Source organism: Streptomyces sp. NRRL S-337, from assembly GCF_000720175.1.
GTDB classification, from domain to species: Bacteria; Actinomycetota; Actinomycetes; order Streptomycetales; family Streptomycetaceae; genus Streptomyces; species Streptomyces siderophoricus.
Genome location: NZ_JOIX01000011.1, coordinates 55,427 through 113,097 on the forward strand (window position 1 = coordinate 55,427; position 57,671 = coordinate 113,097).

37 protein-coding genes and 1 pseudogene (1 of these 38 cut by a window edge) are annotated in these 57,671 nt (G+C 69.2%); 16 read left to right on the top strand and 22 right to left on the bottom strand.

Annotated elements, in window-relative coordinates:
- Nucleotides 1-498 precede the first annotated feature (498 nt).
- From IG62_RS0111030 to IG62_RS0111060, 7 genes are all read left to right on the top strand, one after another.
- On the top strand, nucleotides 499-1,923 hold the full coding sequence (locus IG62_RS0111030) for an FAD-binding oxidoreductase (protein WP_234326391.1): 1,425 nt from the start codon (nucleotides 499-501) through the stop codon (nucleotides 1,921-1,923).
- Nucleotides 1,924-2,211: 288 nt separating this feature from the next.
- Nucleotides 2,212-2,646 (top strand): VOC family protein, encoded by a 435-nt coding sequence (locus IG62_RS0111035; protein WP_030800396.1) that lies wholly within the window; start codon nucleotides 2,212-2,214, stop codon nucleotides 2,644-2,646.
- 1,071 nt (nucleotides 2,647-3,717) lie between these two features.
- Complete coding sequence (gene sbnA / locus IG62_RS0111040; protein WP_078871926.1) at nucleotides 3,718-4,734, top strand: 2,3-diaminopropionate biosynthesis protein SbnA; 1,017 nt, start codon at nucleotides 3,718-3,720, stop codon at nucleotides 4,732-4,734.
- Nucleotides 4,735-4,772: 38 nt separating this feature from the next.
- Complete coding sequence (sbnB, locus tag IG62_RS0111045; protein ID WP_030800400.1) at nucleotides 4,773-5,774, top strand: 2,3-diaminopropionate biosynthesis protein SbnB; 1,002 nt, start codon at nucleotides 4,773-4,775, stop codon at nucleotides 5,772-5,774.
- The gene (locus IG62_RS0111050; RefSeq protein ID WP_030800403.1) at nucleotides 5,771-5,980 is read left to right on the top strand and encodes an MbtH family protein; all 210 of its coding nucleotides are present in this window, start codon (nucleotides 5,771-5,773) and stop codon (nucleotides 5,978-5,980) included. Before sbnB ends, IG62_RS0111050 begins: the two co-directional genes overlap by 4 nt.
- Nucleotides 5,977-6,714, top strand: a complete 738-nt coding sequence (locus IG62_RS0111055; RefSeq protein ID WP_030800406.1) for a thioesterase II family protein — start codon at nucleotides 5,977-5,979, stop codon at nucleotides 6,712-6,714. The genes IG62_RS0111050 and IG62_RS0111055 overlap by 4 nt, the downstream gene beginning before the upstream one ends.
- A gap of 13 nt (nucleotides 6,715-6,727) precedes the next feature.
- Nucleotides 6,728-11,662: a non-ribosomal peptide synthetase gene (locus IG62_RS0111060; protein ID WP_051797895.1), complete on the top strand. Its 4,935-nt coding sequence runs from the start codon at nucleotides 6,728-6,730 to the stop codon at nucleotides 11,660-11,662.
- 314 nt (nucleotides 11,663-11,976) lie between these two features.
- On the opposite strand, the gene IG62_RS0111065 is transcribed toward IG62_RS0111060, so the two are convergent.
- Both IG62_RS0111065 and IG62_RS0111070 read right to left on the bottom strand, forming a co-directional pair.
- A complete protein-coding gene (locus IG62_RS0111065) occupies nucleotides 11,977-13,416 on the bottom strand; it encodes an MFS transporter (protein ID WP_324604614.1) in 1,440 nt (479 codons plus the stop codon).
- Between the two features lie 9 nt (nucleotides 13,417-13,425).
- Nucleotides 13,426-14,829: a hypothetical protein gene (locus IG62_RS0111070; protein ID WP_051797897.1), complete on the bottom strand. Its 1,404-nt coding sequence runs from the start codon at nucleotides 14,827-14,829 to the stop codon at nucleotides 13,426-13,428.
- Between the two features lie 363 nt (nucleotides 14,830-15,192).
- Here IG62_RS0111070 and IG62_RS0111075 point away from each other — a divergent pair, with 363 nt between their 5' ends.
- Nucleotides 15,193-16,005, top strand: coding sequence for a phytanoyl-CoA dioxygenase family protein (locus IG62_RS0111075; RefSeq protein WP_051797899.1), 813 nt, complete (start codon nucleotides 15,193-15,195; stop codon nucleotides 16,003-16,005).
- A gap of 176 nt (nucleotides 16,006-16,181) precedes the next feature.
- On the opposite strand, the gene IG62_RS47160 is transcribed toward IG62_RS0111075, so the two are convergent.
- Nucleotides 16,182-16,376 carry a hypothetical protein gene (locus IG62_RS47160; RefSeq protein WP_030800418.1) on the bottom strand — a complete coding sequence of 65 codons (195 nt, stop codon included), beginning with the start codon at nucleotides 16,374-16,376 and terminating at the stop codon, nucleotides 16,182-16,184.
- 134 nt (nucleotides 16,377-16,510) lie between these two features.
- On the opposite strand from IG62_RS47160, the gene IG62_RS0111085 reads away from it, so the two are divergent.
- Nucleotides 16,511-17,659: a GNAT family N-acetyltransferase gene (locus IG62_RS0111085; protein WP_030800421.1), complete on the top strand. Its 1,149-nt coding sequence runs from the start codon at nucleotides 16,511-16,513 to the stop codon at nucleotides 17,657-17,659.
- 28 nt (nucleotides 17,660-17,687) lie between these two features.
- Here IG62_RS0111085 and IG62_RS50055 read toward each other — a convergent pair whose 3' ends face one another.
- The 11 genes from IG62_RS50055 to IG62_RS43175 all read right to left on the bottom strand — a co-directional run bounded on the left by IG62_RS50055 (nucleotide 17,688) and on the right by IG62_RS43175 (nucleotide 28,196).
- On the bottom strand, nucleotides 17,688-18,359 hold the full coding sequence (locus IG62_RS50055; RefSeq protein ID WP_030800423.1) for a M20/M25/M40 family metallo-hydrolase: 672 nt from the start codon (nucleotides 18,357-18,359) through the stop codon (nucleotides 17,688-17,690).
- A gap of 58 nt (nucleotides 18,360-18,417) precedes the next feature.
- The gene (locus IG62_RS43170) at nucleotides 18,418-19,164 is read right to left on the bottom strand and encodes a 2OG-Fe dioxygenase family protein (protein WP_051797901.1); all 747 of its coding nucleotides are present in this window, start codon (nucleotides 19,162-19,164) and stop codon (nucleotides 18,418-18,420) included.
- Between the two features lie 155 nt (nucleotides 19,165-19,319).
- Nucleotides 19,320-20,588 (bottom strand): ATP-grasp domain-containing protein, encoded by a 1,269-nt coding sequence (locus IG62_RS0111100; protein WP_030800428.1) that lies wholly within the window; start codon nucleotides 20,586-20,588, stop codon nucleotides 19,320-19,322.
- 170 nt (nucleotides 20,589-20,758) lie between these two features.
- Nucleotides 20,759-22,591 (bottom strand): AfsR/SARP family transcriptional regulator, encoded by a 1,833-nt coding sequence (locus IG62_RS0111105; protein WP_051797902.1) that lies wholly within the window; start codon nucleotides 22,589-22,591, stop codon nucleotides 20,759-20,761.
- Nucleotides 22,592-22,703: 112 nt separating this feature from the next.
- Nucleotides 22,704-23,729, bottom strand: coding sequence for an isopenicillin N synthase family dioxygenase (locus tag IG62_RS0111110; RefSeq protein WP_030800433.1), 1,026 nt, complete (start codon nucleotides 23,727-23,729; stop codon nucleotides 22,704-22,706).
- A complete protein-coding gene (locus IG62_RS0111115; RefSeq protein WP_030800435.1) occupies nucleotides 23,726-24,415 on the bottom strand; it encodes a 7-cyano-7-deazaguanine synthase in 690 nt (229 codons plus the stop codon). The genes IG62_RS0111110 and IG62_RS0111115 overlap by 4 nt, the downstream gene beginning before the upstream one ends.
- Before the next feature lie 102 nt (nucleotides 24,416-24,517).
- Nucleotides 24,518-25,498, bottom strand: coding sequence for an aspartyl/asparaginyl beta-hydroxylase domain-containing protein (locus IG62_RS0111120; RefSeq protein ID WP_030800437.1), 981 nt, complete (start codon nucleotides 25,496-25,498; stop codon nucleotides 24,518-24,520).
- A 160-nt stretch (nucleotides 25,499-25,658) separates the two neighbouring features.
- Entirely contained in the window at nucleotides 25,659-26,243 is a 585-nt protein-coding gene (gene folE, locus IG62_RS0111125; RefSeq protein WP_199812443.1) for a GTP cyclohydrolase I, read from the bottom strand.
- Between the two features lie 43 nt (nucleotides 26,244-26,286).
- Nucleotides 26,287-26,649: a 6-pyruvoyl trahydropterin synthase family protein gene (locus tag IG62_RS0111130; protein WP_030800440.1), complete on the bottom strand. Its 363-nt coding sequence runs from the start codon at nucleotides 26,647-26,649 to the stop codon at nucleotides 26,287-26,289.
- A gap of 37 nt (nucleotides 26,650-26,686) precedes the next feature.
- Nucleotides 26,687-27,400, bottom strand: a complete 714-nt coding sequence (locus tag IG62_RS0111135; RefSeq protein ID WP_030800441.1) for a 7-carboxy-7-deazaguanine synthase QueE — start codon at nucleotides 27,398-27,400, stop codon at nucleotides 26,687-26,689.
- A gap of 13 nt (nucleotides 27,401-27,413) precedes the next feature.
- Entirely contained in the window at nucleotides 27,414-28,196 is a 783-nt protein-coding gene (locus IG62_RS43175; RefSeq protein ID WP_051797906.1) for a class I SAM-dependent methyltransferase, read from the bottom strand.
- 422 nt (nucleotides 28,197-28,618) lie between these two features.
- Between IG62_RS43175 and IG62_RS47165 the strand changes: the two genes are divergently transcribed.
- On the top strand, nucleotides 28,619-28,762 hold the full coding sequence (locus IG62_RS47165) for a hypothetical protein (RefSeq protein ID WP_158795023.1): 144 nt from the start codon (nucleotides 28,619-28,621) through the stop codon (nucleotides 28,760-28,762).
- 22 nt (nucleotides 28,763-28,784) lie between these two features.
- On the opposite strand, the gene IG62_RS0111150 is transcribed toward IG62_RS47165, so the two are convergent.
- Together IG62_RS0111150 and IG62_RS0111155 are read right to left on the bottom strand one after the other, a co-directional pair.
- Nucleotides 28,785-31,709, bottom strand: coding sequence for an AfsR/SARP family transcriptional regulator (locus tag IG62_RS0111150; protein WP_051797908.1), 2,925 nt, complete (start codon nucleotides 31,707-31,709; stop codon nucleotides 28,785-28,787).
- Between the two features lie 326 nt (nucleotides 31,710-32,035).
- A complete protein-coding gene (locus IG62_RS0111155; protein WP_030800446.1) occupies nucleotides 32,036-33,004 on the bottom strand; it encodes a GlxA family transcriptional regulator in 969 nt (322 codons plus the stop codon).
- A gap of 657 nt (nucleotides 33,005-33,661) precedes the next feature.
- On the opposite strand from IG62_RS0111155, the gene IG62_RS0111160 reads away from it, so the two are divergent.
- The gene (locus IG62_RS0111160) at nucleotides 33,662-36,454 is read left to right on the top strand and encodes an AAA family ATPase (RefSeq protein WP_063755355.1); all 2,793 of its coding nucleotides are present in this window, start codon (nucleotides 33,662-33,664) and stop codon (nucleotides 36,452-36,454) included.
- A gap of 105 nt (nucleotides 36,455-36,559) precedes the next feature.
- Here IG62_RS0111160 and IG62_RS0111165 read toward each other — a convergent pair whose 3' ends face one another.
- Nucleotides 36,560-37,624, bottom strand: a complete 1,065-nt coding sequence (locus tag IG62_RS0111165) for a D-alanyl-D-alanine carboxypeptidase family protein (RefSeq protein WP_030800450.1) — start codon at nucleotides 37,622-37,624, stop codon at nucleotides 36,560-36,562.
- A 187-nt stretch (nucleotides 37,625-37,811) separates the two neighbouring features.
- On the bottom strand, nucleotides 37,812-39,659 hold the full coding sequence (locus IG62_RS0111170; RefSeq protein ID WP_030800452.1) for an Ig-like domain repeat protein: 1,848 nt from the start codon (nucleotides 39,657-39,659) through the stop codon (nucleotides 37,812-37,814).
- Nucleotides 39,660-40,613: 954 nt separating this feature from the next.
- Between IG62_RS0111170 and IG62_RS0111180 the strand changes: the two genes are divergently transcribed.
- Together IG62_RS0111180 and putP are read left to right on the top strand one after the other, a co-directional pair.
- Entirely contained in the window at nucleotides 40,614-41,603 is a 990-nt protein-coding gene (locus IG62_RS0111180; RefSeq protein WP_030800454.1) for a magnesium and cobalt transport protein CorA, read from the top strand.
- A 340-nt stretch (nucleotides 41,604-41,943) separates the two neighbouring features.
- Complete coding sequence (gene putP, locus IG62_RS49825; protein WP_037838132.1) at nucleotides 41,944-45,513, top strand: sodium/proline symporter PutP; 3,570 nt, start codon at nucleotides 41,944-41,946, stop codon at nucleotides 45,511-45,513.
- A 759-nt stretch (nucleotides 45,514-46,272) separates the two neighbouring features.
- On the opposite strand, the pseudogene IG62_RS44480 reads toward putP, so the two are convergent.
- From IG62_RS44480 to IG62_RS0111190, 3 genes and pseudogenes are all read right to left on the bottom strand, one after another.
- Nucleotides 46,273-46,489, bottom strand: a pseudogene (locus IG62_RS44480) (IS5/IS1182 family transposase); the annotation flags it as partial.
- A gap of 58 nt (nucleotides 46,490-46,547) precedes the next feature.
- Nucleotides 46,548-46,940, bottom strand: coding sequence for a glyoxalase (locus tag IG62_RS44485; protein ID WP_078871931.1), 393 nt, complete (start codon nucleotides 46,938-46,940; stop codon nucleotides 46,548-46,550).
- Between the two features lie 365 nt (nucleotides 46,941-47,305).
- Entirely contained in the window at nucleotides 47,306-48,082 is a 777-nt protein-coding gene (locus tag IG62_RS0111190) for an alpha/beta fold hydrolase (protein ID WP_030800460.1), read from the bottom strand.
- Between the two features lie 111 nt (nucleotides 48,083-48,193).
- On the opposite strand from IG62_RS0111190, the gene IG62_RS0111195 reads away from it, so the two are divergent.
- The gene (locus IG62_RS0111195) at nucleotides 48,194-49,021 is read left to right on the top strand and encodes a helix-turn-helix domain-containing protein (RefSeq protein ID WP_030800462.1); all 828 of its coding nucleotides are present in this window, start codon (nucleotides 48,194-48,196) and stop codon (nucleotides 49,019-49,021) included.
- 804 nt (nucleotides 49,022-49,825) lie between these two features.
- Here IG62_RS0111195 and IG62_RS0111200 read toward each other — a convergent pair.
- The gene (locus IG62_RS0111200) at nucleotides 49,826-50,119 is read right to left on the bottom strand and encodes a DUF1330 domain-containing protein (RefSeq protein ID WP_030800465.1); all 294 of its coding nucleotides are present in this window, start codon (nucleotides 50,117-50,119) and stop codon (nucleotides 49,826-49,828) included.
- Nucleotides 50,120-50,298: 179 nt separating this feature from the next.
- On the opposite strand from IG62_RS0111200, the gene IG62_RS0111205 reads away from it, so the two are divergent.
- A complete protein-coding gene (locus tag IG62_RS0111205; RefSeq protein WP_107052948.1) occupies nucleotides 50,299-51,375 on the top strand; it encodes a GlxA family transcriptional regulator in 1,077 nt (358 codons plus the stop codon).
- Nucleotides 51,376-52,822: 1,447 nt separating this feature from the next.
- Nucleotides 52,823-57,671: the 5' portion of a SpvB/TcaC N-terminal domain-containing protein gene (locus tag IG62_RS0111210; protein ID WP_234326395.1), read on the top strand. The gene runs 2,675 nt beyond the window's last position; 4,849 of the gene's 7,524 nt are visible here — the first part of the coding sequence; it begins with the start codon at nucleotides 52,823-52,825; its stop codon lies beyond the right edge, outside the window.

The following is a 57,671-nucleotide window of genomic DNA, read 5'->3' on the forward strand; positions in this document are numbered from 1 at the left end:
TCGTGTCGGGCGCTGGTGCGGGGCGGCTTCTTGCCTCGATGGCCGGGCTGAGGGACACACCGCGCTCGGCATCATGGTTTCCGATCGGCGAGTCCGGCCATTGATCCCGCTGCGTACGGTCGTCGAAGCCCAGGGCCTCCGTACGCAGAACACCCTTCCCATCGAGGCGAGGGAGCAATAGACGTCATCCACACAGGTCAGAGCTCGGGAGCCCCGCCGTGCAGGGAGCCCGATGACATCGACCCCCGAGACCAAGTCTCGGGGGCCGATCGAGCATCCGCAGGGTCTGTCCCCGTATCGGTAAGGAGGGCGCCCAGGTGGTCAGAGGCCGGGGGGCACCCAAGGCAGCTACCAGGTCCGGTCCTTCAAACCGCAGTAGTAAGGGCGCGACCGGCTGCGTGTCTGATCGACTGGAGGGGGTCATTACTGCGTGTTAGCGTGAGAATATCCACGCCAAATGGGCGCGCTCATCGGCTTTCCTCGATTGCTGCAGAGGACTTGATCGCTGCAGAGGAGATGGTGACCATGGCGCGGGCGCCGTTGTTCCATGCGTCCCGGGAAGCACCGCAGGCCATTGGCCCCTCCAAGGCCAAGGTGGACTGGGACGGGCTGCGGCAGCGGATGCAGGGACCGTTGCTGCGGCCGGGAGATCCCGGGTTCGAGGACGCCCGGAAGCTGTTCAACCCGCTCAATGACGACCACATCCCCGCGGCCGTGGCACAGTGCGAGTCGGCCGAGGACGTCCGTCAGGGGGTGTTGGCGGCCGCGAACCGGGTGCCGCTGGCCGCCAGGAGCGGTGGACACTCCTACGTCGGCTATTCGGCGCCGCGCGGCGGTCTCGTCCTTGACCTGCGGCGTATGGCGACGGTGTCGGTCCAGGCGGACGGCACCGCGGCGGTGGGCGCCGGTGCGTCGCTGCGGGACGTCTACAGCGGGCTCGGCCGGGCGAACCGCTGCCTGCCTGGGGGGTCCTGCTTCACGGTCGGCATCTCGGGGGTGGCTCTGGGGGGCGGGATCGGCGTACTGCAGAGGAAGTTCGGGCTCACCTGTGACCATCTGGTGGAGGCAGAGGTCATCACCGCTGACGGGCGGACGCTCATGGCCTCCGCCACTCGCACCCCCGACCTGTTCTGGGCGCTGCGCGGAGGCGGCGGAGGCAACTTCGGGGTCGTCACGCGGTTCACCTTCACGACCGATCCGGCTCCGCCGCTGACCGTGTTCGTGCTCGGATTCCCGGCGGGAAAGGTACCGGTGACCGAGGTGATGACGGCGTGGCAACCGTGGATCGCCGGGGCACCTCGGGAGTTGTGGGCCAACCTCAATGTGTCGGGTGGCAGCGATCCAAGCTGTCGGGTGGCCGGCTGCTTCGTCGGGCCGCGCAGTGCCTGCACTCCACTGCTGGACAGCCTCGTCGCGCGTGCCGATGTCCAGCCCAACCGCCGTACGGTGGAGGCACGGGACTACTTCGACGCCATGCGCTTCTTCTCCGGCCGGCCCGACCGGGAGTCGTTCGTCGCCTCGTCGCGGGTACTCACGGCGCCCACCGCTGATCCGGGTGGCGTGGTCGCCCTGCTCGCCGGCCACAGCGGCATGTCGCTCATCCTCGATGCCCTCGGTGGCGCGGTGGCCGACGTCGACGTCCAGCAGACCGCCTTCCCGCACCGCACCGCTTTCGCCACGGCCCAGATCTACGCGACGGCCACGGCTGCCTCCGAAGCCGAAGTGACGCGCAGTGTCGGACAGGTGGTGAAGGGGCTGGCGGACCTCGGTTTCAGCGGCGGCTATGTCAATTACATCGACCCGGACCTGCCTGACTGGGGGAGGTCCTACTACGGCCCGAACCTGGAACGTCTGCGCTCCGTCGCGCACGACTACGATCCGGACCGGGTCTTCGACTTCGCGCAGAGCCTGTCCCGGGCGTAAGCGAACCATCCCGAGCGAACACCCCCAGGCGAACGGTCTCTTCCTGTGCCTTCGCCCACCGTCTGCATCGTCTCGTGCTCGCACCCAGTGACTACACGGTCGGATGGTTGGTCAGGCCCGAATCCTGGGGAGCACCGGTGGGCTCCGCCATCAAGGTCCCGTCGTTCTCGCGGATTGTCCGGTTTGATCACTTGGTATCCACGGTGGCCCAGGGGCCGACGGGATGCGGGTGAATCTCCCGGGGGAAATGAGCGGCAGAGTCCCAAGTCCCCTTGGTACGGTGCACCGATGTCAGCGATCAAGAAGTTCCAAGTCACCTTTGACTGCGCAGAACCGGAGCGTCTCGCTCGTTTCTGGTGCGAGGTGTTGGGTTACGTTGTACCGCCGCCACCAGAGGGGTTTGCCACTTGGGATGATTTCAAGCGTTCGCAGCCACCTGAGCAGCGGGATTCATGGTTCGCCTGCATGGATCCCTCAGGCGTGGGCCCGCGACTGTTCTTCCAGCGCGTCCCCGAAGGGAAGGCCGTCAAGAACCGGGTGCACCTTGATGTGCGGGTCGGCACTGGACTCGTAGGTGAAGAACGCCTCGCCGCACTTGAAGCCGAATGCACACGACTGGTCCGGCTCGGCGCGGTGCACGTACGAACGCTGTATGCCGATGAGGAAAACGAGTCGTGCATCCCGATGCTGGACATCGAGGGCAACGAGTTCTGTATCGACTGAGCGTACGGGGCGGGAGTCATCCCGTAGGGGCGAGGTTGTGCAGCCGGGCGTTGCCGAGCATGGCCATCATTGCGGTGGCCCGACGGGGCGTCGCGGGCGGGCTCCCACACGGCAGGCACCCGTCCCCCAACCCTGATAAACGCACCCGCGGGATCCGGGTCGAGGGTCGGCCGGAACTGATGGCCGGCGCCCCCCGCACTCGTCACTACCTCGCCACGAGCCACAAGCCACGAGCCACTGAGAACTACGGTGTGGGGATGGCGATTGTTGAGATTGTGGCACGTGTGCGAGTCAGTAGCGGGCGTCCTGTTGAGCGGTTGGCATGTCATCCGCGGCTTCCCCTGGTCGCTGGACTGGACTCGGAACGTCCGGCAGTCCACGTCTGGGACTGCGAGGCAGGGCAGCTGCGCGAACTCGTTTCTGTCCGCGCCGAGTCGAGTGTTTACAGTGATGCCGTCGGTTGGGACCGCCCGCGAGCGAGGGACATCGCTGACCGTGAGGAAGTGCGTGAGCACCAGGCCCTCGGCCGGTGCAGGAAGGTCGTCGGCTGTGGCGCCGGCAGACGTGACATCGGACATATGTCGAGCGTATGGCGCGCATGGCCGTGCGGCATTCTCAGCCGGTGCGCCTCTTCACCTGGGAAGTGCCTGCGGCCGGTGCGGGAACAAGGGCCTCGACAATCCTCATTCTCGCTGTCAGAGGCATTTTCTGCTGACATGGTCACGTACGGGACACCGAGCCGCGTGAAAGGCGACGGCGCCAGAGGGCCACGGCTCTACGACGGGGCCGCCATCCGGCAGCGCTGGACGCTTCCCCGCCGCAGTATCGCCAAACCCGATGAGGTCGCCTGCTTTCCCCCCTCCTCCACCGCCGCATCGGCTGCTCCCTGCACATCACCCTTGCCATGTCTGCCCTCGCTGGAAGTTGCGCACCGACGTCCTCCCGCATGGACAGAGCATGCGGTGAACCGGTCACGATGAACAGCCCCTCCCCCACCCCGACAGGCCTTTGTCGCACCGCACTTGAGTCGCGGTTGAGCCGCCTCGATCGACCCCGTGCCACACTCGGCCCATGCTCCACAGGCGTGCTGATCAATTTCTGAGCGAACGGACAAAGCAAATCCGCCGGGGCCTCACGGGAACCCCGCTGATTCCTCTGGCGGACGAGCAGTGCGACATCGTCGCCAAGCTGGAATTCTGCAATCCCGCCGGAAGTACCAAAGACCGTTCGGCACTGTGGATTCTGGAACAGGCAATCGGTCGCGGCGAGATAGCGCACGACACCACGGTGGTCGAGTCGTCGTCCGGCAATTTCGCGCTGGCCCTGGCTTTCTACTGCCGAATGCTCGGCATCTCGTTCGTCCCGGTCATCGATCCGAACTGCAACGAGGCCACCGAGGCCCAACTCCGGCAGCTGTGCGGACGGGTGGAGAAGGTTTCCCTCCGTGATGCGGCAGGCAGCTACCTGAAGACCCGGCTGTCCCGGGTGCAGGAACTGCTGGTCGAACTCGACTCGGCCTATTGGCCCAACCAGTACGCCAATCCGGATGCCCGCGACGCGCATTACCGCTTCACCGCGGGCGAGTTGATCGAGCAGGCCGGCCCGCTCGACTACCTCTTCGTCGGCGTGGGCACCGGCGGCACGATCGCCGGGCTCTCCCACCGGATCAAGGAAACGTACCCGGGCTGCGTGGTCGTCGCGGTCGACACCGAAGGCTCGGTGATCTTCGGAGGCCCGCCGAAGAAGCGGTGCATCCCCGGCATCGGCTCCAGCATCGTGCCGCCGCTGTGCGGTCAGGCGCTGATCGACCAGGTCGAGATCGTCTCCGAAGTGCGCGCCGTCGAGGCCTGCGGCGCCCTGGTTGCCAAGTACGGCTTGTACGCGGGAGGTTCGACCGGCAGCACCTATGCCGCCGTCCAGGACTACTTCGCTCGTCACCGTCCCGGCGCACACCGTCCCCGGGTCGCCTTCATCGCCGCCGACCGCGGCCATGCCTACGCCCGGACCGTCTACGACCCCGCGTGGGTCCAGCAGCTGCGCGCGGAAGCGGTACAGCCCGCCGGCGTCGAAGTCCTGGCCGTCAACTGAAGGAGAACCACCCCGTGTCCACCCTGGCCCCACCGCCCATGACCGTGATCGGCGCGGGCGACGTCGCCGCCGAGACGGACCGTCACCGTCCGGAGCTCATCGAGGTCGTCCGTGCCGCCTACCTCGCGCATGACGCCGGACAGAGCTCGAACCCGCACAGCTCGTTCCTGCACTTCCCGCACCAGAACCGGTCGCGCATCATCTCCCTGCCCGCCTACCTGGGCGGCGAGTTCGAGGTCGCCGGCAACAAGTGGATCGCCAGCTTTCCGGACAACACCCGGCACGGAATCCCCCGCGCCTCGGCCACGCTGATCCTCAACGACTGCGTCACCGGCTATCCGTTCGCCTGCATGGAGTCCTCGATCGTCTCGGCGACGCGGACCGCGGCCTCCGCGGTGCTCGGCGCGCAGACGCTGCTCGGCGCGCGACGTGCCCGCCGGGTCGGCATCGTGGGCACGGGTCTGATCGCGCAGCACGTTTGGCGGTTCCTGCGTGATCTCGACTGGGAGATCGACGGCTTCCGGCTCTTCGACCTCGACCCGGCGACAGCGGGCCGCTTCGGCGCCGTCATGGCCGCGCACACCGAGGCCGAGATCGTGGTCGCTGACACGGTGGAGGACGCGTTCACCGACTGCGACCTGGTGGTGCTGACCACCGTGGCCGGCGAACCGCACCTGCACGATCCCCGGCTGCTGGACCACAACCCGGTGGTTCTGCACCTGTCCCTGCGCGACCTCGCCCCCGAGATGATCCTCGCCGCCCAGAACGTCACCGACGACGTCGACCACGCCGTACGCGAGCACACCTCGCTGCACCTGACCGAACAGCGCACCGGCGACCGGGACTTCATCGACGGCACCCTCGGCGACCTGCTGCGCGGGCGGCTGCGCCGGGACCCCGGACGCCCGGCGGTCTTCTCGCCGTTCGGGCTCGGCGTACTCGACCTCGCCGTCGGCAAATGGGTGCACGACCGGGTCGTCGCCGCGGGCCGGGGCCGCCGCGAGAGCGACTTCTTCACCGGGGTGGGGTCCGACGCATGAGCGCCTCATCCACCCCGCGCCCCGCCGAGGACCGGTACGTCGTCGTGGTGAACCACGAGGAGCAGTACTCGGTGTGGTTCGCCGATCGTGCCCTGCCCGCCGGCTGGACCGCCACCGGCGCGCAGGGCACCCGCCAGGAGTGCCTGGACCACATCGAGCAGGTGTGGACCGACCTGACCCCACGCTCCGTGCGAGCGTCACGATGACCGCCGCTGACCTCGCAGCGGCCTGGCTGCGCGGGCTCGGCAGCCGTGCACGCACCGCGCAGTGCCGCCTGTTCGTCTTCCCGCACGCCGGAGCCGGCGCCTCCGCCTACCGGCTGGCAGCGTACGTGCCGGACACCGTCGAAGTCTGTACGGTCCAGTTGCCCGGCCGGGAGACCCGGTTCTCCGAACCGGCCCTGACGTCCCTGGACGAGGCCGTGGCCGCGCTCGCGCCGCTCGTCGCGGACCACACGGACCTGCCGTACGCCTTCTTCGGGCACAGCATGGGCTCCCTGATCGCCTTCGAGACGGCCCGGCGGCTACGTGCACTCGGCACGCGCCTGCCTGACCGCCTGTTCCTGTCGGGCATGCGCGCCCCCGGTCTGCCGGACCGCGATCCGCGGCACACGCTGCCGGACGACAAGCTGCTCGCCACAGCCGAATTCGACGGCGTGGACCCCGAGTTGCAGGAACTGCTGCTGCCGCTGCTGCGTGCGGACCTGACGCTGTGCGAGACGTACACGCACCGGGCCGAGGCACCCCTGCCCTGTCCCCTGACCGTTCTGGCCGGCTCGGACGACGACAGCGTCGACGGGACGGAGCTCGCCGACTGGCGCAAGCACACCTCGGCCGACTTCGCACTGCACCTGTTCCCGGGCGCCCCCCACCTGTATGTCCGCGGCTCGGAACGACAGCTGGCGGAGACGATCACGCGCACCTTCCCCGCACGGGGCTGAGAAAGGATCGTTCATGGCGCCGACCACCCTGGTCGCACTGTGGGAGCAGCAGGCAGCCGCGACACCCGACGCGGTCGCCGTCGTCGCGGGAGCACACCGCGCCACCTACGCCGACGTGGACCGCCGGGCCACGGCACTCGCCGCCGAGCTGCAGGCACGCGGCATCGGGCCGGAGCACCTGGTCGGCGTCTGTCTCGGCCGCTCGGTCGAGATGGTCGTGGCCCTGCTCGGCATCCTGAAGTCGGGCGCCGCGTACCTGCCCCTCGACCCGAGCTACCCGGCCGACCGGTTGCGGCACATGACCACCGACTCCGGGGCCGGGCTGTGGCTGTGCGACGCGGACCACCACGCGCAGGCCCTGGCGTCCGGCGTGGCCGACGTCCTGCTGGTCGGGGACCTTCCCGCGGAACCGGCCGCACCGGTGGCCCCGGTGGTACACCCGCACCACCTGGCTTACGTCATCTACACCTCCGGTTCGACCGGCCTGCCCAAGGGCGTGGCCGTCGACCACGCGGCGCTCGCCTCGTTCCTGCGGAGTGTGGCCGAACGCCCCGGCCTCGGGGTGGACGACCGGGTCCTCGCGCTGACCCCGCTGTCGTTCGACATCTCGATACTGGAGCTGTTCCTGCCGCTGACCCGGGGAGCGACGGTGGTGATGGCCCCGCGCGCCGCCAACACCGACCCCGAGCTGCTGGCCGCCACCCTCTCCGAGGCGGGTGTGAGCGTCGTCCAGGCAACCCCCACCACCTGGCGGATGCTGCTGGCGTCCGGCTGGACGGACGGGCACGGCCGGGTACTGCTGTCGGGCGGTGAGCCACTCGATCCGCAGCTGGCCCGGGACCTGCTCGCCACCGGCGGCACCCTGTGGAACCTGTACGGGCCGACCGAGGCGACGGTGTGGGCCACCGCCGCCCGCATCGACGCCGTGGCCGACCGGGTCACGGTCGGCACGGCCCTGTCCAACACCCGGCTGCACGTCGTCGACGAGGACGGGCGGGAGGTCGGCCCAGGAGTCACCGGCGAGCTGTGGATCGGCGGCGCGGGCGTGGCACGCGGCTACCTCAACCGGCCCGCGCTGACCGCCGACCGGTTCGTGCCCGACCCGTTCGGGGACGCCTCCGGGCGCCTGTACCGCACCGGCGACCTCGCCCGGTGGTCCGCCGAGGGCATGCTGGAGGTGCTGGGGCGCAACGATCACCAGGTCAAGGTGCGCGGCTTCCGCATCGAGCTCGGCGAGATCGAGGCCTGTGTGCGCAGCCACCCCCTCGTCACGGACGCGGTGGTGCTCGTAGACCGCGAGGCAGCCGGCGGCGAGCAGTTGGTGGCGTACCTCGTGCCCGCGCACGACGCGCGGAACGTATCCGAGGACCTGCCCCGCCAGGTCCGTGACCACCTCGCGCAGCGGCTGCCCGCCCACATGGTGGCCCAGGGCTACGCGGTGCTCGACGCCCTGCCCCGCACCCCCGCGGGCAAGGCCGACCGCGGCGCCGTGCGGCGAATCCCGCACAGCCCGGTCCGGGCGAGCGGGCCGATGCCCGACGACGCCCCGCTGCCGCCGCACACCGCGGCGGTGTGCCGCGTGTGGGCCGAGGTGCTCGGGCTCGACGACGTGTCCCCGTACGACGACTTCTTCGGCCTGGGTGGCCAGTCGCTCACCGCGGTACGAGCCGTGGCCCGGCTGCGTGCGGAGCTCGGCGTGCCGGTCGACGCCCGGTCGGTCTTCGCCCATCCGACACCCGCCAGGCTCGCCGCCGCCCTGGACGGCGTGGCGCCCTCGGACGAGAAGCCGATCCCCGCGGCCGCGAGCGCCGAACTCTCCTTCGGCCAGGAGCGGATCTGGTTCTTCGAGCAGCTGAACGACTCGGTGCCCGCCTACCACCTGCCGGTCGCCCTGGGCCTGCCCGGCGGGCGCGTCGACCTGACGCTGCTGCAGGACTGCCTGTCCGCGCTGGTGCAACGGCACCCGGCGCTGCGCACGGCCCTCGTCGCCGTCGCCGGCCGGGGCCGCCCCGAACTGCGCGAGCCGGGACCGGTGCCGCTGCGCCGCACCGAGGTCGCCGAGGAGGACCTGGACGCGCTGGTGACCGAGCTGATCCGCGCCCCCTTCGCCCTCGACCGCCCACCGCTGCTGCGCGCGGACGTGCTGCGCACCCCGAGCCGCGACATCACGTTGTTGACGATCCATCACATCGCGTGCGACGGCGCATCGGTCGACCTGCTGGTGCGGGAACTGGGCGAGCTCTACACCGAGCTCGCCGCCGGCCGCCGCCCCGCCCCGGCACCGCTGCCCGTGACGTACGCCGACTACGCGGCCTGGCAGCGCGAGCGACTCACCGGCGCCGAGCTGGAGCGGCTGGTCGACCACTGGCGCACCCGGCTGTCCGGCGTGCCCGTCCTGGAGCTGCCGACCAGCCGCCCGCGGCCGGCCGTCGCGAGCCACCGCGGCCGCCGCGAACTGCTGCGTGTCCCGGCCGACTTGGCGCACCGGCTGCGCACGCTGTGCCGGTCCGAGGGCGTGACCCTGTTCATGGGCCTGCTGGCCCCTTTGCAGGTGCTGCTCGGCCGGTACGCCGACGAGAGCGATGTCGCCGTCGGCACCCTGACAGGCGGCCGGCCGCGCCCCGAACTGGACGACGTGGTCGGATACTTCGTGAACACCATCGTCCTGCGCACCGACCTGTCCGGCGACCCGACCTGGCGCGAGCTGCTGGGCCGCGTCCGCGAGGTCGCGCGGCAGGCGTACGCGCACCAGGAGCTGCCCTTCGAGAAGCTGGTGGCGCGGCTGAGCCCGGAGCGCGACCTGAGCCGCAACCCGCTCTTCCAGGTGCTGTTCGCCCTGCACGAGGAGCCCAGGGCCGGTCACCTCACCGAGCTGTACGACCGCAAGGAGCTGGAGGGACGGCTCGGCACCGCCCGCTTCGACCTCGCCTTCGACCTGACGGACCACGCCGCCGGGGCCGGTGATCTCAGCATCTCCGTCGAGTACGCCACCGACCTGTTCGACGCGGACTTCGTCCGGGGCCTCGGCCGGCACTTCCTGGGGGTGATCGAGCAGATGGTGTCCGGCGCCACGGCCCACCTGTCCGAGCTGGAGATCGTCTCGGCCGATGAGTTGCGCGCCCTCGCCCTCGGCAACCGGGCCGAGCCGCTGCCCGAGCCGACCACCCTGGTCCGCCTGTGGGACCGCCAGGTGCGGGCCGCCCCGGACGCGGTCTGCGTGGTGGGCGACGGCCGGTCGCTGACGTTCGCCGAGACCGACGCGCGGGCCTCGGCCCTGGCCCGGGAGCTGCGGGCCGGGGGCGTGCGCCCGGAAAGCCTGGTCGGTGTCTGCCTGGAGCGCTCGGTGGAGCTGGTGGTCGCCCTGCTGGGCGTGCTGAAGGCGGGCGGCGCCTATGTCCCGCTCGACCCCGGCTACCCGGCGGACCGGCTGCAGTACCTGCTGGCCGACTCGGGCGTACGCCTGGTCGTCGCGGACCCGGGGCACCCCACCTCGGCCCCGTTCGGCGACGGCGTGCGGCTGGTGGCGGTGGACCAGGAAGCCGGGGCGGACCCCGGGCCGGCCGAGGAGGCACAACCGCACCACCTCGCCTACGTGATCTACACGTCCGGCTCGACCGGCAACCCCAAGGGCGTCGCGATCACCCACGCCAACATCACCGGGTTCCTGGAGTGGAACCAGCGGCTGTGCCGGCTCACCGGGCGGGACCGGGCCCTGCTCAACCACTCGGTGGCGTTCGACAACTCGGTCTGGGAGATCTTCCAGTGCCTGGTGTCCGGCGCCGAACTGCACCTGGCGAGCCCCACCGCCGCCTACGACCCCGAGGAGTTCCTGCGGGAGGTCGCCGAGCGCGGCATCACCACGCTCAACGCGACGCCCTCGCAGATGCGGATCCTGCTGGAGTCCGGTACGGATCCCGCTCCCCGACTCGCCTCCGTACGCCTGGTGTTCACCGGCGCCGAGGCCGTGCCGCACGACGTGGCCCGCCGCATCCTGGCCTCCACCGCGCCGGGATGCCAGGTCTTCAACGAGTACGGGCCCACCGAAGCGACCGTCACCTCGGCGTTCTGCCCGATCACCGAGGAGCTGCTCGACCGGCACAGCCACCTCCCGAGCGTCCCGTTCGGCCGGGCGACCGACAACGCGCACCTCTACGTACTGGACCCGCAGCTGCGCCCGGTCGCCCCGGGCTGTCGCGGCGAGCTGTACGTCGGCGGCAGCGCGGTCGGCCGCGGCTATCTCGGCAGGCCGGCCCGCACGGCCGCGGCGTACCTGCCCGACCCGTACGCCGCGGAGCCCGGCGCCCGTATGTACGCCACGGGCGACGTGGTCCGGCTGCTGCCCGACGGAAATCTGGTCTTCCTCGGCCGCAACGACCACCAGGTCAAGGTGCGCGGCTTCCGCATCGAGCTCGGCGAGATCGAGTCCGCACTCCAGAGCCACCCCGCCTTGGCCGACTGCGTGGTGGCCGTGCGCCGCAGCCGCGCCGGTGTGGACCAGCTGGCGGCCTACCTGATCCCCGAGCACCCCGGCCGACCCGCCCCGGACCCGGCGGAACTGCGCGCCCACCTGGCGGAGCAACTGCCGCCGTACATGCTGCCGCAGAGCTACACCGTGATCGGCGAGATCCCCCTCACCCCGAACGGCAAGGTCGACCGGGACGCACTGCCCGACCCACGCCCGGTGTCCGCCCCGGCCCCCGCCACCCGCCGGGCCGTCACCAAGCAGCAGCTCCTCGTCGCCGAAGTGTGGCGGGAGTGCCTGGGCGTCGAGGATGACTTCGGGCCGCAGGACGTCTTCTTCGACGTCGGCGGCACCTCGTTGACCATCACCACGGTCGCGGGCCGGCTCGGCGAGCGACTCGGGCGCCGGGTCTCGCCGGCCCTGGTCTTCAGAAACCCCACCGTCGCGGGCCTCGCCGAGGCACTGGAGGCGGACACACAGCGATGAGCAGCCCCAACAGACCGAACGTCGTCCTGGTCGACGCCTACCCGTCGAGTCACGCACCGGCGTAGGCGTTCATGAGCCGCGGCTGCGCCGTCGTCCGCGTACAGAGCACGGCGACGTCAAGGCGGCGGGACTGCGCGGCGCGCGGCAACTGCTCGACGAGTACGTCGGATCGCTGAGGGACTTCCCTCTATGTGCGCCATCGGTGCTCCGGCGCCCGGAGTGGAGGGACATGGCAAACGCCGACCGCCGCCCGGTGTGCTGCCGGGTGGCGGTCGGCGTTGAGCGCGGTGCGCGCTCAACAGGCGCGGGAAGGCTCAGCCGACGGGGTCGCCGTCGAGGTGCTCCACGGGGGCGACGGCCCCGGCCGGTGCGGCCTCGCTCGTGCCCGCGGGCCGCCGGTCGAGCCCGAGGGCCAGCGGTACGGCCAGCACGCTGATCGCGGTGAGGAACACCCAGGGCAGCGCCGCACCGCCCTCCAACAGCGCGGTGAGCAGCGCCGGGGCGACCGCACTACCGACCGACCAGGACAACTGGTAGACGGCCAGATAGCGGCCCCGCAGATGCTCGGGCGCCATCACCACGCTCAGTTCGCTGGTCGGCGGCGAGCTGAGGATCTCGGCCACGGTGTAGAGCACCATCGCGATCAGCAGCCCGGCGATCACCGCCCAGCCGGGCAGCACGAGCAGCATGCCGAAGACGACGAACGCCGCCGCGTTGAGCAGCAGGGCCAGCACCAGCACCGTCACCGGCCTGCGGGCCTCGATCCACCGGCTGGCGAGCGTCTGGAGCAGCGCGACCATGGCCGTGTTCAGCACGATCAGCACGCCGACGATCCAGGAGCCGACATCGAGGTTGTCCGCCGCGTAGACGGCGAGCAGCACCGTGATCACCGTGGAGGCGAAGACGAAGGAGATGTTCGTCGCGACCAGCCGCAGATACCGAGTGTCCTTCAGCACGGTGCGGTAACCGCCCGAGGGTTCTCCGGTGGTTTCGCCCGTCGTCTGCTCCAGCTCGGCGGGTATCGGCCCGGCGGGTATCAGCCCGGCGGGTATCGGCTCGGCGGACTTCGGATCCGCGGGCTTCGACTCCACGGGCTCCGGCACCGCGGGCCCGGCGGCGGCCGCCTCGCTCGTGTCCGCGCCCCGCAAGGTGATCACCAGCCAGCCTGCGACGGCGAAGGTGACCACGTTGATCACCATGACAGCCCGCAGCCCGGCGACCGTTCCGATGCTCAGGGCCACCGCGGACGCGGCGCCGCCGAAACCGACGCCGACATTGCGCAGGGCACGGACGAAGCCGAACCAGCGGGCCCGCTCGACGCCCCGGGCGACCAGCACGGTGAGCGGACTGCTGCCCATCCAGAAGGCGGTGGAACCCAGCTGCACCACGAACTGCCACAGCACGATCTGCCAGGCCGCGTGCGAGAACAGGAAACCGATGAATCCGGCCACCGAAACCCAGTTGCCCGCAGCGACCACGGTGCGCGGACCGTATGTGTCCAACAGGCGCCCGATGAAGAGCGGAAAGGGCAGGACGAGCAGCTGGCCGGCGGTCAGCGCGGCGCCGACGGCGACCAGCGACAGCGACGTCGTCTTCACGAAGAAGACGACGATGAACGCCGTCACCAACCCGTTTCCCAGGCTGTCGATCAGATTGGCCGTGACGAATCGGCCTTTTCCCGCGAGATCCGGCAGACCCCAGGCCGACTGAATCCGCCGCCAAGCCGAAGGCGCCGACGAATGCTGCGGCATCATGACTTCTCTTTACTTCGCTGCATCGGCCGGCGATTCGCCCACGGCAGGCACTTCGCCCCAGACGGGCAGCTCGCTCTGATGGAAGACGGCTGCGCTGCGCGCCCTGGCGTGCGACAGGACGGAGATGATGCCGCCCGAACCGGCCGGCACCAGCTTGCCAAATACTCCTGCACAACCTTGCGGGGTGTAGAACATGCCATAGGCCGCATGCCATTCCGCGGTTTCCCCGGATACCGGGTCCACCACAAGCTCAGGCCGGGGGATCACTCTCTGTTGGACGACACATCCTTCGGCGGCGGAGTTCTCCAGAGCCCGCCGCCACGTGGCGTCGTCCGTTTCCCAGCCCACCACGGCGCCGACTCCGCCGCCGCGCGCGTTGACCTTCAGGATCAACTGATCGCGCCGCTCCAGGCATTCGTCGAAGAGGTCGGTGTCGGTCTTGAGCGCGTCAGTGTTGATCAGCCGGGTCCAGGGCAGCACCCGGTCGATGAGCCGGCACTCGTCCTCGGTGAAGTTGCGCCGCCACGCCGGGTCCGAAAGCAGCGCCATACAGGCCTTGTTGGCGAGCATGTTGCTGGAAAGCGGCGTCCACAGCAGCGTCCCGCCCGCCCGGTGTGCACGCAGCAGGGGCGCGACCAGGTCCCAGCCGTCGGGTTCCTCGGCGATCTGGTCCGGGACGAAGGCGCGGTAGACCACGTCGATCTTCGTGTCCCCGAGGTAGAGCGCCCCGCCGCGTTCGTGCACGTCGGAGACCTCGGCCATCCGGATGTCGAGGCCCGCCCAGCGCAGTGCGGACAGGTCGTTGAGCCAGGCGGCGCCGTAGTCCGCCAGACCGCCACGCCATTCCAGCAGGGCCACCACCGGCTCGCGCCCGGGTGCCACCCGGGCGCCGAAGCGGCGCAGCGCCTCCACCGCGGCGCGAGCGGGATGCACGTAACCAAGCCGATTCCGGCGCGCGAAGGCGGCAAAGGCGTCGACCTCCATCGTCGCCCGGGAGATTTCACCCGCGAGGCCCCAGCCGCCAGCCTCGCTCCCCAGATTGAACTCAAGGAGTTTGAATGAGGTGCCGTCGTGATACATGTCGGCCCGGCCATAGTGGGGTGGCAGTACGTCACCCAACTGCCGTATCGCTTCCCAGTGGCCGTCGCTGATGCCCAGCACCGAGCGAAATGCTTCCAGATCACCGCCGAACATCCGGTCCGGCAAGGAAAGAAGTATTTTGAGGAGGTGTTGCAGGTCATCGCCGAAATCGCGAGTCTCACGCTCGTCGACGAAGAGGGGCCTGGCCAAATACTCGCCATGCCACGGTGCGAGCGTCGGGAAGTTCTTGACGTGCTGGGCGACCGTTGGCAAGTCGCTGCCCGGTGTGCTGAACTCCTCGTTGTACTGGGCCGTTACCCGCTCCGCCGACATGAAGTCTCCGCTCTTGCTCGATGGCGACTGGGCCCCTCGGCCCGCAGGGTTCATTGTTTCACCCCGATCTTCGGTGCGACTCAATTGCGGCTCAATTGCCGGTCAACGGCCCCTGTGGGCACGGACGATCTGTGTTAACACTAGAATGCCTGAACACCTGGACGGAATGGTTCAGCCAGGTGGGAGCGTCACGCCCGACATCGACTCGATTGCGGTCTCGGCTGACCCTCGCCTCGGTGGCAGAGGGGCTGCACCGCCCGCAGCCGCTGCGTCGGCGGTCAGTAACTCAGCCTCGGCGGCGGCCACTTCATGAGCTGAAGAATGCTCCGTCAACTCCCCCTCACTTTCAGGAGTAGCATCAGCATGCGACTGAACCAAATCCAAGTCGACGAATACCGCTCCAACGGATTCTTGCTGCTGGAATCCCTGCTGAACCAGCGAGAAGTGGAAGCACTGCGCTCCGCTTTCGAGCGTGACAGCGCGATCCCCGGCCCGCAGGTCGTCACCGAGGAAGGCGGGACGGAGGTCCGCGCGGTGTACTCCTCACACCAGCGGCAACCGGAGTACGCCAGGCTCATCCGCGACCCGCGCCTTCTGCGCCCCGTCCAGCAACTGCTCAGCAACGACGTCTACATCTACCAGTTCAAGATCAATGCCAAGTCTGCCTTCGGCGGCGACAAGTGGGCCTGGCACCAGGACTACCTCGCCTGGCGCCTCGCTGACGGCCTGCCCGCCCCTCGGCAGATCAACGTCGGTGTCTTCCTGGACGACGTGACCGAGTTCAACGGGCCGGTCATTTTCCTGCCCGGATCCCACCGCAATGGGCTGGTCCGCGAGGGCCGGGAAGACTCCGCCAAGTCGGACCAGCACCTGGACCCCGATGACATCTCGCTGACCCCGCGGCAGCTCGCCCAGCTCGTCAGCCGCCACGGAATGTCCGGCCCCAAGGGCCCTGCCGGCTCCATAGTGTTCTTCTCGCCGGAGATCGTGCACGGTTCGGCGCCCAACATGTCCCCGTTCACCCGCCGGCTGCTCATCGCGACCTACAACGACGCGGCCAATCTGCCGCAACCGTCCGGCCCGGCCCGCCCCGCCCACGTGGTGTGCCGGGACACCGAGCCGCTGCGCGCCCTGGACGTGCCGTTCTCGGAGAACCTTGAGACGGTGACGGCATGACGGCCGGCACCGCGCACGCCCTCGTACTACAGGAGTGCATCGCACCGCCGCGACTGCGAACCTTCGGCTTGCCACCGGCCCGCGACGGCGGCAGGCTCGTCGCCTGCGGGTTCAGCGGCGTCTCTGGCACCGCTATGCGCTTGCGCTAGGGCCGGCCGGCCACGACCGGCTGGCCTTCACCCAACCGCTGTGCGGCAGGCCGCCCTGGAGTCGCTGCTCAGACCGATGCGGGCGGGGCCCGCGGCGAATCCGTACGACCCGGCGAGCCCGCCCGCCCCGCCGCGGGTGCCCTGGCCGTCCAGCCCCGTCCGGCCGGCCTGGGGCAGATCGACCGGGTGATCGCCACCCTGGTCAGCGACGGCCTCACCCACAGCCGGAGCGTCACCCGCATCAACCGCACGCCGCACACCGTCAGTTATCACCTACGCAAGATGTTCGGCACACTCAGCGTCCGATCGCGCAGCGAATTCGCGGGCACGGTCAGGCAGAGACCATGGGAGGCGCCATGACCGCCACGACGGACACTTTCGCCGACGCGATCGGCGGACTCGGGGACACCGAGTGGGACCGGCTCGCCGACGGCAGGTTCTACTCGTCGGCGCTGTGGCTGCGGGTATGCGCCCTCGACCCCGGGTCGGTCTCCGGCGGACTGCACGTGAAGACCCCGGGCGGCGGCCGCGCCGCGATCCCGGTGGCGGCGGTGACCGACGAGCCCACCCCGGACCTGCGGTGGCACGACATGCTGGCCGCGCGCGGCCTGCCGGCGCCCGAGCCGGGCGGCCTGCTCATCGGCCAGCGCCGCGGCTACCTGGCGCACCTCCTGACCGGCGAGGGAACCGATCGGACCGAGGCCGCCGCCGCGGTGCTCGACGCGGTCCGCGCGCTGCGCTCACCCCTGCACGAGGAGTCGAAGATCGCCCGGGTGGCGATGTACCTGACCACCGAGGACGTGGGGGCGCTGCGCGCGGCGGGGGTGCGGACCGCCCCGGTCGCGTTGAAGACCGACGCCTGGATCGAGATCCCGCCCGGCGGCTTCCACGCCTGGCTGGACTCACTGTCGGCGCACCGGGCCCGCCGCATCCGCAGCGAGATACGGAAGTTCGAGAAGGCCGGATACGAGGTGGAGCACCGAACGCTCGCCGAGTCCTGGCAGGACGTCGCCCGGCTGCTGGCCCGTTCGCTGCTGCGCTATGGCAGAACTGTCGACGTGGCCCCGATGGCAGAGTCCTTCCGCAAGCAGGGGGAACTCGCCGGTTCGCGCGCCGAAGTGGTGCTGTGCTCGCGCCCCGGCGAACCGCCCGTCGGCTTCTGCCTGTACTACCGTTGCGGCGACACCGTGCACCTGCGGGGGCTCGGCCTCGATCACGACCGACTCGCCTCGGCCGCCGAGTACTTCAACATCACCTACTACATGGCGGCGCGGCTCCCGGGAGTGCGCCGGATCCACGCGGGCACCGAGACCGCGGAAGGAAAGGCACTGCGCGGCGCGACGCTCCAGCCACTGTGGCTGCTGGACCTGTCCGAGGACAGCCCGCTGGCCGGGCACGACGAGGAGATCCGCGAGCACAACCGCGCCCTGCTCACCCACCTGCGCGACTCCTCGCCCGCGATTTCCGGCGCCCTGATGTACGAGCTCTGGGAGCCGTACTGCTGAGGCCAACTGCCGCCGTCGTGGAGCGCGCCTACGGGACGGCTTGCCGCGGGCCGGGCGGGCGGACCTTGATGCTGCACCGCGGGCTGGTACGCGACGACGAGCACCAGCCCCGCACCTCCGGGTCGCGGGTGTATTGGGCGATGACCGCGGTGATACTGCGCCGGCTGACCGGGGTGGCCACGCCGTCCCGGCGCGCCGCATGACCGGCGATCAGCTCACCCTCGGCGCACTGCCGGCACGGCCGGAGGAGGGCGAACAGCGTCGAAGCCGGCGGGCAGCCGGCAGGACACCTCGGCGATGGCCTCGTGGATGTCGCCGCCGAGGCGGACCAGCAAGGGCAGTGCCTGGTCGAACAGCGCCAGGCCGCCGTGCCGGAAGTTCCAGCCCCCTTGTAGCCGACGCCCACGCAGGACGAGCCGCTGGGTTCCCCGATCACCACGGCGTCCGGCCGCATCCGGTCGGCCAGGTAGCAGGCGCCCGCCGAGTAGTGTTCCTCTTCGACGGCGCCGACCACGACGATGCGGGCCCGGCACACGTCGGACCGGGCGAATCGCGCGGCGGCGCAGATCATGGCCGCCGGCGGGCCCTTGGCGTCGACCGTGCCCCGGCCGTGCAGCACGCCGTCGATCGAGGTCCGGAAGCCGAGTGCGGGCATGCGTTCGGCCAGGAAGTCGCCGAGGGTGTTCTCGGAGCTCGGCACCTATGGGATGCGCACCATGACGTGCAGCCGCTCCGCCTCGTTCGCCCGGTCCATAGGCTCAGACCGCCGGGTTGAAGTCGACCTGGAGCATGTCGCGCACGCCCGAGGCGCCCTCGGAGACGGTCGGCGAGACCTCGTGGGTGATCCTGTTGTCGTCGAAGAACATGGAGTCGAGCGGCTGGAGCAGGGTGGTCTGCACGATGCCGCTGCCGTCGTTGGGGTGGACGGTGGACAGGCCGCCGGTGACGCCCTCGCGGCGCATCAGGTGCAAACCGACGCAGGAATGGCCGTCGCGGTGGCGGCCCTCGGGGGTGGGCAGGCCATCGGCGCCGGCGCGGGCGACGACGCGGACCAGGTGAACCCCGACCGTCCACGAGGTGTTGCCGTTGACCGCGGTCGCCATCCGGGCGTCGAAGCTGACCAGGGCGCGCATGCCGGCGCCGAGCAGGACGTCCTCGGCTATCGGCTCGAAGACCCGGTCCTTGCCCTTCCAGAGCGGGATGGCGTCCTGGCGGAAGACGGCGTTGGGCAGGACCTCGAAGGTGACGGCGTCGCCGTCGACGTCGACGCGCAGCCGGCCGTAGCGGCGCTCGCGGTAGACGCCGACGCCGTCGACCTGGGTGTCGACCGGCAGGTTCTCCCAGGCGCCGCGGAGTTCCTCAAGGTCGGCGTCGCCGATCAGCCCGGCGAGCTCCGGTTTGCGCAGGACGACGAAGCCGGTGCGGCGGACCTGCTCCGAGAAGGTGGGCACGCCGTCACGGAGCTGTGGTGCGGTGGTCAGCGTGGTGCTGGTGCTGTCGGTCATGGTGTTTCCCCTTTGCACGGGTGTCCCGGCGGGGCCGGCGTTTCCGGCCGGGCCGGGTGCGGTTGATGTCGGGTGCGACCGATGGTCCGGTCACGCCCGGTGACGACGGTCGCCACGGGCAGATCGGCAGAGGCGTTGTGTGTCGTGGCGGGTGCTCACTCCTGCTCCTCGTACTCGACGTGCAGCGTCCGGGCGAGGTGGTCGAGGTACGCCTCGGCCTCCGCGTCCGACGCGTGGTGGGAGAGCACGACCGCCGGGTTTCCGGACCAGTCCGGGTAGGGGCGCAGCACTGCGCCGGGGCCCGCGGTCTGCACCACGTAGTCCACCTGCGGGTCGGTACGCACCGCGTCCAAGCCGCGTATCTGCTTGACCCGTCCGCCGCTGCCGATCGGCACCAGGTACGCCGCCGCGTGGCCGGCCGGTGCCGGCCCCTCACGCCAGCAGATGGGCTCCTGCCCGAGGTGGATGCGCAGTGCCTCAGCAGCCAGGTCGATCCCGCTGCTGACGTGGGCGAGGTGGTGCATATTGCCCCCGCCGCCGAGGCGCGCGGTCATCTCCAGCAGCACCGGCCGCACCCCGCCGACCAGCCGCAGTTCGGTGTGCGTGGTGCCTTCCGTGACGCCGAAGGCGTGGTGGGCACCGATCACCTCCGCCTCGATCGCGGCGAGTATCTCGGCCGGCAGCTGGGCGGGGGCCCGCAATGTGGTCTCCTCGAAGTAGGGCCCCGTCAGCTGTCCCTTCCAGCTGACGGCACAGACCCTTACCTGCCCGTGGTACACGAGGGATTCGGCGGAGATCTCCGGCCCGTCCAGGTACTCCTCGACCAGCACACCGGTGTCCGAGTCCGGTCCGTGGGCGGCGCCCAGGTGGGTTTCGACGAGCTTCCAGGTACGGGCCACGGCCTGCTCAAGGCTGTCCCTGTCGTCCGCACGGATCACACCGAAACTGGAGTGGCCGTTCGCCGGTTTGACCACGACGGGGAACCGCAAGGTCAGCGCGTCGGTCCAGCTGTCCGGATCCTTGACGACCACGAAGCCGGGCACGCCCAGCCCCGCTTCCAGCAGGCGCTGGCGCATGCTGCGCTTGTCGCGCACCACGGCCGCCGCCTCCTCGGTCAGCCCGGTGAGGCCCAGCTCCCGAGCGGCGCGCGCCACGAACGGTATGACCCTTTCGTTGCCCGACATGATGCCGTCGAAGGGCTCTTGCCGGTAGCGGTCGGCGAGCGCGGACAACGCACCGTCCGGGTCTCCGTCGATGTCCAGCGGCAGCAGTTCGACCACCGCGTTGGCCCGCCCGGCGGACTCCGCCGAGTCGTCCCCCCTGGGGATGAGGATCAGGTCGATACCGGCACGCTCGGCGGCATCGAACACCCAGGGGAACACGGACAACTGACCGGCGAGGACAAGTTTCGGGCGTTGCGGCATGACGGTTCTCCAAGCATCGGCTGTAGGGACGGGTCCGGGCAAGGCGCGCCGGCCGGTACGGTCCTGCGTGCGATCACCCTGGCGATCAGGGAGCCGCAGAACACCCCGGTGGCGTACGTCTCCAGGTTTCGCGTGAATTCCTCGAACTGCACCGGGGGGGGTGGCCTCCGTCAGGCGGAGCACATGACCGGCGCGCTGCTCGGCCGCGTCCCGAACGGGCGTATCCCGGGCTCCCATTCGTAGGAGAACCGGCCGTTCACGCACGGGTGCTGCGCGCGCAGCAGGTAGTTCTCCGCGAGCTCCTCCAGCAGGTCCTCGGCCCGCTGGTCGCTGATCCCCAGGGCCGTTGCGACGAGCGCCGACGTGAGCCGGTCGGGGACGCCGGGAGACAACAGCGCGTACGCCAGGGGCCGCGACCCGGCGGGCAGCGTCGCGAGCGTCCTGTCGAATCCGGCCCGCACGCCCAGCGGATCGCTGTCGGCGCCCCCGGACGCGAGGACCCAGGCAGTGGCGTGCCGGGCCGTCCAGTGCGGGCGGCGGCGCAACTGCGAAGCGACCGCGAAGAGCGCGCCCGGCAGCCCCCGGCACAACCGGGCCAGCCGTCGCAGCCCCTCCGGGTCCATGGTGATCCGGTGTCTCGGCACGGAGGATGCCAGCAGGTGCAGACAGTCGTCGAAGGGCAGTCCGGACAGTTCGACGTGGACCGCCGACGAGGACACGAACAGCCGCCGACGGCTGCCGATCACCACGCCGCAGCCGGCGCCGGAGGGCAGCAGCGGGGTCAAGTCCCGTACGTCGCACACGTCGTCGAGCACCACCAGGACGCGGAGGTCGGCGGTCCAGGTGCGGAACAGCAGGCTCAGGTCGGTCGTGCCCAGTCGCAACTGCTCCTCGGTCGCGCCGAGTCCCCGCAGGAACGAGCGCAGGATCTCGGCGGGCCGCACCCGCCGGCCGGCGCCGTCCCGGAGACGCGCATAGAGCCGTCCGTCCGGGTAGTGACCGCTCACCTGATGCGCGGCGTGCAGGCACAGCTCGCTCTTGCCCGTGCCGGGGGCGCCCCCCACGATCACGAGCGGCCGGTCCTCCCGCGCCCGGCCGGCCAGCACCGCGGTGAGGCGCGCCAGCTGGCCGGCGCGTCCGGTCAGACGCTCGCGCGGGGCGGGCAGATGGCAGGGCGCCCGGGTGGCGGCGGTCACGGCCGTGAGCCGCCCGGCGGGACGCAGCAGCGCCTCGTCCGACGTGAGCACGGCCGTGTGCAGGGCCTGGAGTTGGGGCGAAGGGTCGAGACCCAGCTCGGTGGCGATCCGCTCGCGTGCGCGCTGGTAGACCTGGAGCGCTTCCGCCCGCCGGTCCATGCGGTAGAGAGCCGTCATCAGATTGCCCTGGGCCCGCTCGTCCGTCGGTTCCCGCCCGGCCATCGAGGTGAGTTCGCCGAGCACCTCGTGGTGCCGGCCGAGGTGCAGGTCCGATTCGATCCGCAGGTGGAGTGCGCCGGTACGCAGCTCCTTCAGGCGGATCGCCTCGGCCTTCAGCGTAGGCCCCTTGCGTACGTCCACCAGGGCATCGTCCCGCCACAGCTGCAGCGCAGCGGCGGCCGTGTCACGGGCCCGGGCGAAGTCCTCGGCACGGAACTCCGCTCGGGCACGTTCGAGCAACGGCTCGCACCGGAAGACGTCCACGTGGTCGGCGGGCAGCGACAGCTGGTAGCCGCCGTCGACCGTGCCCAGCAGCGGTCCGGCCGCCCGTACCGCGCCGCCGCTCCTCGGGTTGCCGAGGGAGAACCGCTTCCTGAGCTGGTACACGTACGTCTGCAGCGCGGTGTGCGCGCTGGCCGGCGGGTTGTCGTTCCACAGCTCGTCCATGAGTTGCTCGAAGGGCACCACCCGGCCCGCGTTCAGCACGAGCGTTGCCAGTGTCTGACGTACTTTCTGGGCGGCCGGCGCCATGTCGACGCGGTGATCGTCCCCGTAGGCCTGGAGCGGCCCGAGAAGGTTGATTCTCATGAAATTCGCCCTGTCTCATGTTCGTTCGGTCCCCGTCGGACCGGCCGGCGACGCCACCGCCGGGCCCGACCACTCGGGCCGGGCGGTGAGGATGTGCTCGGCCGCCCCGGTGTCAGGAACTCCTGGACCCGGCTACCGCGGCCAGGGTCGGGTGGTGTCGGGCAACGATGTCGGGGAAGGAGCGGATCAGCCCTTTCATGACGTTGTCGCCGTAGAGGGCGAACAACGGGTTGCCGGCGACGTCGATGACTCCGCCGGCGCCCTCGACATAGGGGCTGGGCAGTGGCTGCATCGTGGCGTCCAGCCGAGGGTTGTAGAAGAAGGGAATGGAGTAGCGGTTGACGCCCGGGGCGGGCCGGACCACCCGGTGGAGGGTGGCACGCACATAGCCCCTCGTCGCCACCTCCAGCAGCTCTCCCAGGTTGACCACGAACGCCCCCGGGATCACCGGCACGTCGGCGAACTGGTCGTCCTCGACCGCGACCTGGAGGCCGCCGTTGCCGTCCTGGACGAGCAGGGTGAGCAGTCCGAGGTCGTTGTGGATGCCGGTGCCCTGGCCGGAGCCGGCGTTCTCGCTCGTCTGCGTGGGACCGGGGTAGTGCAGGAGTTTGAGGTGGATCTGCGGATCCGGAGCGACCACATCGTCGAGGAAATCGGCGGGGGCGTCGAGGGACTCAAGCATCAGCCGTAGCAGTCGATGTGACAGGTCGGTCAGCCGGGTGATCCATGACTCGATGGCCGGGCGCAGCTCTGGCATCGCCTCGGGCCACTCGTTCGGGCCGATCAGGCACCGGTAGGCGGGTTCGCCGGGCGCGGGCGTCCTCGCGGGCTGCTCCGGCCCGATGTCCAGCTGTTGGCGCTGGTCGGGGATGCCCTTGGTGTGTTCGCGGCCGAGTTCGGAGTAGCCGCGGAACAGTGGCGAATCGAGGATGTTCAGCGCGAGCCGATCGGGCTCGGGCAGGGCGAAGAACCGGCGGGACAGTTCGAGCATGTCCTCGGCGTCCTCGATGCCGTGGCCGACGAGCTGGAAGAAGCCGATCTCGTGGATGGCCTGGCGCAACCGGTTCAGGAACGCTGCCCGGGTTTCTTGTGAACCGGCGGCGTCACGGAGGTCGAGCACGGGAAAGCGGTCGGTCATGGCAGCTCCTTCGCATCGCTGGTCTGGTAGTGCGTCGGGTCGGTCACGCCGGCGTCCCGGAACGCTTCCTGCCGCTCCCGGCAGGCGGCGCACCGTCCGCACTGCAGCGCATCGCCGCGAAAGCAGCTCCAGGTCTCGGTCCAGGGGACGCCGAGTTCCTCACCGAGCGACACCACGTCGCTCTTGCGCAGCCTGACCAGCGGCGCTGTCAGTGTCAGGTCAGGGTGCGCGTATCCGCGGGTCGCGATCCGCTCCATGGCGAGGAAGGAATCGATGAACGCGGCATTGCTGTCGGGCGCGGCCTGGAGGTCGTCGACCACCCCGACGGCCACCGCTTCCGCCTTCTCGGCGACGGCGACCGCGAAGGCGACGGACAGCAGGAGGGCATTGCGGTTGGGTACGACGTTCGGGCTCCCGCCGGACGACCCACTCCGGTGATCCGGCACGTCGACGGTCGGGTCGGTGAGCGAGGAGCCGCTCAGGAGCTTGCCGACGGGGCTGAGATCGACGACGTCGTGCGGCACCCCGAGTGATCGAGCCGCCTTCACGGCGAACTCGTGCTCGACGAGATGGCGCTGGCCGTAGTTCACGGACAGCAGGTGGAGGGTGTGTCCTTGCGCCTGGAGGTGGTAGGCCATGGTGACCGAGTCCAGGCCGCCGGACACGATTGCGACAGTTTTCGGCATGCGTCGCCTTCCGGCAGACGGAGAGGGATGGAGGGTCAGTGCTGAAGGATCAGGGCAGCGGTGTGCTGTGCACCGAAACGGCGGCGGACGTGCGGGCGTTTGTCACCGTGCCGGCGTGGCCGGGACGAGCAGCCGGGTCGATCGGTGGCCCTTGCGGTAGGTCAGTTCGACTTCGGGCCGCGGACCGTCCAGCCTCGTGGTGACGGTTCGCTCCTCGCTCCATCCGACCAGGCGGTACTCGTTTCCGCCGAGGGCCACCAGCGGGAAGAGGTGGTCCTGGGGAGATCGAATGGCCAGGTCCGTACCGGTGTCGACGATGCTGAAGGTGGCCTGCGGCTGCGGGCCGGTGAGCGACCCGAACACCTCTATTTCCAGCAGGTGCGCCGGCGCGTCGAACGAACACCGCGCCGCTTCCCGCTCCTGGTCGGTCGTGGCCACGGCCGGACGGTTGTAGAGCACGTCCGGGCCGTTGAAGTAGTCGGCCCAGTCAGCCGGGAACAGCCCTGCGAGCTCCGGTGTGACGAGCACGTCCACGACGAGATGCACCCGGTGCTGGGTACCGAGGTTCTGGATCTGGTGCTTGCGGCTGAAGTCGCCGAACCAGAACTCACCGGGCTGCCAGCGGTACATCCCTCCGTCAAGGTCCAGCGAGGCTTCCTCGTGGGTGAGGACCGGGATGTGCAGCCGGGCCATGCCCCAGTCCGGGGCGAACTTGGGATCGCAATGGCGGTATCCGACGACGCCGGGTCCGAGATCCATGAATCGGACTGCATAGAGGGGTCCGGGAATCGAGCGCAGGACCTCCTGCACGTAGGGCATGTGGTCCAGCCACTCGGTGTCGGCGAACTCCGCGCTGCCAGGGCCCCCTGGGTCGGTACGTGTCTTGTCGCCACCGGGGCTGCGCACCGGGAGGCAGCGCCAGTCCTGTTCGGCCCACCTGGACACTCGCCCGTTCTCGTGCGAGCTCTGCTCATCCCACAGGTGGTCGCGCGCAGTCATGAGGTCGGCCACCAGCCGGTCGGCGTCCAGCACGGGGAGCAGCCGAGCCGCTTCCGCAGGCGTCGAAGAATCACTTTCGTTCATCGTTGTCCCTTCATGTCGACCGGACCGGATTCCCATGTCTGTCATCGGCCGCGATCGACCAGTCGGCCCCCGCAGCGGTCCGGAGAGTGAGCTCGCGAGCAGCGTCACGCCCGTTCCGAGCGCCCCGCCGGACGCCGCACTTTCGGAGTCCGATGACTCGTCACGCCCGGAGCAGGTCGAACAGCTCGCCCCGGAGCCCGGGGTCCGTGCTGAACTCCCCGCGATATGCGGTCGAGGTCATCTGCGCGGCAGCCTTGATGCCGCGCATCGACATGCAGAGGTGCTCGCCCTTCGCTATGACCGCGACGTCCGGGGTGCCGCTCAGGGTGCTGATCTCGAGCGCGATCTGGTCCACGAGGCGTTCCTGGACCTGCAGCTTGTGCGCGTACTGATGGGCGACCCTGGCGAACTTCGACAGGCCGAGCAGTTGCCCCGTCGGGCGGTACGCGATCGTCACGGAGCAGTTGAACGGCAGGAGGTGGTGCTCGCACAGCGACCAGACCTGAATGTCTGAGACGACTACGAGCTGGCTCGTGCCGATGGACTCGAAAAGCGTGCCCAGCGAACCCGGGTCGTAGTTGATGAACTCTCGCCACCAGCGGGCGAACCGCGCCGGTGTGTCGCGCAGTCCGTCGCGATTCGGGTCCTCGCCGATCTCCACCAACAGTTGGCGGGCGATCTCGACCAGGGGGTCCTCGGTCGTCCTCGACGCTGACGGGTCACCATCGAGGTCCAATTTTGTCATCGACATGTGGTCACCTTTCGTCCGGGCTGCGGAGTTACCGACCTCACGGCCGGTACTCGGCCCAGGTCTTGGGAGTCTCTGAGATACGCACGCAGGTCAACTCGGGAAACTTCGTCGACCATGTCTTGTAGAGCCAGGCCGCCATATTCTCAGCCGTCGGATTTTCGTCCATCACATCGTTGAGATGCCGATGATCAAGGTGATCGTCCAGCCAGGCCTTGAATGCGGACAACTCTCCGTAGTCTCGAACGAAGCCCACGGGCAGCAGATCCGCATCATCGGCTCCAAGCTCCAGCTCGATCACATAGTTGTGCCCGTGCATTCGGGCACACTGGTGCTCAGGAGCAAGGCCGGCAAGCCGATGACTGGCCGAGAATTCAAACTTCTTGGTGATGCGAAATGCCATCGATCCGAGTTCCCTTCTGCTTTGCGCGCACCGTTGCTCACACGGCGCGTTTGTCGTCCCACACCAAGGTGTGCAGTCTGGTCGTCAGGTTCCAGCCGCGCTTTACCACCGCGTCGGCCAACTCGCTCATGTGCTTGGTGACATCGTCGGCGGTACGCCCGATCGGCATGATCCATACCGAGGGCAGGTCGAAAGCGGCAACCAACTGGGCCACTTCGTCGAGATCACGGGTGTTCTGGCAGACGAACTTGAACGTGCTTCCCGGCAGTGCCGCAAGACTGGTGAGGGCGGAAGGGACGATCCTGCGCTGCAGGGTGTCGCCCGAGTGCGACAACTTCGGCGAGACGTTGAACCGGACGCCGGCGGCGATGAGTTCGGGGTGCGCGGCGTGCGTCCCATTGGTCTCTATCTCGATCTCCTTACCGCGTCCGGTCAGTGCTGCCACCAGAGGAATCAGTCGCTCTTGCTGGCCCAGGGGCTCACCGCCGGATATCACGATCAGCTCGGTGTCGAACCCGAGCAATTCTGCGACGACCTCTTCGACCGGACGGCGGTGCAGCTCCTTACGCGGATCGTGGGCGACCCCGCTCTCACCGGCCCCGGTCCAGTCCCACGTGTAGGGCGTATCGCACCACGAGCACGACAGGTTGCACCCGCCGAGTCGCAGGAACGCGCACCTGCGTCCCAGGGACCGACCCTCGCCCTGGACGGTCGGACCGAAGATTTCGTTCACTACGAGATCCTGCTCCATGGCGCACCGTTTCCTATGAGTGGGACGGCTCGACGGCCGCGGGCTTCTGCGCCTGGACTATGAACCAATGCCGACTCAGCCGGACGCCCTGTTCGACCGTCACCGCGGCGACATATCGATCGAATGCCTCCTTGTCCGCCGCCGAATCGTAGTTGTCGAGGATCGGCACTTGGTGCAGAAAGGTGTCCAGATCGCCCGCCGAGTGGTAGAACTCCTCGAACCGGAACGCCTGGTTTCTTGTCACGACGAAACCCGCATCGGACAGTTCTTGAGCAATCTCCTCCGACAAGGGCCTGCCGTTCCAGCTGTCGAAGTTCTGGCCGCGGCCGAACGTTTCCTTCAGCTCTCGCGCGTCCTGCTCCCCGATCCCCATGTACAACACGACCCCGCTGGGCCGCAGCACCCGCTCGAATTCACGGGCGATCAGCGGACCGCGGCGGGAAGTGACCACATCGGCGTACCCATCGGGCAGTCCCGTGTGGGCGGCATCGCACAGCTCGAACGTGACGTGCGACAGACCTGCCTCCGCTCGGTACCGCGCGGCGCATTCCAGCATCGAGGGCGACAGATCTATCCCGGTCACGGCGCCGTACGCACGAGAGATGCGCAGCAAACTCCGCCCGTCGGCGCAGCCGACATCCAGCAGTCGGGCGTCCGGCGCTCCCAGTGCGTTCGCCAGTTCGTCGAAGACGGCGTCCGGGCGGCCGTCGGCGAATACGTCGGTGCTCCGCGCATCGCTCAAGTAGCCGCCGAACCGCTCGGCCACCCGGGAGTAGAACTCCGCGTCCATCGTCATCGGCCGTGCACCTTCCCCTGAACCACGGTCGAGGAGAGGCCCTGATGCGCACGCACCGGTTCCCTCCTCTTCCGTGGGAACTCCCAGTCAAGCTCTACCGCTGCTGTCGCGGGGGTCTTTGCGCTGCGCTGCGATTCGGTTTCCGGGACGCCGCACGCGGCGGGCGTCACCGCGTCCCGGGTCAATACGGTCATTCGGACCACTCCTTGAGGGCCGTCCCCTGAAGGGGCCGCCGAGGTCGGCAGGACCCAATCTCCGGTGTCGCCCTATCGGCCCGGCATCACGGCGCATCCACGGCGGGGCGGGGCCGGGGTAAGGCGGTGATAGCGCGAGCATGCGGCCGCGATGGGCACCTGGTTCACGCTGGTTTCAGCAACGCCCGGACGGATTGCGAAACGGGCTGCGAAGGGAGGAGAACGGAGATGGCCATCAAGAAGTTGCCGACTGCCGCGGGGGACGTCGTCGCGGTCCTCGGCGCTGTAGGAGATCAGCACGGCGTGGAGCAGGGCCCGGTCGCCGTGTTGTCGGCGGGCGAACCACCCGCCGACAACACGCCGTGGTCATGACGGGCCGGCATGCCTCCTGGTATCAGCCGACCGGCGTCATCGTCCTGCCCAGGGTGGCAACGATGTCAGCCCGTACGGCAGCGGCCCCGCTGTGGTCCATGATCCGCTCCCGGATCCTGGCCGATCGGGAGTAGTACTCGACGGCCTGTTCCACACGACGCAGGCGGGCATTGACCCGGCCGAGGTCGTGCAGCACATACCCCTCTCCGACCAGGTCGCCGCTCGCCCCGACCATGGCGAGGACCTCAAGCAGGGTCCGTTCCGCCGCCTCGTACCGCTGCTGGTACATCAGCATGTGGCCCAGCCGCCGCAGTGCGAGGGCTTGGCCCCGGTCGAAGCCGGCTGACCGGCAGATCCCGAGAGCCTCGTCGAGATACGAACGGGTTCGCGCGAAGTCCGCTCGCCGCATCGTGATGTGCGCCATCTCGCCCAGCACGTATGCCCGGCCGATGACGTCCTGCGCCCGCACGAAGTTGCGCTCGGCGCTCTCGTAGAGGGCCAGCGCCCGAGCGTCGTCACCATGGTGCCGCTCGATGCGCGCCAGGTCACGCAGACACAGCGCTTGGCCACTCGGCTCCCCGATCCGCTCAAAGATCTCCAAAGCGGTGCTGAGGTAAGGGCCTGCTGCCTCATGCTCGCCCCGGTACAGGTGCAGGGTCCCCAACGAGCCGAGTACCGCTGCCCGGCCCCGTTCGTTGCCGGCCTCCTGTACCGCGGTCAGCGCCACCTGATGTGTGCGCTCCCAGAGCTCGGGATAGCCACGGGCCTCGAAGAGCGTCACCAGAGTCGTGGCCAGCTCCCAGCACAACTCGTCCAGCCCGGACCGGGCCGCCAACTCGACCGCGTTCAACAGGTTGGTCTGCTCGCTCTCCAGCCACCCGAGCGGGTCGCGGAGGCACCGCTGGACCTGGTCCTCCGGCGGATGCCACCGTTCACCCCGGCCCGTCACGATGGTGTACGCACCGCCGTAGATCTCTTTGTGCGCCCGCTCGGCGAGCGCCATCCAGCCGCCGACCATACGCCGCACCGCTCCGGCGCGTTCTGCCTCGGAAATCTCCGCGGGCAGCCGTTCGTGCGCGATCATCCGTACGATCTGCGACAGTCCGCATCGGAACTCCCCGCCCTGGTCCATGGCGGTGATGTCGAGGAGCCGGCTGTCGATGAGCGGTTCCAGCAGGTCAGCGGGGTGCGGCGGGCGGTCGTCGATAAGGGCGGCACCCAGCCAGCTCGGGATCTCCGTCCCCTCGGCCAGACTGAGCAGGCACAACAGGCGACGGTCGGCCGCCGCCAGGCCGTCGTAGCTGAGCGAAAGACTTGCCCGGATCGACAGCTCGCCGTGTGCCAGCTCGTCCAACCGGCGGTGCTCGTCCTCAAGCCGCTGGCACATGGAGGTCAGTGACCAGTGCGGGCGCGCGGCCAGGCGCGCGCCGATGATACGCAGCGCGAGGGGCAGCCCGCCCACCAAGCGTATGACGACCCGCGCTGCCTCCCGCTCGCTCTCCACACGGTGCTCTCCGATGATCCGCCCCAGGAGCTGGATCGCCTGTTCCGGACTCAACGGCTCCAAGTTGAACCGGCGTGTGCCCGGCAAGGCCGTGAGCTGGCCGCGGCTGGTGACCAGCACGCCGCTGCTGCCGGTTCCGGGCAGCAGCGGCATCACCTGCGACTCGCTCACCGCGTCGTCCAGCAACACCAGGATCCGGCGACCGGCCAGCAGACTGCGGTACATCTCCGCGCGCTCATCAAGCGCATCGGGTATGGCCTGGCCCGGTACGCCCAGCGCTCGGAGGAACCGCCCCAACGCCTGGGCGGGGTCGACCGGTTGTCCGCCCGGCCCTCGGAGGTCGCAGTAGAGCTGTCCGTCCGGGAAGTACTCGGTCGCGAGTCGGTGCGCCACGTGCCTGGCCAACGTGCTTTTGCCGACACCAGGTCTGCCGAGCACCAGGACCACGTTCAGTCGCCCCTTTTCCTGTCCCCCGGTGACCGCGTCGCAGACCGCTGAAACGATCGCGTCGTCGGCTACGAAGTCGCCGATGTCGGCGGGAAGTTGCCTGGGGGTGACGACCGGGTCGGGATCGGCGCTGCGCTCTTGCACCGCCTCGGTCAGCGGCGTCGCCATGAGAGGACGTGGTTCGGCCGGTTCGGCCGGTTCGGCCAGTGCCAGGTCAGCGTCGTCGGTCAGGATCGCCTGCGCCAGGTCGCGTAGTTCCCTTCCTGGGTCCAGGCCCAGTTCTTCGGTGAGCATCGCGCGGCCCTGGTGGTAGACGTCCAGCGCCTCCGCCTGCCGGCCCGAACGGTACAACGCCACCATGAGGTGCCCCCGCAGCCGCTCACGCAGCGGATGGTCGGCGACAAGCTGCATCAGCTCGCCGACCAGGTGCTCATGACGGCCCAGCTCCAGCAACAGCCGCATGCAGGTCTCCACCGCTTCCAGGCGGCTCTCGTCCCACTGCGCTGCCGTACCGGCCAGGACTTCGCTGGGTACACCGGCCAGGCACCGCCCCCGCCACAGACCTATCGCCGAGCGAAGCGTGTCCACCGCAGGCATCTTCAGACCGTCACGGGCCAGCGCATGCGCCTCCGTTACCAGGCGACGGAAGGTGCCGATGTCGGTCGCATCCTCCGGCGCCCTCAGGATGTAGCCACAGGCACGGGTCTCGATGGTGGCGTCGACTCCCCCGGCCGAAAGTGCCTTGCGGAGCCGGGAGATGCAGATCTGCACCTGGGCGCGTGCGGTCTTCGGCGGACGGTGAGCCCAGATGACATCCACCAGGCGGGTCGTCTCCACCACCCGGTTCAGTTCGAGCACCAGCGCCCCGAGGACGATCTCTTGACGCCCCGGTGCCACGGATACGGCCCCCAGCTCGCCGCACACCTCAAGCGGCCCGAGCACCCGGAAAGGAGCTGCCGCTACGCCACTGCCGTCGTAACCTGACGAGACTGCCATGCATAACCTGCTTCTGTGCTATCAGCCAGGCGATGTGTCCGGCTTGCAAAGTTGAACGGAACTCATACCGACCTGGCCACTCAGCCGTAACCGTTGGCTGCGGATAAGACCGAGGTCGGGGTGTACCGCGTCGCTGACCTGGAACGTGCGCACCATGTGCGGTGCGTGCCAGGTACGGCCGTTGAAGTGCAGTCCCAGGACCAGGTCGGTGTCCGGGTCAGCGGAGGGCCAACGGTGCTCCGCGCCCCGCAGTGCCCGACGGTGTCCGAGGAGACATGGTGGTGGCGCTCGGGCTTCTCATCGCGACGGCCAGGCCAGGCGCTCCTTCACCCTGCTCTGGAAAAGTGGTGGCGATACTGGCCCGGGGTGACGCCGAGGGTGCGTTTGAAGCGGCGGTGCAGGGTCTCGGCGAAGCCGAATCCGCAGGCTCGGGCGATCGCGTCGATGGTGGTGTCCGTCGTCTCCAGCAGAGCCCGGGCAGCCTCGATGCGGACGGTCTCCACGTAGGCGGCCGGGGTGAGTCCGGTCTCGGCGCGGAAGACCCGGGTGAAGTTCCGCTCGCTCATACCGGCCCGTTCGGCGAGCACCCGGACGGTCAGGTCGTCAGCGAGGTGGTCGGTGACCCATGCCTGAACGTCCCGCAGCGGCTTCCGTGTGGGCCGTTGCGCGGCGAGCTGGGTGCTGAACTGTGCTTGCCCACCGGGGCGTTGGACGAACATCACCAGCATCCGCGCGACGGCCCGGGAGACCTCGGGCCCGTGGTCCTCCTCGACCATGGCGAGCGCCAGGTCCATCCCCGCCGTGATTCCGGCGGAGGTCCACACCGCCCCGTCGTGTACGAAGATCTGGTCCGGGGTGACCGTGACGTCCGGGTGCTCGTGGGCCAGCCGCTCGCAGGCCGCCCAGTGCGTCACCGCGCGCCGTCCGTCGAGCAGCCCGGCCCGCGCGAGCAGGAACGCGCCCGTACACACGGAAGCGACCCGCCGGGCCCGGGCGGCCGCCGCCCTGAGCCAGCCGACAAGTTCTTCATCGTCCACCGCCTCCCGATCGCCCGGTCCACCGACGACCACCAGCGTGTCCAGCGGTCCCTCACACTCCTGGACGCTACTGCCGGCCGCAACGTCGATCCCATGACAGGCCCGCACCGCTCCGGCCCGGCCCGCGACGATCTCAACGGCATAGCCCTCGCCCTCGGGCACCCACCGTTCCGTCTGCGCGAACACCTCATGCGGTCCCGCCAGGTCCAGCACCTGAAACCGCGGATAGACAAGGAAGACGACGCGCCGTTGGGTCACCGAGTCATCATGGCCCGCCGTGTCATTTGGCAGCAAGGACACGGATATGACGATCTCCGCCACAGGCGTGCTGCCAGGTTTCGCTTTCGGCGGGTTCCGCCGTAAGGCACCCAAAGGGCTGAGCAGTTCGGTAGTGGGAAGCGCCTCTGCGGGAATCGGGCCGACCAACACGGCGGAGATGAGTCGGGGTTCGTCCTCGGGGCGCTGCGTGCTCGCCGTCACGGGGCACGCCGGACGTAACCAGCACGTCTGCTGACGGGGCTTCACCACGCCGGCGCGCTGCACCACCGCGGGAACCCGAGCCGGCGGCACGGCGGTGCCGTCCGGCGTACCGGTGTGTGTCATCCGGATCGAGTTGAGCACCCTGCCTCCTGTCCACGACCCCGCCACTTCTGTGAAATCAGAGGCGTGCGGAGGCTGTTCACCTTCATGTGACGCCCGTGACCAGCGCAATCGTGGAGCACCACAACACGGACCACGAGATCGGGCGGCCGGAACCACGACAGTGGGAACGTGATGGCAAAAGCGACATCCCGGTTCCCACGCACTGGTGCGCGGCCATGGTGGTTCTTCTCACGGTGTGGGTCACGCCACCGATGTCCGGCGCGCTGCGTCCTCGTGTGTGAGAGCGCTCACGTCCACCACAAGGAGGCAGGGATGTCCCGACCGGCATGTGCACGACGGGAAGCGGCACGGCTGCTGGCCACCGCGACCGAGCGCGCTCATGCGGGCACCGGTCGTCTGGTCCTGCTGCGCGGTGCCACCGGCACCGGCCGCACCACGGTCCTGGAGGCCGCTGCGGAGAACGCCGCGGCCCACGGTATGCAGGTGCTGCGCGCCCGCTGCTCCGCCGGCGACTCAGCGATCCCCTTCGCCGCGGTCCTTCAACTCTTCTGCTGCGTACCCGATTTCGCCGATCCGGCATGGGACGGCGATGAACGGGCGACCGGCGCCGGGCTGCGACGGGTACTGCGCTCGTACGCCGAGCAGTCGCCGCTGCTGATCACCGTGGACGATGTGCACCTGGCCGACCCGGCGTCCCGCCGCTGGCTGGTGGAGTCCGCCCGGCTCGTGGACCGGCTGCCGATCGTCCTGGCGGCCACCGAGCGCAGCCAGTACGACGTCGACCCGCCCGCACAGGGCCTCGCCCACAGCCTCTCCCCCTCCCTGGTCACCACTCACACCCTGACCCCGCTGTCCGACACCTCGGCGGTCACAGCGATCCGTTCGGCCTTCCCTGACGCCGACGACTCCTGGATCGAGGACTGCATACGGGCCAGCGCGGGCAACCCCCTGCTGCTGCGCGCCCTGCTGGACGACCTCTCCGACGGCAGTCACCCGGTCGTGCCGGACACCTCGGCCGCGCTGTACCCGGGAGCGTTCTCGGCGGCCGTGCAGTGGTGGCTGGACTGCGCCGGGCCGGGTACCGCGGAGGTGGCACGGACGCTGGCGATCCTGGACGAGGGCTGGGACCACGGACCCGCCCCCGGCGCGGGGTTCCCCGTCCTCCACATCCCCTCACTCCTCGCCGAACTCTCCGGCGGCGACCCGGCCCGGGTCGCGGGCTGGATCACCGCGATGACCGGCCTCGGACTGCTGCGCTCCGACGGCGTGGGCCGCCCCCGCTACGCCCATCCACTGCTGCGGGACGAGATGCTCACCGGCGTGCCCGCGGCCCGGCGGCGCGCCGCGCACCGGACGACCGCCGAGGCGATGCTGCACCGCGGTGTCTCCAGTGAGCTGGTCGCCCGTCAACTGCTGCTCACCGACGTGGTGGACGCGCCCTGGGCACTGCCGGTGCTTCAGGACGCCGCTTCACTGGCGCTGCGTGAGGGGCACACCGAGGACGCGGTGGCTTTCCTGCGCCGGGCTCTGGATGAGCCCCTCTCCGATGAGAGCAGACAACGCCTGCTGACCGAACTGGGCTCACTGGAGTACGCGGTTCCCGGCTCCTCGGCCGCGATCCTGAGGCTCACCGAGGCACTGCGGCTGCCCGGGCCTCCGCAGGAACGGGTGCGCGCCGCGGTCGCCCTGGGGACGGCGCTGACCGGCCGTGGCAGGACCAGCGCGGGGGTCGAGGTGCTGCGCTCGCTGTACGACGCGCTCGCCGACCGTCCCGACCTGGTGAGCATCCTGCGGCAGGCGTTCCTGCAACTGTCCGACAACGACCAGTTGGTGCGGCAGGAGGCGTACAAGCGGCTGGCCGAGGTGGCCGAGCGCTCGCCGGAGTCGATCAGCACGGCCGGTCACGCGTACCTGGTGAAATACGCGGTCACGGCAGGTCTGAGCTCGGCGAGGGAGGCGATGCTGCGCCTGCGCGGTCTGCTGGCGGAACCGGCCGACCCGCTGTCCGAGCCGTACCTGCTGGGGACGGTCGCCGCGGTCGCTCAGTGGGCCGACGAACTCGACGAGGCCGAACAGCTGGTGGAGCGCGGTCTGGCCGGGCAGCGCCCCGACTTCCTGCATCCCATGCACGGGGCGCTGCTCAACACCCGCATGGACATCGTCGCGGCACGGGCCGACTACACGCGCCTCCTGGCCGACCCACCGCCCGCCGCCGCGACCCCGACCAACGCCCATGCCCACGCGCTGACGGCACTCGTGGCGACGGGCCGCGCCGCCGAGGCCGAACGCCTGGCCGAAGCCTTCGACTTACGGACGGCGCCGGATTCCTGGGAGCTGAACCGGTTCCTGTACGCGCGCGGGGAGCTGCGCGCCGCGAACGGTGACCTGGCGGGAGCCCTGCACGACTTCCTGGAGTGCGGTCGCCGCCAGTCGGCCCGGGAGGTGTTCAGCCCGGTCGTCACCCCGTGGCGCACGGCGGCCGCCGAGTGCCATCTGGCCCTGGGCGTCCCACGGGAGGCGCTCACCCTGGCCGAGGAGGAGCTGCGCCTGGCCCGGGTGTGGAACACGCCCCGCACGGTGGGTCGGGCACTGCGTGTCCTCGGCACCGCGACCGGCGGGCGCCGGGGTCTGGAGCTGACTCAGGAGGCGGTACGGCTGCTGCGCAGCGGCCCGGCAGGACCGGAGATCGTGGCGGCGCTGCTGGCCCTGGGCCGTCAATTGACCGCGTCGGGCGAGTCGTCCCGCGCCCGCGACATCCTGCGGGAGGCGGCCGGGCTCGCCGAACGCCTGGGCGCGATACGGCTGCGGGACCTGGCGGAGGAGGCGCTGCGGGCGGGCGGCGCGCGCCGTCCGGCGACGCGGACCGGTGCCGCCTCGCTCACCGACAGCGAGCGCCGTATCGCCGAACTGGCCGCGGGGGGACGCACCAACGCGGAGATCGCGGATCTGCTGCATCTCGCCCGCCGTACCGTGGAGACCCATCTGACGCACAGCTACCGCAAGTTGGGCATCCATCGACGCAGCGCCCTGAGCGCGGCCCTGACGGGGGACGACGCGGCGTTGCGGATCTCTGGCCAGCGGCCGGGACATGTAGGGCGCGCATGACACCAACAGACCAAGAACAGGTGGTGCCGGGCGCTGGGGCTGGGGCTGGGGCAGGGCCGGCGGTGCCGCACGCGGTGTGCGTTCAGCGCCGGGGGCGCTGTCTGTTCAGTGGGCGAAGCCCCAGTCGAGCATCTTGGTGGCGTCGTCGAAGCGGCCCTCGTCGTCCTTGAGGATCGCGCCGACCAGCGTGCGGTTGTCCCGCTTGGCGGCGAAGACGAGGGCGTACCCGGACTCCGGGCCACTGCCCGTCTTGATGCCCAGGGCACCGTCGTAGCTGCTCAGCAGCTTGTTGGTGTTGTTCCAGGTGTAGTACCGGGTGTGACCGTTGGCCGCCGGAGCCTCGGTCTTGAACTGCTTGTTCTTCACGATGTCGGCGAACACCGGCTGCAGCATGGCGCGCTGGCCGAGCTTGGCCAGGTCGCGGGCGGTGCTGTAGTTGTTGCCGTGCGAGATGCCGTCGAAGCCGTCGAAGTGCGTGCCGATCAGGCCCAGTTGTTGTGCCTCGAAGTTCATCTGGCACACGAAGTCGGCGATCCGCGCGTCCGCGGTGTCCCCGGAACCGAGGTTGTCTGCCAGGGCCATCGCGGCGTCGTCGCCGGACGGGATCAGCAGGGCGTGCAGCAGCTGCTCGACGGTCAGCGTGTCGCCGGTCTGAAGGTCGGCGGTGCTGCCGCCGACCTTCTGGACGTAGTCCCGGTACTCCTGCTTCACCGTGATCTGCCGGCTCAGCCACTCCGGGTGCTTGAGCACCACGAGGGCAGTCATGATCTTGGTGGTGCTGGCCATCGACACGCTCTCGTCCGCCTTGGCCCCACCCCACAGCTCCCGCTCCTGGCTGCCGTCGCCGGCGTCCAGCAGGAAGGCATGGTCGGCGTTGTTCTGGGGACCGGCCTGAACCTTCGCGTTCTGCGCATCGGCTGCCTTGTCCTGGACAGCGTGCCGTGCCGCCTGGTCAGACCGGAACTGCCACTGCGTTCCCTGCTTCTGGCCGGCCGTTGTGGTGGCCGCGCCGCCCTGCCGGTCGTTCTCGTCAGCGGAGTGTGTGGCGCCGGGGGTGGCCGCCTCGGCGAGACCGCCGGCGGTGATCGGCAGGGCGGCACCGACAAGTGCAACCATCGCGATCCGGACTCCGGTGCGGTGTATGCGGTTCGGGCGGGCGTGGGAACCCATGAGGCGTCCATCCTTCCGGCGAAGGGACGCCGGTGCGTAGAAGAACTCCGTTCATGGCGAACCTACTTGGGCGATGACAATGACTCAAGTCGGTATGTCGTAGCCACGTAACGGGGTTCACCTCCGTGGTGTGCGGCACAGGTGACTGAGCAATTGCCCATACCTGGGGTTTTCGGAGCCGATGAGCTCAGCCCGGGAGGGGGATGAACACCAGGATGCCGTGGGCGGTCGCGGCGTTGTAGCAGGCATTGCCGGGGAAGGTGGCGGTGTAGAAGGGGGTGGCGACGGCGAAGACGGGGACGATGGCGTTGTGGATGGTGGCGGTGCCGTTGGCGTCGGTGACGGCGGTGCCGAGGTTGACCGGGCCGAAGAGCGTGATGGCGGTGAAGGTCACCGGCTGACCGGCCACCGGCATCCCCGAGGTGGTCGTCAGGGTGGCGCTGAGGGTGGGGATGTAGAACTCGGGCAGCGGGGTCAGCCGGAGCCGGATCGTGCCTGGCTGCGCGGTCAGCGTTGTGGGGCTGGGGTTCACGGTGACGGGGGTGCTGGTGGAGGAGCCGGTGAAGCAACTGTCACCGCTGTAGGTGGCGGTGAGGGAGCCGGTGGTCAGGGCGGTGGTGGTGAAGCAGGCCTGCCCCGATGCGTTGACGGGGACCATCTGGGTCTGGCTGTTGGGGAGGGTGAAGGTGACCGTGCCGGTCGGCACTGAGGTGGTGGCTGGCGCCGGGGTGATGGTGGCGCACACGGTCACGCTCTGCCCGCAGGTGGAGGGGTTCGGCGTCACCGACAGCGTCGTCGTTGTGGGGTTGGGGCTCACCGTGACGGAGGTGGGGTTGCCGTTCACGGTCGCGGTGAACGTACCGGCGGTGTAGGTGTGGGTGGTCTGCCCGCTCCCGGTGGCGTCCAGGGCGACGGTGACCGTGGGGCTGGCGTCCCCGAAGCTCACCACTGCGGTCCCGTTGGGAGTCCCCCCGGAAATGCTGAACGTCACCGGTTGCCCGCACACCGGCGACGCCGGCGAGGTCGTCACCGTCAACGGCGAAATCTCCGTCACATTGGCCGAATTGGCGTTGGTGACGTAGACATTGCTGTTCGGCGCCGCCGCCACCGAGAACGGGAACGCGCCGACGGGGACGGTGGCCAGGACCGTGTTCGTGGCGCTGCTGATCACCGTCACGTTGTTGGAACTGGAGTTGCCGACGTAGACGTTGCCGGTCGGCGCCACCGCCACCCCGAACGGCCCCCCGCCGGTGGGGACGGTGGCCAGGACCGTGTTCGTGGCGCTGTCGATCACCGTGACGTTGTTCGAAACGGTGTTGGTGACGTAGACGTTGCCGTTGGGCGCCACCGCGATCACCCCCGGGACCGTGCCGGCGGGGACGGTGGCCACGACCGTGTTCGTGGCGCTGTTGATCACCGTCACGTTGTTCGAGGTCTGGTTGGCGATGTAGACGTTGCCGTTCTGCGCCACCGCCGCCGCGCCGGGGAAACCACCGGTGGGGAGGGTGGTGAGAACGGTGTTCGTGGCGCTGTTGATCACCGTCACGGTGTTCGCGTTCCGGTTCGCGACGTAGACGTTGCCGTTCGCCGCCACCGCCACCGCGTCCGGGACCGCGCCGACGGGAACGGTGGCCACGACCGTGTTCGTGGCGCTGCTGATCACCGTGGCGTTGTTCGAGGTGCTGTTGGCGACGTAGACGTTGCCGTTCGGCGCCACCGCCAGTGCGAAGGGGCCCCCGCCGACGGGGACGGTGGCCAGGACGGTGTTTGTGGCGCTGCTGATCACCGTCACGTTGTTCGAGCTCTGGTTGGTGACGTAGACGTTGCCGTTCTGCGCCACCGCAATCATGGCCGGGCTTGAGCCGACAGGGACGGTGGCCAGGACGGTGTTCGTGGTGCTGCTGATCACCGTCACGTTGTTGGAATTGGCGTTGCCGACGTAGACGTTGCCGTTCTGCGCCACCGCCACCGCCAGCGGGGTCGTGCCCGCCGGGATCGTCACCGTGGAGAACGCCGCGCTGAACGGCGTGGCCACGAGCCCCCGTACAGCGGCTACCTCAGATCCACCGGCCGGAACAACCGGCCGAGCTCCGCGAGCTACCGCCGGAACTCCCAACCAACCCGTACTCGGATCCATGACAAACCTCTCTCAGCTGAGAGGGCCGCCCAAGAACTCCCACCGGGGCCCGCGTCGCATGGCGCCGGCATACGCGAACCGGATTACCGCTTGCACACCGGGACAGAGAGAGGGCACACCGACACGTACGCGCACCGGCGCACCAACGGGTTGCCTCCCTCCCCGGAGAGATGGGCAACCCACCGGAAAACAGTCACCACCATTAACCCGAAATAACCAATACAACTCCACGCCCTTGACCCGACTTCACCCGAACAGCCCAATCACATGTGGACACGACGGGGCGGACCCGTCGTTGGGCAGACGCATGCGGTGGGCCAGGTAAGCGTCATGCGTTGGGTGAGGCGGCTGCGCCAGGTGACGTCGGGGTAGCAGGCGCGCAGGTGCGCTACGGCGCGTGTGCCAAGGGCGCTGTCCCCCAAAGGCGTAGCGACGTGGACCTGGGTGATCAGGCCACTCGCACAGAGTTCGCACACCTCGTAGGTGACCTCGCCGACGACGCGGCGGATGTACACCAGCAGCAGACTTTGAGCCTGCTCACTCGTCGGGTGCGGGGAGTGGAAGATGACCACATCCCGGTAGGCGAACACCCTCCTATGGAGCTTGCCGCGTCGACGGCCCGGGCGCCTGTGCCGTGGCCGTCGGCGGCCATGAAGACTCTGCCGAAGGGCTCCCGGGACCAAGTTACGTGTGGTGACCATGCGGGCCGTCTACCCCCGACGAAAATGGACAATCAGCCCTTTCGGGCTCTTGTCGACCGCATTCCACGGCCAGGTGTGGACGGGCGGTGACAGACGCTGCCGTTCGAAAACATGAGCATGGAATGCGGCAAGCGGAAGCATCCGAGAAGGTATGGAGTGTGTGATTTACCAGGAGCGGACGGGTGAAGGCGAGCCGATCGACTGCCGGCAGCAGGACGGGGGTTGCCAGGCCGCCTTGGACCGTCTGGCTGGACTGAAGCAGGATGAGTTCGCCTGGATCCGCATGGACAAACCCCGCCAGGAGGAACTGCAGCGGCTCGGCGCGTACCTGAAGCTGCATCCGCTGGCCATCGAGGACGCGGTCCAGGCCCACCAGCGACCGAAACAGGAGCGCTACGGCGACGTTCTGGCGGTCGCCGTGAAGACCCTGTGGTTCGTCGAACAGACCGCGGATGTGGAGACCGGCGAAGTGATGATCTTCCTCGGCCCGTCCTTCGCGCTGACCGTACGCCACGGCGCGGACGACCCCACGGTGGAGGCTGCGCGCCGGTTCTCGCAGCAGCCGGAGATGGCACGGCTCGGGCCGGTAGGCGTCCTGCACTCGGTGACCGATGTGATCGTCGATGCCTACGCCGAGGCCGCCGCCCAAGTACGCGCAGACTTGACGGAGTTGGAGCAGTGCGTGTTCTCACCCGCCCGCGAGGACCTGACCGAGCGGATCTACTCGCTCAAACGCGAGGTGGTGGAGTTCCGCGACGCCGTCCAGCCGCTCGTGCCGGTGCTGCAGCCCTTCAGCACGTCGCGGGATGACTGGCCGCGGCAGGTCGTGCCGTACTTCCGTGACGTCACCGACCACCTCACGCGTACCGACACCGAGGTCCGCGCCCTGGATGATCTGCTCGTCTCCGTCCTGGACGCCCATCTGGCGAAGGTGGGCACCTGGCAGAACGACGACATGCGCCGCATCAGCGCATGGGCGGCGATCTTCGCCATCCCCACCATGGTCGCCGGAATCTACGGCATGAACTTCACCCACATGCCCGAACTGGACTGGCGCTACGGCTACCCCTGCGCGCTCGCCGTGATGGCGTTGGGGGCAGGACTGCTGTACCGGGCCTTCCGCCGCAACGGCTGGCTCTGACGGCGCACCGGCGTTCCGAGTCGGCCGGCGGGAGCTGGCCCGGCCGGCGAGGGCACCGACCGCGGCCTGATCCACATATGGCCGCCGGCGCCCAGGCTCCACCGCAATCCATGGACGGTCCGTGGTGTCCAACCCGAGCCGATGGCGGCAACTGCAGAGCTGCGCCCTTCTGCAGCGTTGCGCGCGACTGTGGCACGGATAGGCCGTTCGGCACCGGCGTGGAGGTGGCGGCCGCCGCCTGGCCACACAAATCGGTACATTTACCCGCCAGGGTGGACCGGGCTCCCAGGCGCGCCTCTGGTCGCGCCCGGTGCTCATGGACCTCGCAGACGAGGAGAATATGTTCGATTTGAGTGCGCCGATCGTGACCACGTTCCTCGTGTATGCGGTCGCCATGATCGGAGTGGGCGTCTGGGCGTACACCCGCACTCACACCTTCGCCGACTTCGCCCTGGGGAGCCGCAGGCTCAGCGCGTTGGTCGCCGCCCTGTCCGCAGGGGCCAGTGACATGTCCGGCTGGCTGTTTCTCGCGTTTCCCGGAGCGGTGTACGCGGCCGGCATCGGCGCCAGTTGGATCGCAGTCGGCCTGGCGGTCGGCACCTACCTCAACTGGCGGTTCGTCGCGCCGAGGCTGCGCACCTACACCGAGCGTGCCGAGAACGCCTTGAGCCTGTCGGCCTACCTGGAGGAGCGGTTCGAGGACCGCACCCGGATGCTCAGGATGGTCTCGGCGGTGGTCACCCTCGTGTTCTTCACCGTCTACGTCGCCAGCGGTCTGGTGGCCGGCGGGTTGCTGTTCGAGCATGTCTTCGACGTCCGTTTCGGGCTCGGGGTGACCCTGATGGCCCTGGTGATAGTCATCTACTCGGGCCTGGGCGGCTTCCTCGCCGTGAGCCTGACGCACGTGATGCAGGCGACCCTGATGTTCCTCGCCCTGCTCGTGGTCCCCCTGACCGGTATCGGAGCCCTCGGAGGCTTCCGGGAACTGGCCGATGCCCTCCACAAGAAGGCACCGGGCCTGCTGGACATGGGGTCCAAGGTCAACTACGCCGACGGGCAGTGGTCGGCAGGCGGGTCGCTCGGCGCCGTCGCGATCGTTTCGCTGCTCGCCTGGGGCCTCGGCTACTTCGGTCAGCCGCACATCCTGGCCCGCTTCATGGGCATCCGCAGCACCCGTGCCATCCCCGCGGCCCGCCGTATCGAAACGGGGTGGGTCGTCGTCGTACTCGCCGGCGCCACACTCGTCGGCCTCGCGGGGATCGGGCGGCTCGGCACGCCGCTCCACGACCCCGAGACGGTGTACATCGTCCTCAGTCGCCTCCTGCTCAATCCCTGGATCGCCGGGGTGATGCTGATCGCCGTACTGGCCGCGATCATGTCGACCGCGGACAGCCAGCTCCTCGTGTCGTCCGTCGCGCTCACGGAGGACTTCTACCGCGCGTTCCTCAAGCGGCGCGCTCCGGACAGGGTGCTGGTGCGGGTCGGCCGCGGCGCCGTCGTCGCGGTGATCCTCGTGGCCTTCCTGATCGCGCTCAACGGCGGCGGGCTGCTGGGCATCGTCGCCTACGCCTGGGCGGGCTTCGGGGCCGCCTTCGGGCCGGTCATCCTCCTCTCGCTGTACTGGCCGCGGATGACCTGGGCGGGAGCCATGGCCGGGATCGTGTCGGGCGCGACCACGGTGCTTCTCTGGAAAAAGATCAATGGGCTGCTCGGGCCACTCGAATCGGGCATCTACGAAATGGTGCCGGGTGTACTGGTCGCCACGGTCGCCGCACTGGTCTTCGGCCGGTTCGTCGGCCAGCCGCCGAAACGGGCCTTCTGGCGGATGCCGGGAGGCGGGACGAGCCAGCTGATGCTCACGCCGTTCCTCACCCACGCACCGGTCGGCATGGCCATCCTGGATACGGATCTGCGCTACGTCTGGGTGAACGAGCCCCTGGGTCGCCTGATCCCCCTCGAACAACGACTTGGGCGGCAGGTGGGGGAAGTACTGCCGAGGGCCGAGGCGGAAGCCTTCGAGGAGCGGATGCGCAGGGTTCTTGAGACCGGGCACCCGGTGCTGGACTACGAGTTCCGCAGCCCCAGCTACGCCGATCCCGACCGTACGCGCGCGGCCTCCGCCTCGTTCTTCGCCATGAAGGACCGTCAGGGCCGGTACGTGGGCATCTGGTACATGGTCATCGACGTCACCGAGCGCTGGCGGGCCCAGGAACGCCTGGCTCTGCTGAACGACGCCGGTGCCCGTATCGGCAGCACACTGGAAGTGACGCGGACCGCGCAGGAACTGGCCGACGAGGTCGTACCGTCCGTCGCCGAGTTCGTCGCCGTCGACCTGCTGGACTCGGTCATGAGGGGCGAGGAGCCGGCTCCCGGACCGGTCGGCATGACGCCCGTCATCCGCCGAGCGGGGCAGCAGTCGGTGCGCGAGGGCTGTCCGGAGGCGTCTCTGGCCGTGGGCGAAACGGTCCGGCGCGCTCCCTCGTCGCCCGTGACCCGCTGCCTGTTGGAAAGCAGGACTCTCGTCGAACGGATCCTGGACCGCTCCACCAGTGCCTGGGTGACCGAAGACCAGTCACTGGGCGCCTCCATCCGTGAGTTCGACTTCCGCTCGCTGATGGTGGTTCCGGTGCGGGCGCGGGGCGTCACCCTTGGCGTGGCGACGTTCGCCCGCTCCCGGCGTCGGGGTCCCTTCGAGGACGACGACGTGCGTCTCGCGGAGGAACTCGTCTCCCGCGCGGCGGTGTGCGTGGACAACGCGCGCCGCTTCACCCGCGAGCGCACCGCGGCCCGCTCCATGCAGCGTTACCTGCTGCCGCAGGAGCTCACGGGAGGGTCCGCCCTGGAGGTGGCGTCGTGGTATCTCCCGGCGGATGCCCCCAGCGGTGTGGGCGGCGACTGGTTCGACGTGATTCCGCTCTCCGGTGCCCGGGTTGCCCTGGTCGTCGGGGACGTCGTCGGACACGGCATGAACGCGGCGGCGACCATGGGGCGTCTGCGCACCGCGGTACGCACGCTCGCCGATCTGGACCTCCCCCCGGACGAACTGCTGGCCCACCTGGACGACCTGGTCATCGGCCTCATGGGGCCGGCGGAGGCCGAGGACGAGGCTGCGGGTGCCGCGTTCATGGGTGCCACCTGTCTGTACGCCGTGTACGACCCGGTCAGCAGACGGTTCACGCTCGCCCGGGCCGGTCACCTCCCACCGGTGATCACCGGCCCCGACGGCACCGCCAACGTCCTCGACCTGGCCGCCGGACCGCCACTCGGCCTCGGGTATCTCCCCTTCGAGTCCGTCGAACTGGAACTGGCCGAAGGCAGCCTCATCGCCCTCTACACCGACGGCCTCATCGAGACCTTCGACCGGGATCTCGACGTCGGGCTCTCCCGACTGGGCGACGCCCTGGTGGCGCCCGCTCAGACGCTGGAGGAGATCGGTCTGCGTGCGGTCGACGCCCTGCTGACCGGTCCGCCAGCCGACGACGCAGCCCTACTCCTCGCCCGTACCCACGTCCTGGCTCCGGACCGGGTCGTGTCATGGGAACTGCCCAGCGACCCGGCGGCCGTGGCGAACGCCCGCGCCCTCACCGGCCGGCAGTTGACGGAGTGGGGCATGGACGACCTGACGTTCACCACGGAGCTCATCGTCAGCGAGCTGGTCACCAACGCCATCCGCCATGCGACCGGACCGGTAAGTCTGCGCCTGATCCGGGACCGCGGCCTGATCTGCGAGGTCTCCGACGCCAGCAGCACTTCGCCGCGCCTGCGCCATGCCCGGACCACCGACGAGGGAGGGCGGGGCCTACTGATCGTGGCTCAACTAGCCCGGCGATGGGGCACCCGTTACACGATGACCGGCAAGATCATCTGGACGGAGCAGGACATTGCCGCCAACATGGGCGCCCGGTGGTGAGCGGGTCCCGTACAGGCCAGGCAAGACGGTAACCCGGATCCCACGGGCCCGCGTCGTGGGCGGACCGCGCAGGACCGCGCTGCAGCACGGCACCTACCGGTAGGCGCCAGACGTAGTTGCGAATAAACAATTTCCGGACTGCTCGGAGAATTCGCGTCCGAGCTCGTCCACGGGATGCATACCAAACTCGCCAAAGATAAGTTGATCGACTGATTTTGCCGCCGTGAGCCTAGTCGGCCCGTTCACTGTGGCCGCGAGGTCGACGATGGGTGGGGTTCCGCCATCAAGGGCGGTACGCATCTTCAGTACCGGCGTTCTCGGCGCCACCCAGACCAAGGGCGGGAGGACCAGGCTCAGCGAATTCGCCGACGCCGTCAACGCCTACACGATCAACGACGCATCGCCAAGCAAACATTTCCTCGCCATCGGAAGCTTGCAACTTCGGCGTTCGCCACATTGCACACAGTTCGCCACATTGCACACAGCTGGATACCGACAAAGAGTGACACTGAAGAACGAGCTCGGGATGCGGAAATTATGGAACGGCACCTTTAACCAATTCCTGGGTTTAAGCTAGATTTCTCGCTTATTGATGTCTCGTCGTCCCACATTTCGTCCGCCGACCGCATCAGAAGTCCGCCGGACAGTACTTCTCCACCTGCCAAGCGGGCGAGGCGAGACCAATCGCCTCAAGTGCCACCGTCCTGTGGCTACCGCCGAGGACGGGGTACGCCCCGTCCGCCGGACACCGCAGCGCGCGAACGATGGCGCTGGTTGCCGGAGAGTGAGGTTGGTCCGCCGGTACGCCGCGACCAGCAACACAGATCCGCCAGCGGCAGGCTCCAAGGACGGCCCCTACGGACCGGATCCGCCCCCTCGCATCTCAAGGCCGCGATCCGGCTGCCCAACTGACGTGGGCTCAGCCCGTGAAGGGCGCCATCCAGGACGTCCTCGACGCCGTGATCACACCAGCCATAGCAAGATCATCTCGCTCGTAACCAGCAGGTACGGGTCATCTCGCAGCCATGCCTCCGTCAGCGATCGCGGACAGGTTCAAGGAACTCAAGCCGATTGCCCAGCCTGTCGAACGCGTAGAAGCGATTGTGTCCAGGGAAGTTGTCATCCCAGGTGACGCTCACCCCATGGTCTTCCCATCGCGTGGCGAGCGCTTGGAGCGAGGTCACAAGAATGCCCGGATGCGCCTTCCGGTTCGGACGGAACTCCTCTTCAACCCCCAAGTGGACCTCCAGACCACCGCCGCGAAACCAGCACCCACCACGAGCCGCTAGCGTCGGCGGCTTCTTGAGCTCTGTCATCCCGAGAACGCCTCCCCAGAAGTCGCGGCAGAGCTCTTCAGTTCCTGGAGGGATGGCCAGCTGCACGTGATGCAGGCCACCCAAGGCGTATCCGAGCGCTTCTTGAGTCATCTCTCCTCCTCACCTTCCAGGCGGAAATCTTGATGTCAAGATAATGAGGTCGCATGGATCCGACAAGAGGACGGCTGGGCAGGGACAGGCAGGCGGATCGAGTCATGCCAAGTCACAAGAAGGGGGTCGCTGGGCCCGTTGGGGGCGTGAGACGGGGAGGCGACTGGTGCATGACGGTCGCCGCTCACCGCGTTGTCCCGGACCCCGGTCGGCTGGCTCGGGGAACAGGTCGTCCACGATGCGGTGCCGGCCGCTGTGCGGCCGGAGTACAAGCAGATCTGTCGGGTGCGGTGCAACGTGGCAGGGCCTGTCCCGGCCCCGTGGGCGGATCAGGGGCACAGCCCGTCGTCGGGCCGCGGGGACGGTCAGGCTGCCGGCGCGAATGCGGTGATGGCGTCGACGAGGTCGGCCGGGGCTTCCAGCGGGATCAGGTGACCGGTGTGGGGGACCACCACGAAGTCGGCTTGGGAGAGGTAGGGCACCAGGTTGTCGCGGAGCACGCCGACGGGCTCCACCTGGTCGTGTTCTCCGGCGACGACGAGAGCGGGCACGCTGACCATGCGCGCGTGCTCGGTGATGTCCTGCGCGATGCCGCGCCGCGGCCACTCGGTGCGGGCGGCGTCGGTGACGGTCCGCGAATCGGTCACGATCTGCGCCTTGACCGAAGCGGGCAGCTCGGTCGCGGTGAGGACGTGATCCCGCGCCCCGGCCACGGACTCGGCGGAGTCGTAGGCGTGCGACAGGGCTTCCTGGTACTCGGGAGTGACCTGTGCGGCGGGCTTCGCCGGGCCGGAGCCGACGAGAACGATGCCGCGCAAGCCGGCGGGCCGGGTGGCCGCGACCAGCTGTGCGACCTTGCCCCCCATCGAATGCCCCACCAGGACGTAGTCGGTGACCCCCGCATCCGCGAGCACGGCGAGCATGTCGTCGGCGAGCTGACCGAGCGTATAGGGACCGGGCAGAGCGCTCGACCGGCTCCACCCGCGGAAGTCGACCGTGAGCACGTCACGGCCCGCCAGGCGGTCGACGACGAGGTCCCAGGTGCGGGCAGAACCACCCCAATAGTGCAGGAACACCAGAGTCGGCCCGGTCCCCGGCCGATGGTCGTAAGCGGGCAGAAGCGTCTGCTGCGTCGTGTTCATGATGGCTCTTCCGGTCGATGCTCTAGGCGATTGCCCTGTGTATTCATTGAAACTTCTGCACCCGCGCGGGGCATCGGCGTGACTGGTCGCCCGATGGTGAAAACTGGACACGTGAGCGTGATCCGGCAGATGACCTACCAGCCCGCAGGACGCCGCGCCGCCTCGGTCGAGACGATGACGTTCGGCCGCCTTCGCGAGCTGAACGACGGCGGCACGCAGCGCGCCGACTTCCACGTCCTTGCCGTCATCGACGCCGGACCCGGCTCAGTCACGGTCGATTTCCACCTCCACCCGCTCCGAGATCGGTCCGCGGTGTGGATTCCCCCCGGCGCGGTGCACCGGTGGGACGACATCGCCGAAGTGGCAGGGCACCTCGTGCTGTTCGTGCCGACCGCGCCGGTCACCCACGCCACCCGAGAACTCGTCGCCTCCCCGGACCTGGCCGCGCACTGGAGCATCCCCGACGCCGACTGGCCCTTCGTCGACACGGCGCGCAGCCATCTCCTCCTCGAAGCGTCCGCCCCACCCAGTGACTCCTCGACGGAGCTGCCCGAAATCCTGCTCTCCGCGCTCATCACCCGGCTGCACCCACCGCACGCCGAAGCACGGCTCACACATCCGGTGTTCCGGTTGTTCCGCTCCAGCGTCGAAGCGCACTTCCGGCAACACCACGACGCCGGCTACTACGCCCGTGCGCTGGGATACGCGCCCCGCACCCTCTCACGAGCGGTGCAGCAGGCCACCGGCCGCACCGCGAAGGCGTACATCGTCGAACGGATCACCCTGGAAGCCAAACGGCTCCTCGCACACGACCGCCTCACCGCCGCGCGCTGTGCCGACATACTCGGCTTCTCCGACGCATCCAACTTCTCGGTGTTCTTCCACAAGGCCACAGGCAAACGCCCGGGCGCGTGGCAGGCGACGGTGGCCGCCGAGTGAGGAGATGCGCACAAGAACACTCATATCTGTCATCACGTGGCGTCACAACCCCATGATCACCTGAACTCCACGCTCACCTCTCTGTATCGGTGCGCCACCGTGCCTACCCGCGCGACCTCTTATGGGACAAGCCTCAGCGGGCGCCGGCGCCACGTTCGGTCACAGCTGGCGGCCGTCTCGGCTGTCGGCCGTCTCGGCTGTCGGCCGTCTCGGGTGGTCCTTTGAGGGCAAAGGGCGGGGTCACAGCCTTGCGAACCGGTCTCTGCCGGCCGCATCAGGCCGCTGGGGTCGGAGTCGGTGACGGGGCTACTGCCCGCGTAGGTGGAGCCGTTGAGGGACTGCGAATCCCAAGGCCAGCAGCCCCGGCCGGGACCTGCGCCCGCTGCGCGACCCGGATGCTCCCGAGTGGGACGAGGACGACGGGGCCCTGGACTGGCCTGGGCTTTCCCAGGCTGCGCGGGTGTCATCCGCGGTCGCTGACCCGCTGCGCCTCGCCTTGATCGTCAACCTGCGCCACACGGTCGCGAGCCGGTCGGGTCAGTCCGCTCTGCGGTGATGGCCCGGACGCCTTCGGGCGGTCACAGCCCAGATGGATGCAGGATGCGCCCCTGGTCATCGAGCCGTGTGTGCGCTGGACCGATCTGTCGTGCGAGAAGCGGTTCGCGGTTCGCTTCGGGCGAGCGTGAGTTTCGTCGACGAGGTCAGCGAGACAGTCCAGCCGGCCCGGACCTCGTCTCGTGAGTCGTCGTTGAGCACCGTGTGCGTATCAGGTGACGGATGCTCAGCGATGGCTGGGCCCGCCGGTCAGTCGATGCCTTCGATGATGCGGAAGTCGCGCTCGAAGCCGTCGGGGAGGGCCACCAGCGCCTTCTGGTATGCCTCGCTCTCGTATGCCGCGACCGCCTGTTCAAAGCTGTCGAACTCGATCAGAACGACGCGTTCGGTGATTCCGGCCTCGTGGGCGACGACTCGACCGAAATTGGACAGGACGCGCCCGCCCCCAGCCCGGACAGCCAGACCCGCCAGCGCGTTGTAGTCAGTCAGCCCCTCAGGGTCGGAAATGGCGGGGTAGACACTGACCCCGTAGCCCTTGGCCATGGAAACCTCCTGTGCTCGGCCGGACACGTCCGACTCGAATTGACACTCAGATTGCTCGATCCCGACGACGGCCCGGGGGCGAGGTTCTCAAATACCTCCGTCGAGGTCATGCCTCGATCCTTGCCGTTCGAGCCGGCCTCGGCCATGGCGGAATGGTCAGCCTCCGATACATTCTCGCCATGACCGTCCACCATGCCGCCCCCGGTCCTCCCGGCGCCCGCGACCTAGCCGGTCGCACCGCCGAACTGGATCGCGCGATGCGCCCAGAACCGCGACCTGGCGCCCACAAGGTGGTCGTCCTCGTACTCGACGGGATCTACCCCTTCGAACTCGGCATACCTCAACACGTCCTGGGCTCCGCCGGTGGCCGCTACGAGGTGGTGACCGCGGGCGTGGACGGGAAGCCCGTGCGCACCGTCTCGGACCTGACCGTCACACCCGGGCACGGCCCTGAGGTGCTGGCCGAGGCAGACACCGTGATCATCCCTGGGTACGCGATCACCCAGGCCCCGGCCGCCGCCACGGACTCGAAGGCCCTGGACGCGCTTTCCAGCGTCCGGCCCGGTACCCGTCTGGTGTCGATCTGCAGCGGTGCCTTCCTGCTGGCCGGCACCGGTCTCCTCGATGGGCGTCGGGCCACCACCCACTGGGCACTCGCCGACCGCTTCCGGGAACTGTTCCCCCGGGTCGAGCTCGACACCGGCGTTCTTTTCGTCGACCACGGTGACGTGTTGACCTCAGCGGGGGCGGCCAGCGGCTTCGACGTCTGCCTGCACCTGCTGCGCCAGGACCACGGCACCGAGGTCGCCAACCAGGTCGCCCGCTACTGCGTCATGCCGCCGTACCGGGACGGCGGGCAGGCACAGTACATCGAGCGGCCACTGCCGCCGACTGACGCAACCGGCACCGGGCCGACCCGCGACTGGGCATTGCAGCGGCTTGAACTACCGCTGTCGCTGGATGAGTTGGCCGCGCACGCGGCGATGAGCACCCGTACCTTCGCCCGGCGCTTCAAGGAGGAGACCGGTCTGAGCCCCGGCCGCTGGCTGACCTCGCAGCGGCTGCGGCGGGCCCGGCACCTGTTGGAGTCCAGCGATCTGCCGGTGGAACGCGTCGCCCACGAGGTCGGATTCGCTACCGCCACCTCGCTGCGGCGGCACCTCGCGGCGGAGGCCGGAGTCGCCCCGTCGGCGTACCGTCGCACCTTCCGCGCCCCGGACCCGGCCCCCGCCGATGCGGGCTCCATTCCCGCCTAGCCACGACGCACCGTACGCTTCCCGGTGGTTCATCCGAACCTCTGCGCCGGGCGCACATCAGGGCGGTGACCGCCATCGCGGCGATGCCGACCAGCACTGCGGTGGTGCAGGCGTGGTCGTTCGGGAAGAGATGACCGGTGTCGGTCGCCAGGACCAGGCCGCCTATCGCGCTGCCCAGGGAGTACCCAACACTGCGGACGACGTAAGGGCGGCGGCCCCGTCGCCCTGGTCGGCGCCGAGGAGACATATCGACGATCGCCAGCGCCAATGGCCTGCTGAGACAAGAGAAACAGGTGGACCACGACTCGGCCGGCAGCATGCGCGGCGTTGCCTCGACCATGCCGGAACGAACCACAGAAAGATTCCGGACAGAATCTCCCATTGGTGGGGCAGTCGGGACGCTGATCCGTCACCGTCGCCGTGGCGGTCACCCAGACTTTCACAAACGGTCCCTTGCGCGAGCAAGATCAAGACCAGGCCGCCAGACCCCGCCCGACACTCGATCGGTTCTCACCACCCGTTCTCACTCAAAGCCGGGACAGACTCCCTTCTGAGACTTGCATTGTGCGAAAATCCGGGCCCACGACGGACCCTCAGCACCCTTCCTCGGTCGACCGGTCGGACGCGGACGACGTCGAACGATCGACAGCGGCGGTCCATCGGGCGGTCCGCGGGCGATGCGCTCGGCCAGGGTGGCCCGGTAGCCGTCCAGCGCGTCCTGCAGATTGCGCAGTCGCCCTGCGACGGTCGCCCAGTTCCCGTCGCCACGAGCCTCGGAAGGTTCGCCACCACCAGCGCACTCCCCACTGCCGCGGCCGTCCGCGGATCAGTCTCGTAGTCGCCCCGCGCGTTCCTCATCGTGGACGGCTCGCGATACGGGGACGGGGTGCCGCTCGGTGCAGAAGTCACAGGACCGTCGTCAGGCCTGGAGGGCTCACAACAAGGCGAAGTGGATGCGCGCGATGGTCCGTTCGCCGGTCGTCAACTGCCCTGGAGGGTTGGCAACTTGCCGACCGCGAAGGTGCGGGGCCGCGGCGGGTTCGATTCGTTATCAACCCTGAAGGGCTCGCAAATCGGATCGCAGAGCGACGGTGGGGTCGGCGCCCGCTGGTCGTCATAGGCCCTGGCAATACGGCACGAGTGCGCAGGTGTCAGGAACTCATGGAGACTCCACGCTCCTCGGCGAGCGGGTGGCGCGGGCTGTCGAGTCGGTGCAGTCAGATCCTGCCGAACGGAAGGAAGTTCTTCCCTTTCACGCATTCACTGCCGAAGGGGTATCTAGCGGCGACCACGACGCCCTACTCTGGAGCCGCCCCGGTCGCGTCGACGGACGTACGGACGTGGTGTACGGCAGCGCGCCGGTGCGGGCGATCCGACCTGTCCGTCCGTCCCGGTCGTGTGCCCAAGTCCCCGGGCCCGGTGCACCGCGTCACCCAGGGAGGCGAACGTGCCCAGTGGGGCTGGCCCGACCGATTCCGCACCCATCGCGCCCTCCGTCGACACCGCCCCGGGAACTCCCAACGCTCCGGTGATCTCGCTGCCGAAGGGTGGCGGCGCCATCCGGGGAATCGGGGAGAAGTTCACCGCGAACCTGGTGACCGGCACCGGCGGGCTCTCGGTTCCCCTCGCGATCAGCCCGGGACGGTCCGGGTTCGGCCCGTCCTTGACACTCGCTTACGACTCCGCTGCCGGCAACGGCCCGTTCGGGATCGGCTGGGGTATCGGACTACCGGCGATCACCCGCAAGACCGACAAGGGCATCCCGGGCTATGCCGACGACGGCGAGGACTTCGAAGACACCTTCATCCTGTCCGGCACGGAGGACCTTGTCCCCGTCCTGGTGGAGCGCGGTGGAGAGTGGATCCGGAATCGCCGGTCGTGCAGGGTGGACGGCTCGGATTATGTGGTGTGCCGATATCGGCCGCGCGTGGAAGGCCTCTATGCGCGCATCGAGCGGTGGACCGACGTACGGTCCGGCGACGTCCATTGGCGCTCGATCAGCCGGGACAATGTCACCACCGTCTATGGACGTGATGCCGCCAGCCGCATCGCCGACCCGAACGATGCGCGCCGGGTGTTCAGTTGGCTGATCTGTGAAAGCCATGACGATGTCGGCAACGCGGTCCGCTACGAGTACAAGACCGAGGACGGCAGCGGCGTCGATCTTGCTGCCGGCTGCGAACGCAACCGCACCGCGGCCGGTCGCGCCGCGAACCGGTATCTGAAGCGAATCCGCTACGGAAACACGGTTTCCCGGCTGGTCTCCGACGATTCGGACCATATGTTCGAGATCGTATTCGACTACGGCGAACACGACGAGAGTACGGCCGAAGTCCGGCCGTGGGCCTGTCGCCTGGACCCGTTCTCCTCCTACCGGGCCGGATTCGAGATTCGCGGCTACCGGCTCTGCCGCCGGGTGCTGATGTTCCATCATTTCCCGGACGAGCCCGATGTCGGTCGTGACTGCCTGGTGCGCTCCACCGAGCTGGTATATCGCGGCGATGCCGAGCGGGGCGGGGTGACGGGCGCATGTTTGGAGTCGGTGTCACACAGCGGCTGGCGGCGGGATTCCGGTGGATATCTCACCAGGTCGATGCCGCCACTGGAATTTTCCTATTCCCAGGCCGAGATCGACACCGAGGTACGCACGCTCGACGCGGCTGACCTGGAGAACGCGCCGATCGGCGTGGACGGATCGGTATACCGATGGACGGACTTGGACGGCGACGGGCTGGCCGGGCTGCTCACCGAGCAGGCCGGGACCTGGTTCTACAAGCCCAACCTCGGTGGTGGCCACCTCGGACCGATGCGCGTGGTACGCAGCCGCCCGACCGGCGGCCGGACCGAGCTGCTGGACCTGGACGGCGACGGCCGCCCGGCCGTGGTGGATTTCGGTGGCACCACACCGGGGTTCACCGAACGGTCCGACCAGGACTGGGAGGTGTTCCGGCCGTTCCGGTCCCGACCGAACCTGGCCTGGGACGACCCGAACGTGCGCTTCGTGGACCTCAGCGGCGACGGCCGGGCGGACGTGCTTGTCACCGGCGAGCCGGGCTGGACCTGGTATCGATCGCTGGGCGAGGAGGGATTCGACACCGGCCGCCGGACCTGGCCGGCACGGGACGAGGAATCCGGGCCGCAACTGGTCTTCGCCGACCGCACCTCGTCGATCCACTGGGCGGACCTGTCCGGCGACGGGCTCGCCGACCTGGTCCGGATCCGCAACGGCGAGATCTGCTACTGGCCGAACCTGGGCCACGGCCGGTTCGGCGCCAAGGTCGGCATGGACGGCGCTCCCCGGCTCGACAGTCCGGACCAGTTCGACCCGGCCAGGATCCGGCTGGCCGATGTCGATGGTTCCGGCCCGGCGGACCTGATCTACCTGCACCGCGACGGGGTCCGGCTCTACCTGAACCGTTCGGGCAACGCGTGGAGCGCTCCGCACGCCCTGCCCGTGGCCTTTCCCCGGATCGAGAACGTGTCCAAGGTCGCCGCGATCGACCTGCTCGGCTCCGGCACCGGCTGCCTGGTGTGGTCCTCGCCACTGCCCGCCGAATCCGGCCGGCAGCTGCGCTATCTGGATCTGATGCGCGGCGGCAAACCCCATCTGCTCACCGGGGTACGCAACAACCTGGGCGCCGAAACCCATATCCGCTACGCCCCCTCGACCCGCTTCTACGCCGAGGACGCCGCCGCCGGGCGCCCGTGGCTGACCCGGTTGCCGTTCGTCGTGCACCTGGTCGAGCGCGTGGAGACGGTGGACGCGATCGGTCGTCACCGATTCGTCAGCCGGTACGCCTACCACCATGGCCATTTCGACGGGCCGGAGCGTGAGTTCCGGGGTTTCGGCATGGTCGAGCAGACCGATACCGAAGCGTTGGAGGCGTTGGCCGAGGCCGGCAATGTGGACGAGGCCACGTACCGGCCGCCCACGCTCACCCGGACCTGGTTCCACACGGGTGCGTTTCTCCCCGGACAGCGGATCTCGCGGCAGTTCGAACGCGAATACCACAGCGATGACCTGTTACTGCCCGACACGGTGCTGCCGGACGGCCTGACCGCCGACGAGGCCCGGCAGGCATGTCGTTCCCTGAAGGGATCGGTGCTCCGCACCGAGGTGTACGCGCTCGACGACAGTGACGCCGAAAGCCGCCCGTACCGCGTCACCGAGCACAACCATTTGATCCGGATGCTCCAACCGGCCGTCGGCCACGCCGACTCGACCGGCGCGCCGCATGCGGTTTTCGACGTACACCCCAGGGAAACCCTGACCGGGCACTACGAGCGCACCGTGGACCCGCGGGTCGGCCATGAGCTGACCCTCGCCGTCGACGCATACGGCAATGTGCTGCGGTCGGTGACCGTCGGCTACGGCCGTACCCGCCCCTCCCCCGATCTCGATGAGCGGGACGCGGGGCCGCAGCGGCGCACGCATATGGTGCTCACCGACCACGACTACACCAACGCCGTCGAGGAACCCGACAGCCACCGTGCGCCCCTGCTCTGCCGGACACGCGCCTTCGAGGTGCTGGCGCTCCGCCCCGCCGGGGACCGGTTCACCCACGCCGAGCTGACCCGCGCGCTGACCGGCATCGATCAGACGATTCCCTACCAGGACTGGGACGCACTGCCGGCGAAACCGGCACTCCGGCTCACCGAGCATGTACGCACCCTGTACCGGAGCGACGACCTCTCAGGGCCGCTGCCCCTCGGCACGCTCCAGTCCCGCGCGCTGCCCTACCAGGAGTACCGACTCGCCTTCCCCGACGGACTGGTCACTGCGCTGTACGGGGACCGGGTCGACGAACCGATGCTGCGGACCGCCGGATATCTGCCGCACGAGGGTGGATGGTGGGTCCCCTCGGCGCGGACCGCGTACGCGCCACCGGACACGAGCGAACTGGACTACGCCGAACGCCACTTCTTCCTGCCCTGCCGGTTCACCGATCCGCTCGGTGAGACGTCGACGGTCTCCTACGACGACTACGACCTGCTCCTCGTCGACAGCACCGACCAACTCGGCAACCGCTACACGGTGGGTGAGCGCGACGCCGACGGCAGGACGCTCTCCCAGGGCAACGACTACCGCGTGCTGCGGCCGGCCCTCGTCACCGATCCCAACCGCAACCGGGTCCAGATGGCCTACGACGTGCATGCCAGGGTCGCCGGGACCGCGACCATGGGCAAGCGCGAGGAATCCCTCGGCGACTCTCTGGACGGCTTCGACCCCGACCCGTCACCCGCGCTGGTGGCCCGATACCTCGCCGATCCGCTCGCGGCCGGACCTGCATTGCTCAAGTCGGCGGGGAGCAGGTTCTGTTACGACGAGTCGGCATTCCGGCTGCGCGGGGAACCGGCCATGGTCGCGACCCTCGCCCGGCACACCCACCAGTCCGACCTCGCCCCTGGCGAGCAGAGCAGGATCACCCACACGATCGCCTACAGCGACGGTTTTGGACGCGAGGTCCAGTCCAAGGTCCAGGCCGAACCCGGTCCGCTGTCCGAGGGCGGCCCGGTCGTCGAGCCCCGCTGGGCCGGCACCGGATGGACGCTCTTCAACAACAAGGGCAACCCGGTTCGTACCTTCGAGCCGTTCTTCACCGAGACCCACGCTTTCGAGTTCGCGGTCATCGCCGGGGTGAGCACGGTGCTCCTCTACGACCCGCTGGAGCGGGTGGTCGGCAGCTTGCATCCCGACCACACCTATGCGAAAACGGTGTTCGACCCGTGGCGGCAGCGGGTGTGGGACGGCAACGACACCGTGCTGACCGACCCCCGGCAGGATCCGGACATCGGCGGCCAGGTCCGCCAACTGCTGGCCACGGAGCCCGGGTGGACCACATGGCATGCCGCGAGGGCCGAAGGGGCGCTCGGCCCCGAGCAGCGGCGCGCCGCCGAGAAGGCCGCACTCCACGCGCACACGCCCACCGACACCCATCTCGACTCCCTCGCCCGCCCGTTCCGCACCGTTGCGCACAACCGGCACGCCAAGGACGGGACGCTCGTCGAGGAGCGTCTGGTGACCCGGACGAGCACGGATGTCGAGGGCAACGTCCGCGAGGTGCGCGACCCGCTCGGCCGCGCCGCGATCCGCCACGCCTACTCGATGGCGGGCATGCAGGTGAGCCGGGCAGGCATCGACTACGGGGCCGGGGCACTGCTGCCGGACGTGCTCGGCAACCCCCGCTGCACCTGGAACAGCAGGGGCTTCCGGTTCCGCACCGAGTACGACGCCGGCCACCGCCCGGTGCGCGCCTACGTCAGCGGTCCGGGCCTCGCCGGTGAGGTTCTGCATC

Coding starts and splice junctions, on each gene's coding strand:
- IG62_RS47165 (WP_158795023.1), top strand. CDS start 28,619: ATGGCCATCAAGAAGTTGCCGACTGCCGCGGGGGACGTCGTCGCGGTC.
- IG62_RS0111105 (WP_051797902.1), bottom strand. CDS start 22,591: ATGAGAATCAACCTTCTCGGGCCGCTCCAGGCCTACGGGGACGATCAC.
- IG62_RS0111165 (WP_030800450.1), bottom strand. CDS start 37,624: ATGGGTTCCCACGCCCGCCCGAACCGCATACACCGCACCGGAGTCCGG.
- sbnB (WP_030800400.1), top strand. CDS start 4,773: ATGACCGTGATCGGCGCGGGCGACGTCGCCGCCGAGACGGACCGTCAC.
- IG62_RS0111205 (WP_107052948.1), top strand. CDS start 50,299: ATGACCGTCCACCATGCCGCCCCCGGTCCTCCCGGCGCCCGCGACCTA.
- IG62_RS0111135 (WP_030800441.1), bottom strand. CDS start 27,400: ATGGAGCAGGATCTCGTAGTGAACGAAATCTTCGGTCCGACCGTCCAG.
- IG62_RS0111150 (WP_051797908.1), bottom strand. CDS start 31,709: ATGGCAGTCTCGTCAGGTTACGACGGCAGTGGCGTAGCGGCAGCTCCT.
- IG62_RS0111120 (WP_030800437.1), bottom strand. CDS start 25,498: ATGAACGAAAGTGATTCTTCGACGCCTGCGGAAGCGGCTCGGCTGCTC.
- IG62_RS44485 (WP_078871931.1), bottom strand. CDS start 46,940: ATGACTCAAGAAGCGCTCGGATACGCCTTGGGTGGCCTGCATCACGTG.
- IG62_RS0111060 (WP_051797895.1), top strand. CDS start 6,728: ATGGCGCCGACCACCCTGGTCGCACTGTGGGAGCAGCAGGCAGCCGCG.
- IG62_RS0111200 (WP_030800465.1), bottom strand. CDS start 50,119: ATGGCCAAGGGCTACGGGGTCAGTGTCTACCCCGCCATTTCCGACCCT.
- IG62_RS0111035 (WP_030800396.1), top strand. CDS start 2,212: ATGTCAGCGATCAAGAAGTTCCAAGTCACCTTTGACTGCGCAGAACCG.
- IG62_RS0111115 (WP_030800435.1), bottom strand. CDS start 24,415: ATGCCGAAAACTGTCGCAATCGTGTCCGGCGGCCTGGACTCGGTCACC.
- IG62_RS0111075 (WP_051797899.1), top strand. CDS start 15,193: ATGCGACTGAACCAAATCCAAGTCGACGAATACCGCTCCAACGGATTC.
- IG62_RS0111160 (WP_063755355.1), top strand. CDS start 33,662: ATGTCCCGACCGGCATGTGCACGACGGGAAGCGGCACGGCTGCTGGCC.
- IG62_RS43175 (WP_051797906.1), bottom strand. CDS start 28,196: ATGACGATGGACGCGGAGTTCTACTCCCGGGTGGCCGAGCGGTTCGGC.
- IG62_RS0111100 (WP_030800428.1), bottom strand. CDS start 20,588: ATGCCGCAACGCCCGAAACTTGTCCTCGCCGGTCAGTTGTCCGTGTTC.
- IG62_RS0111190 (WP_030800460.1), bottom strand. CDS start 48,082: ATGAACACGACGCAGCAGACGCTTCTGCCCGCTTACGACCATCGGCCG.
- IG62_RS0111070 (WP_051797897.1), bottom strand. CDS start 14,829: ATGTCGGCGGAGCGGGTAACGGCCCAGTACAACGAGGAGTTCAGCACA.
- IG62_RS43170 (WP_051797901.1), bottom strand. CDS start 19,164: ATGACCGACAGCACCAGCACCACGCTGACCACCGCACCACAGCTCCGT.
- sbnA (WP_078871926.1), top strand. CDS start 3,718: ATGCTCCACAGGCGTGCTGATCAATTTCTGAGCGAACGGACAAAGCAA.
- IG62_RS0111050 (WP_030800403.1), top strand. CDS start 5,771: ATGAGCGCCTCATCCACCCCGCGCCCCGCCGAGGACCGGTACGTCGTC.
- putP (WP_037838132.1), top strand. CDS start 41,944: ATGTTCGATTTGAGTGCGCCGATCGTGACCACGTTCCTCGTGTATGCG.
- IG62_RS0111180 (WP_030800454.1), top strand. CDS start 40,614: ATGGAGTGTGTGATTTACCAGGAGCGGACGGGTGAAGGCGAGCCGATC.
- folE (WP_199812443.1), bottom strand. CDS start 26,243: ATGACAAAATTGGACCTCGATGGTGACCCGTCAGCGTCGAGGACGACC.
- IG62_RS0111085 (WP_030800421.1), top strand. CDS start 16,511: ATGACCGCCACGACGGACACTTTCGCCGACGCGATCGGCGGACTCGGG.
- IG62_RS0111130 (WP_030800440.1), bottom strand. CDS start 26,649: ATGGCATTTCGCATCACCAAGAAGTTTGAATTCTCGGCCAGTCATCGG.
- IG62_RS0111110 (WP_030800433.1), bottom strand. CDS start 23,729: ATGACCGACCGCTTTCCCGTGCTCGACCTCCGTGACGCCGCCGGTTCA.
- IG62_RS0111055 (WP_030800406.1), top strand. CDS start 5,977: ATGACCGCCGCTGACCTCGCAGCGGCCTGGCTGCGCGGGCTCGGCAGC.
- IG62_RS0111065 (WP_324604614.1), bottom strand. CDS start 13,416: ATGATGCCGCAGCATTCGTCGGCGCCTTCGGCTTGGCGGCGGATTCAG.